This is a genomic window from Kaistella soli, assembly GCF_019038595.1.
GTDB lineage: Bacteria > Bacteroidota > Bacteroidia > Flavobacteriales > Weeksellaceae > Kaistella > Kaistella soli.
Map to the genome: position 1 here is coordinate 1 of NZ_JAHOPF010000001.1, position 57,671 is coordinate 57,671.

General features: G+C 39.9%; 54 protein-coding genes and 1 rRNA gene (1 of these 55 running past the window's edge). 36 read left to right on the forward strand and 19 right to left on the reverse strand.

Going from position 1 to position 57,671, the window contains the following annotated elements; all coding sequences use genetic code 11:
* Positions 1 to 79 (forward strand): 5S ribosomal RNA (gene rrf / locus KSK37_RS00005); the annotation flags it as partial.
* A gap of 241 nt (positions 80 to 320) precedes the next feature.
* On the opposite strand, the gene hutH is transcribed toward rrf, so the two are convergent.
* Positions 321 to 1,808 (reverse strand): histidine ammonia-lyase, encoded by a 1,488-nt coding sequence (gene hutH / locus KSK37_RS00010; RefSeq protein WP_217198675.1) that lies wholly within the window; start codon positions 1,806 to 1,808, stop codon positions 321 to 323.
* Positions 1,809 to 1,970: 162 nt separating this feature from the next.
* On the opposite strand from hutH, the gene uvrC reads away from it, so the two are divergent.
* Complete coding sequence (uvrC, locus tag KSK37_RS00015) at positions 1,971 to 3,767, forward strand: excinuclease ABC subunit UvrC (protein WP_217198677.1); 1,797 nt, start codon at positions 1,971 to 1,973, stop codon at positions 3,765 to 3,767.
* A gap of 5 nt (positions 3,768 to 3,772) precedes the next feature.
* Here the strand turns inward: uvrC and KSK37_RS00020 are convergent, their stop codons facing one another.
* The 3 genes from KSK37_RS00020 to KSK37_RS00030 are packed head-to-tail and all read right to left on the reverse strand — an operon-like array spanning position 3,773 to position 6,528.
* Positions 3,773 to 4,528 (reverse strand): hypothetical protein, encoded by a 756-nt coding sequence (locus KSK37_RS00020; protein WP_217198679.1) that lies wholly within the window; start codon positions 4,526 to 4,528, stop codon positions 3,773 to 3,775.
* 24 nt (positions 4,529 to 4,552) lie between these two features.
* On the reverse strand, positions 4,553 to 5,635 hold the full coding sequence (locus tag KSK37_RS00025) for a putative type IX sorting system protein PorV2 (protein WP_217198681.1): 1,083 nt from the start codon (positions 5,633 to 5,635) through the stop codon (positions 4,553 to 4,555).
* Positions 5,635 to 6,528, reverse strand: a complete 894-nt coding sequence (locus KSK37_RS00030; RefSeq protein ID WP_217198682.1) for a DMT family transporter — start codon at positions 6,526 to 6,528, stop codon at positions 5,635 to 5,637. Before KSK37_RS00030 ends, KSK37_RS00025 begins: the two co-directional genes overlap by 1 nt.
* A 349-nt stretch (positions 6,529 to 6,877) precedes the next feature.
* On the opposite strand from KSK37_RS00030, the gene KSK37_RS00035 reads away from it, so the two are divergent.
* The gene (locus KSK37_RS00035) at positions 6,878 to 8,506 is read left to right on the forward strand and encodes an acyl-CoA carboxylase subunit beta (RefSeq protein ID WP_217198683.1); all 1,629 of its coding nucleotides are present in this window, start codon (positions 6,878 to 6,880) and stop codon (positions 8,504 to 8,506) included.
* A gap of 21 nt (positions 8,507 to 8,527) precedes the next feature.
* Positions 8,528 to 9,124, forward strand: coding sequence for a hypothetical protein (locus KSK37_RS00040; protein WP_217198684.1), 597 nt, complete (start codon positions 8,528 to 8,530; stop codon positions 9,122 to 9,124).
* Between the two features lie 65 nt (positions 9,125 to 9,189).
* Here the strand turns inward: KSK37_RS00040 and ygiD are convergent, their stop codons facing one another.
* Positions 9,190 to 10,017, reverse strand: a complete 828-nt coding sequence (gene ygiD, locus KSK37_RS00045) for a 4,5-DOPA-extradiol-dioxygenase (protein WP_217198685.1) — start codon at positions 10,015 to 10,017, stop codon at positions 9,190 to 9,192.
* 79 nt (positions 10,018 to 10,096) lie between these two features.
* Complete coding sequence (locus KSK37_RS00050) at positions 10,097 to 10,606, reverse strand: YceI family protein (RefSeq protein ID WP_217198687.1); 510 nt, start codon at positions 10,604 to 10,606, stop codon at positions 10,097 to 10,099.
* A 214-nt stretch (positions 10,607 to 10,820) separates the two neighbouring features.
* On the opposite strand from KSK37_RS00050, the gene KSK37_RS00055 reads away from it, so the two are divergent.
* The 4 genes from KSK37_RS00055 (at position 10,821) to KSK37_RS00070 (ending at position 15,219) form a co-directional block, all read left to right on the forward strand.
* The gene (locus KSK37_RS00055) at positions 10,821 to 11,516 is read left to right on the forward strand and encodes a phosphatase PAP2 family protein (protein ID WP_217198689.1); all 696 of its coding nucleotides are present in this window, start codon (positions 10,821 to 10,823) and stop codon (positions 11,514 to 11,516) included.
* Position 11,517: 1 nt separating this feature from the next.
* The gene (locus KSK37_RS00060) at positions 11,518 to 12,483 is read left to right on the forward strand and encodes a phosphatase PAP2 family protein (RefSeq protein ID WP_217198691.1); all 966 of its coding nucleotides are present in this window, start codon (positions 11,518 to 11,520) and stop codon (positions 12,481 to 12,483) included.
* 62 nt (positions 12,484 to 12,545) lie between these two features.
* The gene (locus KSK37_RS00065; RefSeq protein ID WP_217198692.1) at positions 12,546 to 14,687 is read left to right on the forward strand and encodes a S9 family peptidase; all 2,142 of its coding nucleotides are present in this window, start codon (positions 12,546 to 12,548) and stop codon (positions 14,685 to 14,687) included.
* Between the two features lie 76 nt (positions 14,688 to 14,763).
* Positions 14,764 to 15,219 (forward strand): DUF1801 domain-containing protein, encoded by a 456-nt coding sequence (locus KSK37_RS00070; RefSeq protein WP_217198693.1) that lies wholly within the window; start codon positions 14,764 to 14,766, stop codon positions 15,217 to 15,219.
* A gap of 15 nt (positions 15,220 to 15,234) precedes the next feature.
* Here the strand turns inward: KSK37_RS00070 and KSK37_RS00075 are convergent, their stop codons facing one another.
* A complete protein-coding gene (locus tag KSK37_RS00075) occupies positions 15,235 to 15,783 on the reverse strand; it encodes an L-threonylcarbamoyladenylate synthase (RefSeq protein ID WP_088358523.1) in 549 nt (182 codons plus the stop codon).
* A 110-nt stretch (positions 15,784 to 15,893) separates the two neighbouring features.
* Between KSK37_RS00075 and KSK37_RS00080 the strand changes: the two genes are divergently transcribed.
* Positions 15,894 to 16,142: a VF530 family protein gene (locus KSK37_RS00080; protein WP_088358522.1), complete on the forward strand. Its 249-nt coding sequence runs from the start codon at positions 15,894 to 15,896 to the stop codon at positions 16,140 to 16,142.
* Positions 16,143 to 16,159: 17 nt separating this feature from the next.
* Here KSK37_RS00080 and KSK37_RS00085 read toward each other — a convergent pair whose 3' ends face one another.
* The 5 genes from KSK37_RS00085 to gldB form a co-directional block, all read right to left on the reverse strand.
* Positions 16,160 to 16,537 carry a YchJ family protein gene (locus KSK37_RS00085; protein ID WP_217198694.1) on the reverse strand — a complete coding sequence of 126 codons (378 nt, stop codon included), beginning with the start codon at positions 16,535 to 16,537 and terminating at the stop codon, positions 16,160 to 16,162.
* A 32-nt stretch (positions 16,538 to 16,569) separates the two neighbouring features.
* Entirely contained in the window at positions 16,570 to 17,079 is a 510-nt protein-coding gene (locus KSK37_RS00090; protein WP_217198695.1) for a DinB family protein, read from the reverse strand.
* A gap of 53 nt (positions 17,080 to 17,132) precedes the next feature.
* Positions 17,133 to 18,272, reverse strand: a complete 1,140-nt coding sequence (locus KSK37_RS00095) for a cystathionine gamma-synthase (protein ID WP_217198696.1) — start codon at positions 18,270 to 18,272, stop codon at positions 17,133 to 17,135.
* 85 nt (positions 18,273 to 18,357) lie between these two features.
* Positions 18,358 to 18,684, reverse strand: coding sequence for a gliding motility protein GldC (gene gldC, locus KSK37_RS00100; protein WP_217198697.1), 327 nt, complete (start codon positions 18,682 to 18,684; stop codon positions 18,358 to 18,360).
* 27 nt (positions 18,685 to 18,711) lie between these two features.
* Positions 18,712 to 19,692, reverse strand: a complete 981-nt coding sequence (gene gldB, locus KSK37_RS00105; RefSeq protein ID WP_217198699.1) for a gliding motility lipoprotein GldB — start codon at positions 19,690 to 19,692, stop codon at positions 18,712 to 18,714.
* Between the two features lie 89 nt (positions 19,693 to 19,781).
* Between gldB and nadE the strand changes: the two genes are divergently transcribed.
* The 3 genes from nadE to KSK37_RS00120 are packed head-to-tail and all read left to right on the forward strand — an operon-like array spanning position 19,782 to position 21,437.
* Positions 19,782 to 20,573 carry an NAD(+) synthase gene (gene nadE, locus KSK37_RS00110; RefSeq protein WP_217198701.1) on the forward strand — a complete coding sequence of 264 codons (792 nt, stop codon included), beginning with the start codon at positions 19,782 to 19,784 and terminating at the stop codon, positions 20,571 to 20,573.
* 50 nt (positions 20,574 to 20,623) lie between these two features.
* On the forward strand, positions 20,624 to 21,121 hold the full coding sequence (locus KSK37_RS00115) for a ribonuclease domain-containing protein (protein ID WP_217198703.1): 498 nt from the start codon (positions 20,624 to 20,626) through the stop codon (positions 21,119 to 21,121).
* 28 nt (positions 21,122 to 21,149) lie between these two features.
* The gene (locus KSK37_RS00120; RefSeq protein ID WP_088358514.1) at positions 21,150 to 21,437 is read left to right on the forward strand and encodes a barstar family protein; all 288 of its coding nucleotides are present in this window, start codon (positions 21,150 to 21,152) and stop codon (positions 21,435 to 21,437) included.
* Positions 21,438 to 21,488: 51 nt separating this feature from the next.
* On the opposite strand, the gene KSK37_RS00125 is transcribed toward KSK37_RS00120, so the two are convergent.
* From KSK37_RS00125 to KSK37_RS00135, 3 genes are all read right to left on the reverse strand, one after another.
* Positions 21,489 to 21,872, reverse strand: coding sequence for a hypothetical protein (locus tag KSK37_RS00125; protein ID WP_217198705.1), 384 nt, complete (start codon positions 21,870 to 21,872; stop codon positions 21,489 to 21,491).
* 248 nt (positions 21,873 to 22,120) lie between these two features.
* Positions 22,121 to 23,284 carry a hypothetical protein gene (locus tag KSK37_RS00130; protein ID WP_217198706.1) on the reverse strand — a complete coding sequence of 388 codons (1,164 nt, stop codon included), beginning with the start codon at positions 23,282 to 23,284 and terminating at the stop codon, positions 22,121 to 22,123.
* A gap of 36 nt (positions 23,285 to 23,320) precedes the next feature.
* The gene (locus KSK37_RS00135; protein WP_217198707.1) at positions 23,321 to 25,873 is read right to left on the reverse strand and encodes a TonB-dependent receptor domain-containing protein; all 2,553 of its coding nucleotides are present in this window, start codon (positions 25,871 to 25,873) and stop codon (positions 23,321 to 23,323) included.
* Positions 25,874 to 26,064: 191 nt separating this feature from the next.
* Here KSK37_RS00135 and KSK37_RS00140 point away from each other — a divergent pair, with 191 nt between their 5' ends.
* The 12 genes from KSK37_RS00140 to KSK37_RS00195 all read left to right on the forward strand — a co-directional run bounded on the left by KSK37_RS00140 (position 26,065) and on the right by KSK37_RS00195 (position 36,920).
* Positions 26,065 to 26,742, forward strand: coding sequence for a response regulator transcription factor (locus tag KSK37_RS00140; protein WP_217198708.1), 678 nt, complete (start codon positions 26,065 to 26,067; stop codon positions 26,740 to 26,742).
* Between the two features lie 9 nt (positions 26,743 to 26,751).
* Positions 26,752 to 27,786, forward strand: coding sequence for a sensor histidine kinase (locus KSK37_RS00145; RefSeq protein WP_217198709.1), 1,035 nt, complete (start codon positions 26,752 to 26,754; stop codon positions 27,784 to 27,786).
* Between the two features lie 126 nt (positions 27,787 to 27,912).
* Positions 27,913 to 28,506, forward strand: coding sequence for an IS1096 element passenger TnpR family protein (locus KSK37_RS00150; RefSeq protein ID WP_088358508.1), 594 nt, complete (start codon positions 27,913 to 27,915; stop codon positions 28,504 to 28,506).
* A 167-nt stretch (positions 28,507 to 28,673) separates the two neighbouring features.
* On the forward strand, positions 28,674 to 30,026 hold the full coding sequence (locus tag KSK37_RS00155; RefSeq protein ID WP_217198710.1) for an alpha-amylase family glycosyl hydrolase: 1,353 nt from the start codon (positions 28,674 to 28,676) through the stop codon (positions 30,024 to 30,026).
* Positions 30,027 to 30,033: 7 nt separating this feature from the next.
* Positions 30,034 to 30,474 carry a hypothetical protein gene (locus KSK37_RS00160; protein WP_217198713.1) on the forward strand — a complete coding sequence of 147 codons (441 nt, stop codon included), beginning with the start codon at positions 30,034 to 30,036 and terminating at the stop codon, positions 30,472 to 30,474.
* 11 nt (positions 30,475 to 30,485) lie between these two features.
* Complete coding sequence (locus KSK37_RS00165; RefSeq protein WP_217198715.1) at positions 30,486 to 31,181, forward strand: hypothetical protein; 696 nt, start codon at positions 30,486 to 30,488, stop codon at positions 31,179 to 31,181.
* Between the two features lie 59 nt (positions 31,182 to 31,240).
* Positions 31,241 to 32,035, forward strand: coding sequence for a thymidylate synthase (locus tag KSK37_RS00170; protein WP_217198718.1), 795 nt, complete (start codon positions 31,241 to 31,243; stop codon positions 32,033 to 32,035).
* Positions 32,036 to 32,117: 82 nt separating this feature from the next.
* Positions 32,118 to 32,360 carry a hypothetical protein gene (locus KSK37_RS00175; protein ID WP_217198720.1) on the forward strand — a complete coding sequence of 81 codons (243 nt, stop codon included), beginning with the start codon at positions 32,118 to 32,120 and terminating at the stop codon, positions 32,358 to 32,360.
* A complete protein-coding gene (locus KSK37_RS00180) occupies positions 32,357 to 32,665 on the forward strand; it encodes a type II toxin-antitoxin system RelE/ParE family toxin (protein WP_217198723.1) in 309 nt (102 codons plus the stop codon). Before KSK37_RS00175 ends, KSK37_RS00180 begins: the two co-directional genes overlap by 4 nt.
* 76 nt (positions 32,666 to 32,741) lie before the next feature.
* Complete coding sequence (locus tag KSK37_RS00185) at positions 32,742 to 32,969, forward strand: hypothetical protein (protein ID WP_088358501.1); 228 nt, start codon at positions 32,742 to 32,744, stop codon at positions 32,967 to 32,969.
* 15 nt (positions 32,970 to 32,984) lie between these two features.
* Positions 32,985 to 35,492 (forward strand): M1 family aminopeptidase, encoded by a 2,508-nt coding sequence (locus tag KSK37_RS00190; RefSeq protein WP_217198725.1) that lies wholly within the window; start codon positions 32,985 to 32,987, stop codon positions 35,490 to 35,492.
* A 102-nt stretch (positions 35,493 to 35,594) separates the two neighbouring features.
* Positions 35,595 to 36,920 carry a hydroxymethylglutaryl-CoA synthase family protein gene (locus KSK37_RS00195; protein ID WP_217198727.1) on the forward strand — a complete coding sequence of 442 codons (1,326 nt, stop codon included), beginning with the start codon at positions 35,595 to 35,597 and terminating at the stop codon, positions 36,918 to 36,920.
* A 57-nt stretch (positions 36,921 to 36,977) separates the two neighbouring features.
* On the opposite strand, the gene KSK37_RS00200 is transcribed toward KSK37_RS00195, so the two are convergent.
* Both KSK37_RS00200 and KSK37_RS00205 read right to left on the reverse strand, forming a co-directional pair.
* Positions 36,978 to 38,765: a serine hydrolase gene (locus tag KSK37_RS00200; protein WP_217198730.1), complete on the reverse strand. Its 1,788-nt coding sequence runs from the start codon at positions 38,763 to 38,765 to the stop codon at positions 36,978 to 36,980.
* A 220-nt stretch (positions 38,766 to 38,985) separates the two neighbouring features.
* Complete coding sequence (locus KSK37_RS00205; protein ID WP_217198731.1) at positions 38,986 to 40,218, reverse strand: dicarboxylate/amino acid:cation symporter; 1,233 nt, start codon at positions 40,216 to 40,218, stop codon at positions 38,986 to 38,988.
* 87 nt (positions 40,219 to 40,305) lie between these two features.
* On the opposite strand from KSK37_RS00205, the gene KSK37_RS14160 reads away from it, so the two are divergent.
* Positions 40,306 to 44,523 carry a T9SS type B sorting domain-containing protein gene (locus KSK37_RS14160; RefSeq protein WP_217198732.1) on the forward strand — a complete coding sequence of 1,406 codons (4,218 nt, stop codon included), beginning with the start codon at positions 40,306 to 40,308 and terminating at the stop codon, positions 44,521 to 44,523.
* 18 nt (positions 44,524 to 44,541) lie between these two features.
* Here KSK37_RS14160 and KSK37_RS00215 read toward each other — a convergent pair whose 3' ends face one another.
* Entirely contained in the window at positions 44,542 to 45,171 is a 630-nt protein-coding gene (locus KSK37_RS00215; protein ID WP_217198733.1) for a hypothetical protein, read from the reverse strand.
* Positions 45,172 to 45,290: 119 nt separating this feature from the next.
* On the opposite strand from KSK37_RS00215, the gene KSK37_RS00220 reads away from it, so the two are divergent.
* From KSK37_RS00220 to KSK37_RS00265, 10 genes are all read left to right on the forward strand, one after another.
* On the forward strand, positions 45,291 to 46,220 hold the full coding sequence (locus tag KSK37_RS00220) for a DnaJ C-terminal domain-containing protein (protein WP_217198734.1): 930 nt from the start codon (positions 45,291 to 45,293) through the stop codon (positions 46,218 to 46,220).
* Positions 46,217 to 46,504, forward strand: a complete 288-nt coding sequence (locus tag KSK37_RS00225; RefSeq protein ID WP_217198736.1) for a chaperone modulator CbpM — start codon at positions 46,217 to 46,219, stop codon at positions 46,502 to 46,504. The genes KSK37_RS00220 and KSK37_RS00225 overlap by 4 nt, the downstream gene beginning before the upstream one ends.
* 149 nt (positions 46,505 to 46,653) lie before the next feature.
* Positions 46,654 to 49,911, forward strand: a complete 3,258-nt coding sequence (locus tag KSK37_RS00230; protein WP_217198737.1) for a GEVED domain-containing protein — start codon at positions 46,654 to 46,656, stop codon at positions 49,909 to 49,911.
* Positions 49,912 to 50,220: 309 nt separating this feature from the next.
* Complete coding sequence (locus tag KSK37_RS00235) at positions 50,221 to 50,592, forward strand: PadR family transcriptional regulator (RefSeq protein WP_088358492.1); 372 nt, start codon at positions 50,221 to 50,223, stop codon at positions 50,590 to 50,592.
* Positions 50,593 to 50,596: 4 nt separating this feature from the next.
* The gene (locus KSK37_RS00240) at positions 50,597 to 52,297 is read left to right on the forward strand and encodes a PspC domain-containing protein (RefSeq protein ID WP_088358491.1); all 1,701 of its coding nucleotides are present in this window, start codon (positions 50,597 to 50,599) and stop codon (positions 52,295 to 52,297) included.
* A gap of 445 nt (positions 52,298 to 52,742) precedes the next feature.
* Positions 52,743 to 53,309, forward strand: a complete 567-nt coding sequence (locus tag KSK37_RS00245) for a 1-acyl-sn-glycerol-3-phosphate acyltransferase (protein ID WP_088358490.1) — start codon at positions 52,743 to 52,745, stop codon at positions 53,307 to 53,309.
* A 10-nt stretch (positions 53,310 to 53,319) separates the two neighbouring features.
* Positions 53,320 to 53,748, forward strand: coding sequence for a PaaI family thioesterase (locus KSK37_RS00250; protein ID WP_217198738.1), 429 nt, complete (start codon positions 53,320 to 53,322; stop codon positions 53,746 to 53,748).
* Between the two features lie 55 nt (positions 53,749 to 53,803).
* Positions 53,804 to 54,778 carry a chorismate-binding protein gene (locus tag KSK37_RS00255; RefSeq protein WP_217198739.1) on the forward strand — a complete coding sequence of 325 codons (975 nt, stop codon included), beginning with the start codon at positions 53,804 to 53,806 and terminating at the stop codon, positions 54,776 to 54,778.
* Positions 54,778 to 55,155, forward strand: a complete 378-nt coding sequence (gene gloA2 / locus KSK37_RS00260; protein WP_217198740.1) for an SMU1112c/YaeR family gloxylase I-like metalloprotein — start codon at positions 54,778 to 54,780, stop codon at positions 55,153 to 55,155. The genes KSK37_RS00255 and gloA2 overlap by 1 nt, the downstream gene beginning before the upstream one ends.
* A 3-nt stretch (positions 55,156 to 55,158) precedes the next feature.
* Positions 55,159 to 55,707: a DUF1543 domain-containing protein gene (locus KSK37_RS00265; protein ID WP_217198742.1), complete on the forward strand. Its 549-nt coding sequence runs from the start codon at positions 55,159 to 55,161 to the stop codon at positions 55,705 to 55,707.
* A 6-nt stretch (positions 55,708 to 55,713) separates the two neighbouring features.
* On the opposite strand, the gene KSK37_RS00270 is transcribed toward KSK37_RS00265, so the two are convergent.
* Positions 55,714 to 56,799, reverse strand: a complete 1,086-nt coding sequence (locus tag KSK37_RS00270) for an endonuclease/exonuclease/phosphatase family protein (protein WP_217198744.1) — start codon at positions 56,797 to 56,799, stop codon at positions 55,714 to 55,716.
* A 165-nt stretch (positions 56,800 to 56,964) separates the two neighbouring features.
* On the opposite strand from KSK37_RS00270, the gene KSK37_RS00275 reads away from it, so the two are divergent.
* Positions 56,965 to 57,671, forward strand: the 5' portion of a protein-coding gene (locus tag KSK37_RS00275; protein WP_217198746.1) for a 5-(carboxyamino)imidazole ribonucleotide synthase. The gene runs 400 nt beyond the window's last position; only the first 707 of its 1,107 coding nucleotides appear in the window; its start codon is at positions 56,965 to 56,967; the stop codon falls past the right edge of the window.

Here is a 57,671-nt window from a genome sequence, read left to right on the forward strand (position 1 = left end):
GTTCCCATTCCGAACACAGAAGTTAAGCCCTCTAGCGCCGATGGTACTGCGAAAGCGGGAGAGTAGGTCGCCGCCAGTTTTTTTTAATCCTCAATCATTTACTTGATTGAGGATTTTTTTTGGTATAAACTTGCCGAAAATCCCAAGATCAAACCACTCAAACCAAACCATAAAGTTGAAGAACGTTAAACGGCTAAATAGTGGAATACCAGGTCCACAGTATTCATGGTAATCCTCTTGATTAACTTAATTCAATGATATAATTTAAGCATAAAAAAGCCCGGCTGAAGCCGGGCTAATAAATATTTAAAAATGAATATTTAGTTTACTTCGAATTTTCTCGCTCTGATTAATTCTGCAATGGCCAAAATATCTTCGCCTATTAACCGGTCATCTTCTAATTTTGCCACTTTTGTCCGGATGAGATCGTAAGCACTTTCAACGTATTTCGAGCATTTTGCCGGTCTCCGGAATTCCAGCCCCTGCGCCCCAAACATGAGTTCAACTGCCAGGATATTTTCCAAATTCCCCAAAACTTGGTTGAATTTTCTTCCAGAAATACTTCCCATCGAAACGTGATCTTCCTGCCCCAAACTGGTAGGAATTGAGTCCGCTGAAGCCGGGAAGCATAAGGTCTTATTCTCCGTCACCAACGCTGCGGAAGTATACTGAGGAATCATGAAGCCTGAATTAAGGCCTGAGCTTTCCGTGAGAAGCCTTGGCAGACCGAACTTCCCTTCCAGCAGCAGATAACTTCTTCTGTCCGATATATTTCCCAGTTCTGCAGCTGCAAAAGTTGCATAATCCAGGGGTAAAGCCAACAGCTGTCCGTGGAAATTACCTCCGGAAATAGATTCTTCAGCACTTAAAACAATCGGATTGTCGGTTACGGAATTCAGTTCGGTTTCCGCTAAATTTTTCAAATGTTCGAAAGCATTTCTACTCGCTCCGTGAACCTGAGGAACACAACGCATCGAATAAGGGTCCTGAACACGGTCACAGAATTCGTGGGCGTGAAGGTTTTCAGAATTTTTGAGAAATTTAAGCATTCTTGCCGCTACTTTCTTACTTCCTGCAAACGGACGGATTTCATGAAGTTCCTTTCTGAAAGGACTTGCGGACCCACGGTAGGCTTCCAGACTCATTGCCGCCGTTAAATCGGCCAAATCTAAAATATATTCGAACTTATTCAAACCTAAAATGGCATGCGCTAAAATAAACTGGGTTCCGTTTATCAGGCCAAGACCTTCCTTAGGTCCAAGAATTAACGGATCCAAATTGTGTTTTGCCAAAATTTCTGCAGTATTTGCAGGCTCGCCATTATCCCACACCTTTCCCAGACCTAAAAGCGGCAGAACAAGATGTGCCAATGGTGCCAGATCTCCGGACGCTCCTACAGATCCCTGTTCAGGAACAACCGGAATAATGTCCTTTTTAAGCATCAGAATCATCCTTTCTATAACCTCCAGTGAGACTCCCGAAAAACCTTTCGAAAGTGCATGAATCTTAGCGATCATCATCATCTTCGACAATTCTTTTGCAATTGGTTTTCCTACACCCACCGCGTGAGAAATAATGAGATTGTGCTGAAGCAGCGTAGTTTCCTCTTCTGAAATTTTCACATCGCAAAGCGGTCCGAAACCTGTATTGATGCCATAAACAGTGCGGTCTGATTCTACAATTTGCTGAACGTTTTTCTGGGATCTTAGAATTTTTTCTTTTGATTCTTTATTGAGTTTTGCTTTGTCGGGATTTGCTGAAATCTCCATCGCATCGGAAATGGTAAAGTGGTCTACGCCGTAAATCATCGGTAAATTTTTCTTTAAAAATACAGCTTTTTGCGGGATTGCGGAAATCTGCGTCCCGGCTTGAACGAAGCTCTTTTTGTAAGGAAGGATGACGCACAAAAAAGGGGGAGTGGAAGACGGAAAAAGACGCCCGAATAAAAATCAATTCACTATTTTTGTTTGATGAACGCTGACCTCGAACTTCAACTGAAAACTTTACCTTCCGAACCGGGAGTATACCGGTATTACGACAAAAATGAACAGCTTTTGTACGTCGGAAAGGCCAAACATTTGAAAAAAAGGGTACTTTCTTACTTTAATAAAAATCTTTCAGGCTACCGTACAAGAATTATGGTCGCGAAAATTCACAGGCTGGAAACAACCATTGTCAACAGTGAATACGACGCGCTTTTACTTGAAAATAATCTGATTAAAGAACATCAGCCGTTTTATAACGTGATGTTGAAAGATGACAAATCCTATCCGTGGATCTGTATTAAAAATGAAGATTTCCCAAGAATATTTCTGACGAGGACGATGATTAAAGACGGATCGGAATATTACGGACCGTACGCAAAGGTGCGTCCCGCAAAGGTTCTGCTTGATACCATTAAGCATATTTATAAAATCCGGACCTGCACGCTGAATCTTGCACCGTCGAAAATAGCGGAAGGTAAGTATAAGGTTTGCCTTGAATATCACATTAAAAATTGTGAAGGTCCGTGTGAAATGCTGGAAACGAAGGAAGAATATGATCAGAAAATTGATGCGATCCGTGGCATTATCAAAGGAGATTTCCGGAAAGCGAAAGAATATCTGGTGAATCAGATGATGAAGTATGCGGAAAACCTGGAGTTTGAAAATGCGCATATCGTCAAGGAAAGGATTGATCTGCTTGAAAATTACCAGCACAAACACACGGTGGTAAATCCGAATATTGATGACGTGGATGTTTTCGGGATGACCAGTGATGAAACAGCTGCTTATGTGAATTATTTCAAAATTCAGAACGGTAATATTATCCAAAGTTTTACCACAGAGATCAAGAAAATCCTGGAAGAAAGTGATGAAGATATCCTGGAAGAAGCGATGATTGAAATCCGTCAGAAGTTTGATTCCAACTCGAAGGAAATACTCATTCCATTTCACCTGACGCTGGAGATTCCGAATGTGAAACTCATCGTTCCGAAAGTGGGGGACAAAAAAAGAATTGTGGAGCTTTCAGAGAAAAATGCAAAGGAATACCGCATTGAAAAATTAAAACAGGTACAGATTCTGGATCCGGAAAGACATACGAACCGGATTATGGCAGAAATGCAGAAACTGCTCAGAATGCCGACCGAGCCGCGTCATATTGAAGGTTTCGACAACTCGAATATTCAGGGAACGAACCCTGTTTCAGCGTGTGTGGTGTTTAAAGACGGCAAACCGAGCAAGGCAGATTACCGTATTTTTCACCCGAAAACGGTGGTGGGACCTGATGATTTCAAAACGATGGAGGAAGTGATTCACCGCCGCTATAAAAGGCTTTTAGATGAAAACGAACCGTTGCCGCAACTGATATTGATTGACGGCGGAAAAGGGCAGCTTTCTTCTGCAGTTAAAAGCCTTAAACTTCTCGGGCTTTATGGTAAAATAACGATTATCGGAATCGCAAAACGCCTGGAGGAAATTTATTTTCCTGAGGATCCGATCCCTTTGTACTTGGACAAAAAATCGGAGACTCTGAAAATTCTTCAGCGGGTGCGTGATGAGTCACACCGTTTTGGGGTAAAACATCACCGGACGAGAAGGAAAAATTCAACCATTAAATCTGAGCTGGAAGAAATCCCCGGTATTGGTGAAAAAGCAGTAGAACTCCTTCTGAAAAGACTCAAATCTGTGAAAAGAGTGAAAGAATCTTCGCGGGAGACGCTGGAAGAAATTCTGGGTAAAAGCCGTGGCGGTTTGGTTTGGGAGTATTTTAACTCAAACCTCTAGATGAATTATTTCCCTTCAAAAATTTCCTTTCTGAAACTTCCGTCTGCATTTGGAATTTCCACAACAATTTTTCCGTTTTCCAAGTAGCCCAGTGTCTGCGTTCCATCCTGGAGCTGAACCCGGTAAACCTCTTTTTTAGTGGATGCTTTAAAAATAGCGTAAGGCGTAGAATTGTTCGGGTTTGCAAGGATAAACTGGCTGTCTGAAATGAAAATTCTGTTTAACATTAAGTTTCCGTTGCTGAAAATCTCTGCTTTGTTTTCCGTTTCGCTATTGGCCTTTTGAACAGTTGTTGCTTTAATTGAAACAGATTCTGCCGATTGTGTTTTTACGGCGATATTCTGTTTCACAGGACTGGAAGCAGCAATCAATTTGGCAGCCATTTCCAGTGCCTCATGCATACCGGGTTCGAATTCTTTAATGGCTGATTTTCCTTCTAACGCAGCTACTGTTTTATTGTTACAATCAGTGAAATCGATGGTAACTTTATTCTTGAACATGCTGCTGGTATCGCGAAGACCTGCCGTAAGAACGTCACAGGGATTTAGCCTTGCCTCCTCCGGCCACTGGGTTTTATCTCCGGCAACAACCGTGAATTTTTTCTGTTTTAATTTCTCCCTCAGTAAGGTATTCAGTCCGTATCTGTTTGCTTTAACATCTGAAAATTCGCCCGGAACATAGATGTACCGATAATATGAAATACTCTGTCCGTAAAAAGAGGCGAACAGAAAAAGTACCGAGAGCTGCAGAAATTTTTTCATGATTTAATTTTAATTAAAGTTAGTTTAATTCCTAAAATCTCCCATATCAAGTTTCAAAGAAAAGAAATTGGAAAAGAAATTGGAACCGCCGATTCCGGAATTGGTAATGGCATAATCAAGCGTCAAACCTTGGTATTTAATTCCGATTCCGCCGCTCGGCTGAAAGGAAACTTTGCGTTTTAAATTCTCGATATCGGTTACCGTCTGAAATCTGTTTACTCCCAATCTTACAAAAATCATATCCTGAAATTTCAGTTCAGCACCGGCGTAGGGCGTAATGCTCGCAAAATAGGTCGAAATTAAAGCTGCAGTTTTGGCAAAATCAATATTTAAACCGGCTTCAGGAAGAAGCTCCAGATCACGGTTAATTTCGAAATTTTTGCTTAGACCCAGATTCAGTTTCGGCATCGTGATCTCCATTCTGTCTTTCGGGGCGGGATTAAATTCTTCGCCGTTCACCACCGCTGACAGTTCCTTTTGATTCACGGTCCAGAAGTTCACCGTAGTGGTGGCATCGCGCAGCATTGCTCCGTAATTCCAGCCTGTATCATTATTGTAAAGGACTCCCAAATCAAATCCGAATCCATAACCGCTTGCGAATTTTCCCACATTACGGTACACCATTTTTGCATTCACCCCTACAGAAAGTTTTTGATTTCCGCCCGGATGGAATGCGTAAGACAGCAAAGCCGCGTAATCTGACTGGGAAAAACTGGTGATTTTATCATAATCGATGTTGCCTTCAGCATCGATCATTTGGGTGGTATTCAGAATATTGTCGACTCCGAGACGGACTACCGAGATCCCAAAAACGCCGCCTTTATTATCGAGCGGTTTAGCAAATGCAATATAATCGTATTTAGCAATAGATTCGAAATATTCGGCGTGCATCGCTGCACCTTGCCAGTCTCTGTCGATGCCGATTAAACCTGCCGGATTCCACATCGGAGCATACACGTCATTCTGGTTGGCGATTACAGCGCCTCCCATTGCGAGACCTCTTGCTCCTGCTCCAATATTTAAGAATTCATTGGAATATTTTCTGATGATTTGGGCATCAGAAAAAATCACCGAAAAAATAAGGAGGACAGGGAATATTTTTTTCATCAAATTTCAACTTTTTTTTGGTCTGTGTTTTTTCTGGCTTTAATGATTCCATTGGCCACAATGGCGAGAATCATTAATAATGAAGCTCCGTAAAACACAGGGCTCATCTGCTCAGATTCTCCAAAGATAAAAAAAGCAAGGATAATCCCATAAACCGGCTCCAAATTAATGGTTAAAATTAAGGTGAACGGGGAAATATATTTCATCAGTTTTATCGATTCCAACATTGGGAATGCGGTAAAAACACTTGCTAATAATAAGATTAACGCTAAATCGCGGTAACTTATTTCATTAAGATGTGAAATTTGGCCCGTCAGCAAATAAAAAACACTTAAAATAAGGAAGCCTGAGAAAATTTCGTAGAAAATTATATTTCCAGAACTGGTTTTGCCGTAAATCTTTCCGTTGAAAACTGAAAAAATGGTTCCGAAAAGCGCCGTAAGAATTCCAAAAAAGATTCCTTCTTTGTAATGGAATTCAGTTTTGAAGATCATTCCCATGCAGATTACGATGACAATTCCCATGATCACTTCCGAAATATCAATTTTCCTTTTAAAAATGATAGGTTCCAGAATTGATGCAAATAAAGTGGAAAGAGAAAGGCAGCTCAGCGCAATCGAAACATTGGAAACTTTGATCGAGTAGAAAAAAAACAGCCAGTGAAAGGCCATAAAACCGCCAATTACCGAAAGCTGTATTAAAAGTTTTTTTGAAATTTTTAAACTCTCCCGTTTAAAAAATCGGATAAAAATAAATAGAAAAAATGCCGCAAAAAGCATCCTGTAAAAAACCAGCACCTGTGCATTGGCATGAATGAGTTTCCCTAAAATGGCAGTAAAACCCCACAAAAAAACGATAAGATGTAACCTGAAAAGTGAGGAATTTTTGAACACAGTTTTTAAATTTTTAGTTCTTGCAAATCTACAAATCCCTTTTGAAAATGCGGAGCTAATATTGCAAATGATTTCAAACAAAAAACCCCAAAAATCTTTCAACTTTTGGGGTCTTCAAATAATAAACTATTAAAAAAATAAACTAGGAACCGAATTTAAAAAATTCAAGAAACTATTTTAGGATTCTGTTTTCTTAACGTAAAAACCGAAAAAATATTTTGGCAACCCGATATTTAAGCTGTTAAAATATTATAATTAATTTTCTGTCATTCAAATAATTACCGCAAAGCTTCATCAGCAGAGGAGTTACAATTAAAAATCTTATCTTTAGGAAAATTTTTTTAAACACATGGATTTAGAATTTAATAAAAGAGAAGATCAAAATAAATTAAAACTGGCAGAAATTAACCGCTTATTTGCCGAAGTAAAAAAAGGAGGCGGCGAAAAAAGGCTGCAGAAACAGCGCGATGAAGGTAAATTAACTGCCCGCGAAAGAATAGAATATCTTCTGGACAAAAACAGAGATTCCATTGAAATCGGTGGTTTTGCCGGATATGAAATGTATGAGGAACATGGCGGCTGCCCAAGTGGCGGAGTGATTGTGATGATGGGTTATGTTTCCGGAAAACAGTGTCTGGTCGTTGCAAACGATGCCTCAGTAAAAGCAGGAGCGTGGTTTCCGATCACCGCGAAGAAAAACCTGAGAGCTCAGGAAATTTCCATTGAAAATAAATTACCCATCATTTATCTTGTAGATTCAGCGGGTGTTTATCTGCCGATGCAGGATGAAATTTTCCCGGATAAAGAACACTTCGGCAGAATTTTCCGGAACAATGCCAAAATGAGTTCGATGGGAATTGTACAGATTTCTGCTGTAATGGGAAGTTGCGTTGCAGGTGGCGCTTATCTCCCGATTATGAGCGATGAAGCGATGATTGTAGATAAAACTGGATCTATATTTCTAGCAGGAAGTTATCTGGTGAAAGCAGCGATCGGGGAAAATATTGATAATGAAACTTTGGGCGGCGCAACTACGCACTGCGAGATTTCCGGAGTGACGGATTACAAAGCGAAGGACGATAAGGATGCTTTAGACCGGATTAAAAAAATCATGAAGTCGATCGGAAGTTATGACAAAGCAGGTTTTGACCGTATTGAAAGTTTTCCGCCTAAAGAAAGCATCGGAAATATTTTCGGACATATGCCGGCGTCCAGAGCGGATCAGTATGATACTTTTAACATCATTAAATGTCTGGTCGATAATTCGGAATACGAAGAATACAAACCCGATTACGGGAAAACCATCATTTGTGCGACTGCAAGAATTGACGGATGGAGTGTGGGAATTGTTGCCAACCAGAGAAAACTCGTAAAAAGCGGAAAGGGCGAAATGCAGTTTGGCGGAGTTATTTATTCCGACTCTGCGGATAAGGCGACCCGTTTTATCGCAAACTGTAACCAAAGAAAAATTCCTTTGATTTTCCTTCAGGATGTAACAGGATTTATGGTTGGTTCCAAATCGGAACACGGCGGAATCATTAAAGACGGTGCGAAAATGGTGAATGCCGTTGCCAATTCTGTGGTTCCAAAATTTACCGTGATTACAGGGAATTCTTATGGCGCCGGAAATTATGCGATGTGCGGAAAAGCCTACGATCCGAGATTAATTGTAGCATGGCCGTGGAGCGAGCTCGCTGTGATGGGCGGAAGTCAGGCTGCAAAAGTTTTGGCGCAGATTCAGGAATCGACTTTAAAAAAACAGGGAAAAGAAATTACCGACGAAGAACATCAGGAGATCCTCGACACGATTTCTAAAAGATATCAGAAACAGACCGAACCTACTTACGCTGCAGCAAGACTATGGACGGACGCCATTATAAATCCGACCGAAACAAGAACATGGATTTCCATGGGGATTGAAGCGGCAGATCATGCCCCGATTACCGAAAAATTTAATCTGGGAGTGATACAGGTATAAAAATTCAAAAAAACACAAATCATGAAAAAAAATCTCTTCTTACTCTTATTAATGAGTTTCAGCATGGCCTTCGGACAGTGCTACATCAGTGGAAACGCCATCATTAAAGTTTCTGAAGAAGGAACTTATAATGTAGAAAATAACTCGGCGCAGTGTGCCGACTGTTATCTTTGGGAAAATTCGGGACGGAGTATTGAATTTGTGGGAGAAATAAAACGCAGTTCGGTGAAAGTCAAAGCAAGTTCGTTAGGACGAAGTATTTTGACGGCGTCGATGCAGACGGCTAAAGGTTTGGTTCAGTGTAACAAAATTATTGATGTCATCGCCGACCATTCAATTAAAAATCCCGACTGTGATATCGATTTCTTCAGTTACGTGGATGAGAAATCATCGGAAGGAACGGTAGTTTTTTCACACCGCAACACAGAAAACAGCTATAAGTTCGAATGGACCGCAGCTTATGAAAATGGCGACGTTAAAACTTCAGTGGAAAAGGTTCCGAAATTCAGTTATTCCAAAGAAAACGGAATACAGACGGTAACAGCAAAAATTACTTCGGGGAAATGTACCAGGGTTTTTACGAAAACTTATGATCCTTATTTCTGGAAATATTTTTAAAAACATAAAAAAAGATTCAGTGTAAGCTGAATCTTTTTTATTTATTCTGAGCTTTAATATCAGCCTTAACCTATTCTTACGCTCGTCATGCTGAGACTTCCGGCGATCAGTTCGTCATTGAAAAGTGAAAGGTTTTCACTTTTTTCCTTTAAACCTAAAGAGTAGATGAGGGGCAGATAATGATCCGGTGTCGGCACTGCGGCCTGCATGAATGTTCCCTGCTTCTGGTAATCTATTACATTCTGGAAATTACCGTCCAGAAGCCAGTTGTTGGTTTTTTCGCGCGCTTCATGTGCCCAGTCGTAGCCGTAACCGATGGTATTGATGTTTCTGAAATCTACCATCCGCAAATTATGTACAATGTTTCCGCTGCCGATAATCAGAATTCCTTTTTCTCTTAATTTCTGCAGGTTTTTCGCCAGCTCAAAATGATATTGAGGCGGCTTCGTATAATCAATGCTCAGCTGAATGACAGGGATTTCCGCATTCGGATATAAATGTTTGATCACGCTCCACGCACCGTGATCCAGTCCCCAGTTGTGGTCTTCTTCCACCACAGTTGGCAGTAAAAGTTCTGCTGTTTCTTTGGCAAGTTCGGGACTTCCTTTTGCAGGATACTGCACATCAAAAAGCTCTTTGGGAAAACCGTAAAAATCATGGATGGTTTTCGGCATATCCATGGCGGTCACAAAAGTTCCGTCCGTAAACCAGTGTGCCGAAATACAGAGAATGGCGTTAGGTTTCGGAATTTCCTTAGAGATATTTCGAAAACCCTGCACAAACTGATTTTCCTCGATGGCATTCATCGGCGAACCGTGACCGAGAAAAAGAACCGGCATTTTTTCAGTATTCTGAAAGTGGCTGGAAATGTTGGTTAGATCGTTTAAATTCATTTTGATTAAGCTTTAAAAAAATCAAAGTTCACCTCAGGTGATTCCGGGCGAACTTTGAAAAAATAAACTATGAAATTATTTATGCTTTTACAAACTGCAGTTCACCTGCAATTTTCACCTCGTCAGAAACCATTACGCCGCCTGCTTCCAGCGCAGCGTTCCAGTTCAGTCCAAAATCTTTTCTGTTGATTTTTCCTTCAAAAGAGAAACCTGCTTTTGTATTTCCCCAAGGATCTACGTTGATTCCTCCGAAATCTACATCCAGTTTTACAGGTTTTGTAACTCCGTTTAAAGTTAAGTTTCCTGTAATTTCGTCATTTAAAGAATCTGTTTCGAAAGTAATCTGCGGATGAGCAGCAGCGTTGAAAAATTCTTCACTTTTAAGGTGAGTATCTCTGTCGGTATTGTTTGTATACACTGAATCCGTCTGAATTGTAGCTTTTACCTTTGCGTTTTTAAATGTATCGTCATCAGATTCAAGTTCAGCATTGAATGTTCTGAACTCGCCTTTTACGTTGGAAATCATCATGTGTCTTACTTTAAAAGTAATTTCACTGTGAGTTGGGTCTAAATTCCATTTTGTTGACATAATATTTTATTTTATTGGTTACTATTTAAATTTCTTACTGCAAAGATACTTCGGACCGAAAGCACCGGCATTGATGTAGGATAATAAATCAACAGCGGTGAATTATTTTATATGTAAATTTATTTATTAAAAAATGATTTTAATATAATTTTAATAGTATTTAACGTATGGTTGAATTCATTTTCTTAGTTTTGTTTTAAACAATTAATAGCTGATGAAGAAGTATTTTTCCTTTTTAATGATCTTTATTTTCTTTTTTTTAAGTACTGCCCAGCAGCAGGATACTGTTAAAACTGAAAACAGAAGGTTTACGTTTAAATATCAGAAAATGTATATCCCGGCAGGGCTTATGGCAGCAAGTATTATACTCGACGGTAACAAACCCAATTCTTTTAAAAATAGTATTGCAAAAGAGCGGAATAAGCACCTTTTGGGTTTTACCAATCATATCGATGATTATGCACAGTTTGCCCCTTTCATTGGTTTATACAGTTTCGAATGGTTGGGAATGAAGCCTAGAACAGACTGGCAGAACCGGACGGCTATTTTAATAAAAGGCCAGATCATAAATCTTGGAATGGTATATATCTTAAAAAAAGCAGTGAATGACACGAGACCTGATGGCACTGCATATTCGTTTCCTTCAGGTCATACAGCGAATGCTTTTGCCGGGGCCACCATTCTTGCGATCGAGTATGGTGACGAGCACAAGTGGGTACCTTATGCCTCCTATGGAGTCGCAACAGGTGTTGGAATCATGAGAATGGCCAATAATAAACATTATATTTCGGATGTGCTTTTCGGTGCAGGTCTGGGAATCCTTTCAATGAAGCTCGCCTACTGGACCCATCAGTACAAGTGGAATAAAACGCCTGTGACAGCTGATCCTTTTGTTGGAACGATTTATTGAGATGAAAAACTTTTTACCATTTATTGGATTCGTGTTTCCGGTATTTCTTTTCTCTCAAAATTGGGATTCGTTACAGATAAAAACTCAGGAATTTCAAATCTCTCCTCAGACCTCATTAAAGTATGAGCAGCCAAGAATTGCTGATATTTACCGTAAAATCCCCAAAAACATTGCCGGTATGGCTACTGATGCGGTATCGGAGAAGTATTATCTTTATTCTCTGGCTTCTCTGGGGCTTACGGCAGCATTGATTCCTGCAGATCCGGTACTTTTAAAGCACGGCAGAAGAATGGGCGAAAACGTGGGTTTCAGCGAAGATCATACTTACCATAATTTGGGCCCCTTAAAAATAGTTCCGGGTGATGGAGGGTCATTCCTGTATTTTATGGGCAACGGAACTACTTTTATTCTCATCGGAACCGGTTTGGCCACTTATGGGTTAATCACAAATGATTATCGGGCAATAAGTACATCAGTGCAACTGATGCAAAGTATTCTGATGTCGGGTATTGTTGCACAGTCATTAAAAAGAATTACGGGCAGAGAAAGTCCATTCATCACCACAAGTAACGGAAGAGAAAACAGCTTATGGCAATTTTTTCCTTCTTTCTCGGCCTACCAGAAAAACACTTCTGCTTATGATGCGATGCCTTCCGGACATTTAACCACGGGAGTTGCCGCGTGGGTGATTCTTGCAGAGAATTATCCTGAAAAAAAATGGATTAAGCCAGTTGGAATTACGCTGATGGGATTAATGAGTTTTGAAATGGTGCAGAGCGGTGTGCACTGGGCTTCTGACTATCCGGTTGCTATCCTGCTCGGTTATCTTATCGGGAAAAATATTGCAAAAAATGCGATGACTAAAACAAATAGTGCCGGTGCATTGCGTGAAAAAAAGTACAGTTTCAGTTTAGCCTCCTCCTACGTGTATGGTAACCGTGTTGCAGGAATAACGGTTGGTTTCTAGCATTAACATTTCTTTAACGTCTCGATTTTATTTCTTATTTTTAGCCTTTAAATATTTAAGAAATGAAATTTTCGAAATTTACGTTACTGTTCCTTGTTACAGGTAGTTTTTTATTTTCACAGAACCAAAAATTCACCATTGCCGAGGCAGTGAACGGGCTGAGGAGTAATCTAGCCGTGAAAAACGTATCACAGTTTACGTGGAGTAATGATAACAAAGCTTTTTATCAGGGCACTACAAACGGTTATTTAATTACAGAAGTTCCGAGTCTGAAACAGGATACTCTGATTTCGCTCTATCAGCTGAATAAAAATCTGTCCGGAGATAATAGACTTAAAACCTTCCCAAGAATAACTTTCCTCAATAAAGATAAAGGATATTTTACGCAGAAGTCAAAGTATTTCTGGGTAGAAAAATCAGGGAAGGACTGGAAAGTAAAAGACTGGACTTCACTGGATGAAAATGCTGAAAACACGCAGATTTTTAAGAATAACCAGGGATTTGTCTACACTGTAAAAAATAATCTGTTTATCAATAGAAACGGAAAAGTTACCGCAATTACCAATGACAGCGATGAGAATATCGTCAACGGACAGGCGGTTCACCGAAGCGAGTTCGGTATCGACGGCGGTATTTTTATTGCTCCCGACGAGTCCAAAGTTGCGTTCTACAGAATGGATCAGACGATGGTTACCGATTATCCCATTATCGACTGGAGTGTAACTCCGGCGGTGAACAAAAACATCAAATACCCAATGGCAGGTGATCAGTCACATCACGTAACGCTTGGAATTTATGATGTAAAAAATGACAGAAAAACCTTCCTGAATATTGAAGGCGATCCGGAACAGTATCTTACTGCAATTACCTGGAGCCCCGATGCGAAAACAATTTTTGTAGGCGTTCTAAACCGCGATCAGAATCATATGATGATGAATCAGTATGACGCTGCAACAGGAAATCTGATAAAAACTATTTTTGAGGAAAAATCTGATATTTATGTAGAACCTCAACATCCGCTGACCTTCTTCCCGAATTCGAATACCGATTTTATCTGGCAGAGTCAGAGGACCGGCTATAACCATCTTTTTCATTACAGTTTAGAAAAAGGTTTGGTAGCACAGCTTACAAAAGGCGACTGGTTAGTGACAGATCTACTCGGATTTAATGAAAAAAAGAAGGAGATTTATTATACTTCGACTCAGGAAAGTCCGTTAGAGAGACATCTTTATAAAATCAACTGGAGCAATTTTCAGACTCAAAGATTAGACGAGGGAGCGGGAATGCATACCGGAATTCTGAGCAAAGACGGAACTCATCTTTATGATTCTTACAGCAACGCTGCGTCGCCAAGAATTGTAAATGTAATCAATACCAATACAGGAAAATCAAAGAATATTCTTACCGCTGAAAATACTTTAAAAAATTATCAGCGTCCGGAAATAAAGAATGTTACTTTAAAAGCTGACGACGGTACGCCGCTTTACGGAAAGATCATTCTTCCGACCGATTTCGATGCGAACAAAAAATATCCGACGATCGTTTACCTCTACAATGGCCCGCATCTGCAGTTGGTGACCAATACTTTTCCGGCTTCCGGAAATCTTTGGTATGAATTTATGGCGCAGAAAGGTTACATTATTTTCACCATGGACGGGCGAGGTTCATCCAACCGGGGACTAAAATTTGAGCAGGCTGTTTTCAGACATTTGGGAGAGGTCGAAATGAAAGACCAGCTGAAAGGGGTAGAATATCTGAAATCATTGCCTTATGTGGATGCAGGTAAACTGGGAATTCACGGCTGGAGTTTCGGTGGGTTTATGACGACAAGTTTTATGCTGAAATATCCGGATGTTTTCAAAGCCGGAGTTGCAGGCGGACCGGTAATCGACTGGAAAATGTATGAAATTATGTACACCGAAAGATATATGGATACGCCGCAAACCAATCCGGAAGGATATAAACAGGCGAATCTTCTGGATAAAGTGCAGAATCTGAAAGGGCATTTATTGATGATTCACGGGGCACAGGATAATGTCGTGGTATGGCAGCATTCCATGAAATTCCTGAAAGCGGCTGTTGATAACGGAGTGCAGCTTGATTATTTTGTGTATCCCGGTCACGAGCACAATGTTTTAGGAAAAGACAGGGTGCATCTGATGCAGAAAGTGACAGATTATTTTGATGAATATTTAAAGAAATAATAGTGAAAATCCGGAATTTTTCCGGATTTTTTATTTTCGGACACTGTGATTTTGTATTTTAGTAAAAAAATAACCGATGCAGATCAAAGCCGAATCCATTGAAGAATATCTTTCAAATGTTCCCGAAGATAGAAAAGTTTCTTTCAAAAAGTTATATGAAACCGTTTCCGAAAATCTTCCTCAAGGTTTTCAGGAACATCTGAGTTACGGAATGATTGGCTGGAGCGTTCCTCTGGAAGATTATCCTGCAGGTTATCACTGCACACCGAATACGCCGCTGCCGTTTGTGAATCTGGCTTCTCAGAAAAATTTCATCGCGCTGTATCACATGGGAATTTACGCCAATCCCGAACTTTTAAAATGGTTTAATGAAGAATATCCGAAACATTCCAAGAGAAAACTGGATATGGGAAAATCATGTATCCGTTTCAAAAAAACTGATGATATTCCTTATGAACTGATTGCCGAACTTATGAAAAAAATAACTCCGGAAAACTGGATCGCGGTTTACGAAAAACTGTATAAAAAGTAAATTTTAATTAAATTTCTACTCGCGGAGAACCTTTACGCGGCCATCATTCCACATTCTGATCACTGAAGACCCTGAATATTCTGAGACTTTATCATGATTTTCTTCCGCCACAGCATCTACAGAACCGATGATTTCCTGCGAAATATCTGCAAACTTCATCGGTGATTTGCTCCCGCTTAAATTGGCAGAAGTGGACACCAAAGGTTTGTTGAGTTTACCGATCAGTTTTTTAAGGTAATCGTCCTTCACCAAACGGATTCCGATACTTCCGTCTTCCGCAAGCAGTTCTTTGGGCAAACCTTTTGGGTTGTCATAAATCAATGTCACAGGTTTTTCCGACAGATCCATGATTTCCCAGGCCATCTCCGGCACTTCCACCAAATCCTGCAGACGTTTCACCGATTCCACAAGAATAATCATCGATTTTGACTTCTCGCGCTTTTTGATTTCAAATATTTTATGAATCGCTTCAACATTCGTCGCGTCACAGCCAATTCCCCAGATTGTATCGGTTGGGTAAAGAATGGTTCCGCCGGATTTCAAAGTATCGATGAGGTTTTGCATAATAAGATGGTTGTTCTTTTGAGAAGCAAATTTAAAAATAATTGAATGAAAATTTCGGTTTTAAGAGTTTATTCCGGATTAAATTTTATTAGTAATTTTACCGCTACATTATGGAAGAAAAATCTAAAGATCCTTTACACGGAAAACGCCTCGATGCGATACTTGAAGAACTGGTAGATTATTATCAGGGATTCGAAAAGCTCGGCGAGCAGATCAATATCAAATGTTTTACCGATAATCCGAGCATCAGCTCTTCGCTGAAATTCCTGAGAAAAACAGATTGGGCAAGGACGAAAGTTGAAAGTCTGTATCTGTATGTTTTAAGACAGAAAAAGAAAAGTGAAAAGCCGCAAAAGTAATTGCGGCTTTCTGTATTTTAACTTAAAAATTTTCCGGAAACATAATACCATTTTCCTTTAAGCATCCTGAAAAGCGAATGCTCGTGATGGAGCTGCGGTTTTCCGTGCTCGTCCGTGTAATATGCTTTAAATTCTACCTGATCTGAAGTAGGAGTGTCTATAATTTCCAGTTTGGTCCACGTATTAATTTCTCCCCATTCCTGCAGATCTTTCCGGCTGTGAAATTTTCTTTTCGAGGGGAAAGTGGTTTCCATCAAATAGTCTCCGTTTGGAATTGCAAATGCAGAAAACCTCGAGCGCATCAGTTCTTCAGCGGTCGGAGCATGTTTTTCTCCGGTATGATAAGGTTTACAGCAGTCGCCGTAGGATTTTCCGGAGCAGCAGGGGCAGTTCATTTTAGATCTTTTAATAATTAATGGAAAATTTATTAACGGTTTAATTCCGGTAAATACCTTTCCCGAATTATATTCAAATGATGAATGTTATGACCGACAATTAATTTCCCGATGGTCTCTACAGAAATTTCATTTCCGTTAGCCGTTCCGGATTCTTGAAAAACAGATTGATGTAATGTTTCAAAGAAAATCACTGAGGATTTTCTGACGGTTTCAAATTCTTCAATAAGGCTTTCCAGAGACCTTTCCGCCGAAAAATAATATTTCGCATATTCCTCTTCGTCCCAGCCGGCAAGTTCGGTTTTGTCTTTTCTTGCAAAACGCAGGGCGCGGTAAGCGAAAATTCTTTCTGCATCGATGAGGTGCTGCAAAAGTTCTTTAAGCGTCCATTTTCCTTCTGCGTAGGCAAAAGTGGATTTTTCGGACGTAAGATTTCTATAAATTTCCAAAGTATTGCTGCCGGAAATTTTCATCTGTTCGAGCCAGTTTTCAGAAGGAATCAAATCGAGATACCGCTGGATGTATTTTTGAAATTCAGTCATAAGTTTTAAATATAAAAAAACCTTCAAGGATTTTGAATCCCTGAAGGTTTGTGTTAACCGAAAGCTTTTTCCAGATCGGCAATCAGATCTTCTTTGTCTTCAATACCTACGCTTAATCTTACGAGATCGTCGGTAATGCCGAGTTCTGCACGTTTGTCCGCCGGAATGGAAGCGTGAGTCATCAAAGCCGGATGATTGGCCAAAGATTCAACACCTCCTAAAGATTCTGCCAGAGTGAAAACTTTTACCTTTTCCAAAAACTTTACCGCATCTTCTTTTTTACCTGATTTGAACGTGAATGAAACCATTCCGCCTGGTTCTTTCATCTGTTTATTTGCTAAATCATGTTGTGGATGTGATTCCAGTCCCGGATAGAACACTTTATCTACCGCCGGATGATTTTCCAGATATTTTGCCACTTCCAAACCGTTGTAAGAATGTCGCTGCATTCTCAAGGCCAGGGTTTTAATCCCTCTTAAAACAAGATAAGAATCGTGAGGTCCTAAAATGCCGCCGCTTGCAAACTGAATAAAGTGTAATTTTTCTCCAAGTTCAGCAGTTTTAGCAATCAAAGCACCTGCAATAACGTCGGAGTGTCCGCCTAAATATTTCGTTGCCGAATGCATCACAATATCCGCTCCCAAATCCAGAGGAAGCTGAATGTAAGGCGTTGCAAAGGTATTGTCAACCGCAACCAGAATGTCTTTACCTTTCACGAGATCGGTTACCGCTTTGATGTCCACAAGTTTCATCAGTGGGTTAGTTGGAGTTTCCAGCCAGATCAGTTTTGTTTTGTCGGTAATGACACCGGCAATTTTTGAAACATCATCAAAATTAACGAAGGTAAATTTCAACTGATATTTTTCAAATAAACGGGTGAACATTCTGTAAGTTCCGCCGTATAAATCGTCTACCGCAACTACTTCATCGCCTGGATTCAGTAATTTCAGCACACAGTCGATTGCCGCCAAACCGGAACCGAAAGCCAATCCTCTCGCTCCGTTTTCAATGCTTGCCAAACTGTCTTCCAAAGCCTGTCTTGTAGGATTCGCTGCGCGGGAATATTCGTAACCGGAATGGATTCCCGGGGATTTCTGTGCAAACGTTGAGGTCAAAAACACAGGTACATTTACTGAGCCTGTTGCCGATTCGTGGTGCTGTCCACCGTGAATTACTTTTGTATTGAAGTTCATAATCTGTATAATTTTAAAATATATCAATATACCAGTTTAGCAATAATTAAATTGTTTTATTCTGATACATTTTTACATTGATATGTTACATTTTTATTGCGGATTTCTGGGCAAATTCTTCTGCCATTTCTTCCATCCATTGTGCCACGTCTTCTTCGCCGGTAGCTCTTTGGTAAGTGTTGCTTAAAGATACTAAAATCTGGTGAAGAAACATTTTCATCTGATCTACAGGCATTTCTTTGGTCCAGAGGTCGATTCTCAAGGCTTCCATTTTTTTATCATCCCAAACGGAAATCATCGTTGCTTTGGTTTCTTCAGCTTCGATTCCGCCATCCTGTGCATTCCAGGTCATTTTTTCCGGAATATGATTTTCGTCTAATTCTACATCAATTGTTATTTGGGTTTTTCTCATTTCTATCTTATGAATTAATTAATTCTTTTAATTTTTCGGTTTGTAATTGCTTTGGTTGAAGATTTCCTGAGCATTCATTTTAAGGAAATCCTTGAGTTTTGTTTCAGGTTTTTCCTGATAGAATTTTCTGCAGATTTGCCATCCGGAGAAAATACCGACTCTTGGTGAAGACTCGTTGTCGATTTCTGTATAGAATTTCGAGAAAGGTCCGGGATTGATGAATCTTTCTTTCAATCTCATGTCATCACTGAAAACCAGATTGTTTTCCACGAAATAATTCCAGATGTTCGCTTCATTTTCTTTTGCCCAATCATATTGTTTCTGGGTATAATTCATTTTTAAATAATCAGGGAAATCGGGCAGAAAGGCATCCTGAAGGGTCATGATTTTTCCGTGATAGATCAGTTCATCAATAAACTTCTGATGATCTGTATTCGGCTGTACAAAAAACTCTGCAAAGACCTGAGAAACTTTAGGGACGATATTCTGTGGATTCATCGAGGTCTGAAAATACTGTTCCAAACCTTTGTAATTGGTATTGTTTTCTCCCATGAAACCGGTCACATCAATGAAAAGCATATTTTGCTGCGGCTGGTAAAAAACGGGTTCCATAATTCCCTGCAACGCTGATGAATAGAGGAAAACTTTAGGTGCTGAAAATTCAGGAAAATAATATTTGATATGGGAGAATAAACCTGTCAATTCGTTTCCCAGTTTTGCAACATCAATTTTCGAAATGGCTTCATTGTAAATCTTAGCTTCCTCTTTATCCGCTCTTCTTATGGAAAAATCTTCATCCGGAACGGTTCCCTGAAACCATGGATATTTCTGTTTGAAATCCTCAAGCGGAACGTTTGCGTCATAAAATTCCCTGGAAATATCTGTAACTTCTACTTTCCGGGCAGGATTTTTTACTTCAACCTTCCATTGGTTTTCAGTATCTTTTTTACAGGAAACTGCTCCGAAAACGAAAACAGCTGAAAACAATAAATATCTAAAAAACTTCATTATTTTTACATCAGATTTTAAGGAGCAAAAATAAGGAAAATTTTAAGGATTACTCCATCCGGCCATCTTAGTTTTAAACAGTGAATGACATGCAAACAGAAAAAATAACAGAAAAAATAGTTTCCTGGCTTAAAGATTATGCGCAGAATGCAAATGTAAACGGATATGTTGTCGGTGTTTCCGGCGGTGTAGATTCCGGAGTGGTTTCTACGCTTTGTGCAATGACGGGTCTTAAAACGCTTTTGATTGAAATGCCCATTCACCAGAAGGAAGATCAGGTGAACCGAGCGTGGGATCACATCAACGATTTGAAATCTAAATTCTCTAATGTTGAAGCGGTTTCATTAAATCTGACGCCCGCTTTTGAAGAACTTTACAAGTCTTTTAACGTAGATGACGAAAAGTATCCATCAGAAAAGCTGGCTTTTGCCAATACCAGAGCGCGTCTGAGAATGATAACGCTGTATCATTTCGGGCAGCTCAACGGTCTTTTGGTGTGCGGAACCGGTAATAAAGTAGAGGATTTCGGGATCGGATTTTATACCAAATACGGCGACGGCGGAGTAGATGTTTCCCCAATTGCTGACTTATACAAAACAGAAGTTTACGAACTCGCAAAATCTTTAAATCTCATTGAGTCTATTCAGAATGCAATTCCAACTGACGGACTTTGGGAGGTTGACAGAACCGATGAACAGCAGATCGGCGCGACGTATCCGGAGCTTGAAAAAATTCAGAAAGAATGGGGAAAGAAAACAGAGGCAGATTATTCGGGCAGAGATCTGGAGGTTTTTAAAATTTTCCAGCGGATGAATAAAGCTGCGCAGCATAAAATGCAGCCGATTCCGGTTTGTGACATCCCGGAGGAATGGAGAGATTAGTAGAGTTATATTTTTCCTTCTAAAATAATTCAAACTCATTAAAAATTACGATGGATAAAGATAAAATTAAACTTTTCCTTATTTTCATTATAGGACTGCTTACCGCTTTTCTGGGGATGTATTTGTACAACAATTATAAAATTGAAAAGAAAAACCAGGCAGAAACCTCGACAAAGACTGAATATTCTCAAAAAAATTCCGGAGAAAACTCTCAGGAAAACTCAATTGATCATTTGACGAAGGAAGATGTTGTTATTAATTATGTAAAAGAAAACCGCAAACTTCCGGATTATTATATTACGAAAACCGAAGCAAGAAATCAGGGCTGGATTGCGTCAAAAGGGAATCTCTGCGAGGTTTTACCCGGAAAAGCAATTGGCGGCGATATATTCAGCAACCGGGAAAAGACTTTACCTTCCGGAAACCAATATTTTGAAGCTGACGTCAATTATAACTGCGGAAACCGAAATGCCGACCGCATTATTTACACCAAAAACGGCGAAGTATGGCTCACAAAGAACCATTACAAAACCTTTGAGAAACAGTAAAAACAGTGTCTAATATTAATCAATAAGAATGAAAACAGTTTATATAGATTTTACAGAAATCGGCGATTACGAAGATTTCTTTACCCAGCTAAAAGAAAAAATAACGCTTCCGGAATTTTTCGGGGACAATTTGGATGCACTTTATGATTTCGTAAGCGGTTCTGCCGAGCTGCCTCTTCATATTGAATTTGTGAATATGAGTGTGGAACAGCTGGAAATTTTTGAAGATTTGCTTGTCACCCTCGAAGATGCGGATGATGAACTGGATGATTTTACGTTTACGTATTTTCTTGAGCAATTTGAAGATGAAGAATAAAAAAACACCTGACGGACAGTCAGGTGTTTTTTCTTTTTGAATCCCAAAATATTATCTGGAGGCAATAAAAACGGTGATCGGCAGCACATACACTGCGTTCATTTTGGATGAATCAGCAAATCTGTAAAGAAGATGAGTCATCACCTCCTGAATTTCTTTGTTGACGTATTTGCAGTCTCCGTTTACAGTGACGTGCTCGATTTTGCCGTTTTCAGACACTTCGAATTTCACTTCGCTGTTGATTTTTCCTTCTGTCAGATTGGGATTGGTAAAATCGAAATTCTGCATCACCAGATTTCTAAGTTCACCAAATCCGTCATTGCCGCTAATTTTCACCTCTTTAATCACATTGTTTTCCTGCGCCTTCATATGAGAAGTTAAACCAGCTGATATTATAATTCCCAGAACCCCGAACAGTTTAATCATATTTTTCATAATGCTCCTTTTTTAATTGAATTAATTGGGTATTTCCCCCTTTTCTGATACAAAGCAAGGAAATTAATTTTTGATTAACAAATAATTCATATTAAATTCACATTGTAAAGCGAAAATTTAATATTGGAATATAAAAAACAGTTAAATCGTGTTGATTCAGCAAGTTGCAATATGAACGGAATGTTAACAAAAAAAACCACCGGTAAGCCGGTGGTTTTAATTTGATATGAATGAAAATTAATGAAAACTTATAATCCGCCCCAGGTTGCAGCCCAGGCTGGAGCAGCGGTTCCGTTTCCGGCTCCCGTTGCGCTGGCGTTTTCGACGAAGGTATTTGCCAGTAATACTGCGGCAATGCTTCCTGCACTTGCTTTTACAGAAGCTTTTGTAGTAACTGCGTCAAATTTTACGTTGGTTATTTTTCCGGTACCATTAAAATAGGCAACAGAAGCGTCGTGCTCTACATTAATTCCCGTATTCCAGTTGGATAAAACCACATTATCGATGGTTGCATAAGTCCCGACTCTTAGTTTGATGCCGTCAGATTCACCGCTTGTTGCACCGATGAAAGTTGCATTTTTTATAGTGGGGTTAGATCTTGGCTCGGCATTGTTGTTCTCAGCATTGTTATCAGCTTCTATTCCTCGGTTCCCAATTCCGTTTGCTCTTCTTTTGGTGTAAACATTAGTTGCTGTTCCGTTCCAGCCTTCAGTCCAGTCGAAACCGTCATCTTCATTTCCTACGGAAATAATATTCGAAACATTTACGGTTCCACCAAAAAATTCGATTCCGTCATCCGCTCCGTTTAAAATGGAGATGTTGCTGATGGTTGTTCCACTCCCCACTCCGAAAAGGGAAAGCCCGTTGAATTCTTTTTCTCCTGTAAAGATTGCTCCGGAATGCTCGATTCTTACGTAGGTTAAAGATCCTGAATTGTCATTAGCAACAGTTCCGCCATAGGTTGCGTTTCCTACTTCCGCAGATGCCGTGGTTCCTTTGTTGATTGGAGCTTTACCGGCGATTACAATACCGCCCCAGCTTCCTGGCGCGCCAGTTGGAGAAGTAAAGACAACCGGTGCAGATGCAGTTCCGTTTGCAAAGATTTTGCCGCCCTGTTCAACTGTGACGTATGCTGACGTTCCTCCTGTGGATTCAATTCTTGTTCCGGCAGGAATGATGAGCTGCCCGCCATCTTTCACGTGAACTCCACCAGTCAGTTTATATACTTCAGTCGCATCAAGAGTTACCTTTTCGCCGGATTTTACTTCACCTCTGAAATCATTAGGGTTTGAAGCAATTCCGGTTGCTGTTGCTGGCGGGATAGGATCGTCTTCGTTACTGCAAGACTGAACAGCGAAAGCAGCAGGTAATAAAAGTGCTAATGCCAATACTTTTAAATGGTTCTTTTTCATAATTTTTACTTTAAATGATTTATTTGAATTTGATTGCTAAAACTGATAGGAAACTCCGATTCCGAGGTTCATTCCTTTCTTATGGTCTTTCACGGTTACTTCTCCGTTTGTATTGTCCTGCACTCTTGTAAAGCTCGGATTCAGCAGGTTTTTGCCGCTTACTGAAAATCCGATGCCGTTACCGAAATTTACTTTTGCTACGGCATCGAGCATATTGATGGCTTTATCCACAAGATTTCCTTTGGTTGCGTAACCAATTGCGTAAATATTATCTGAAATATGGGAATAGGAAACGACGAAGTCCAAAGTGTTTTTATCGCCCCATTTCTGCTCGATTCCCAGATTTACGTTTGCAAGAAAATCTGATGCACCCTGCATTTTATCTTTCGTTTTGGACGGATCGATCGAAATTGTGTTGGAATAAGGCGTAGTGGTTTCTGCTGATACTTTTTCTTTACTGAGTTCCTGGCTGGTGTTCAGATAAGTACCGTTGAGGAAAGTGTAGATTTTGGTATTGTTCTGCTGATAAAGGTCTTTTCTGAATTCCATTTCCAAACCATAAACATGGCCTCTGTCGCCGATATTGACAAACGAAACAGAGTTGGAAGAAGAATTAACGGTAACTCTGGAAATAGGATTCTGTATATATTTCCCGAAAGCAGTAACTGAAATTACTTCGCCTTTTTTAGGAAACCATTCCCACTTCAGGTCGGCATTGTAATTATCCGAAGGATAAAGGGTAGGGTTACCAAAACTCAGTTCGTCCACTTCTTCATATTCGTAAGGGGCAGTTTCCAAAAGAAGCGGTGTTGTATATGTTTTGGATGCCGAGAACCTTAAGTTATTGGTATCGTTAAGACTGTATTTCAAATTTAAAGCCGGTAATATTTTAGAATATTTTTTATCAACCTTTCCTTCTTTAATGGAGGTGCTGTAATTGATCTTTTGGTCAAGATGATCATATCTTACTCCTATCTGTGCGGTGAGCCTGTCGCTGAACCTGTAATCGATATTCGCGTAACCGGCATTATTGAGCATTTCTGACTTATAGTATTGCGGAATCAGTGCGCTTTCAGGATTCCATTTAATATCACCGCGGAAGGTCACGATATCAAAAAAACCTGCAGCATAATTATTGGTGTTGAAGAAGCTTCCGTAATCATTGCTGTCCAGATAATAGCTGCCGGGTACGGCGTTTACTCTGAGGTTAAACTGGGTGGCACGGAAGTCACTTTTCTTAAATCTTCCATTATATCCGAAGCTCAGTTTTGCATTTTCGTTGAACTGATAATCAGCGTGGAGGTCTCCCACATAATCATTCTCGATCAGTTTGTCGAAATACCGGTGGTTGGCGCCCGGGTTACTTGCCCCGAAATAATTGGAATCGGTTGTATGGTTATAAATGGAGATATTCTGCATTCTGTCTGGTCTTCGGCTGTCGAGTCTGTTAAATCCTAAATTCCAGTACAGTTTCAGTGGCGAAGAAATTTGGTGTTCACCAGCGAGCTGATTAATGAATAAATCGTTTGTTTTATAATTTGCTCTTCTCAGCAGCGCCGTTTCATCGGCTCGGTTTTCGTTCGTGTCTCTTATATAACCTGAGTAATTTTCTAATTTCTGTTCGGTGGTATGAATATAATTGGAGACAAATTTCAGATTATGGCTGCTGTTGATTTTGTAGTTCAAATTGACTAGCCCGGTAGAATTGGTGCCGTAAGAATACTCAGTTCCAAAAAGGTCTTTTGTAGCAATACCAACATTATCAACTGATCTTGTGATACCTTCTTTATACCCGTAATTATTGTCAAAAGAGCCGAAACCAAAAAGGCTCAGTTTTCCTTCACTGCCAATATTAAAAGTTCTGCCGAAATCAATTCCCAGAGATGAATTAATGCGGGTGAATACTTCTCTGTTCGCCCATGAAGTTTTAAAAACGTAACCGTTGTTTACAAAAGCAGCATTGGACGGTTTGGTAATTTGCTTAAATCCGAAATAATCCGGGCCGTTCTGTAAATAGAAATTATTTTTCTTTAATGCATTAGTATTGACCGATGATCCAAGATTAATCTTAAAATAAGGTTTACCGGTGTACACTTTGGAAACAATATCTATATTGGCTCCCGACATATCTCCCCACATTTTTGGGTTGTATACTTTTTCCAGACCCACGTAATCGATCATATCCGTTTTAATGATGCTCAGATCAATGTTCTTATAAATGGGATCATTAGACGGAATAGGCAGGCCATTCATTGTGGTGGCGTTATTCCGGTCTCCCAGTCCGCGAATGAAAACCTGTCCGCTGCCTTCCTGTTTTTGCGCTCCGGTGGCTTTAGTTACCGCCACTGCGACATCGCTGACTCCCTGCTTGTCAAGCTGGGCTGCGCCCACACGTTCAATCACTTCAACTGATTTCCTCTGAAGGCTGATAATGTTACTTTCAGAGCTTTTTTTCACATTTCCCTGTATCGTAACCCCTTCAATACGCTTTTCTTTCTTTAGTGAATCGCTTTTAGTTTCCTGTGCGTATAATACTGTTGTCGAACAGCTTAGAAAAAAAACCGCAATACTTAGTTTGCTCATTTTCATTGATTCTATTTAATAAGATTTCTCTTGTTGCAAAGGAATAAATAACCCGGCGGTTAGGTGTTTCGTGAGTTTTAAGTTTGTTTTAATAAATTCTGAACGGAAAGGACGAAATATTAACTAATTATGAACATTGCAAATGTTACTGTTGCCGACTTTATTTTTGATTAACTTTGGGAGGTTAAATAGTAAAGATGAATCAGAAAAAAATTCTTTTAATTGACGATGAACAGGATATATTAGAGATATTATCCTACAATCTTGAAAAAGAAGGCTACGAAGTTTGCACTGCCATCAACGGAAACGAAGGCATTGAAAAAGCAAAACAGATTATCCCGGATCTGATCCTTCTGGACGTGATGATGCCCGAAAAAGACGGTATCGAAACCTGTCAGGATTTAAGGAAAATCAAGGAGCTTCAAAAAACCCTGATCGTTTTTCTCTCCGCACGAAGTGAAGAATTTTCTCAGCTTGCAGGCTTTCAGGCCGGCGCAAACGATTATATCGTAAAGATCATCAAGCCAAAAGTCCTTATTTCTAAAGTGAACGCTCTTTTACAGCTTACTTCTCAGGTTTCTGATGCTGCTAAAAACATTGCCGTTGGCGACCTGATTATCGATAAAGACAACTTCCGTGTATCCAAAGCGGGACAGCAGTTTCTTCTTCCTAAAAAGGAATTCGACCTGCTTTATCTCTTGGCTTCCAACACCAATAAAGTTTTCAAACGCGAAGAAATTCTTGAAAAAGTTTGGGGCAATGATGTTATTGTTGGCGAAAGAACCATCGATGTGCACATCCGAAGACTCCGCGAAAAGCTAGGGATCCACACCATTCAGACTTTAAAAGGAATTGGTTACAAATTAGTTGTGTAAATTTGTGAGATGAGGTTTCACAAACTTACTTTACTGGCTTCTGTTTTTTTAACGGTGGTGATGTCGGTCATTGCATTGGTTTTTGACTATTCCAATGACGCGGTTTTTCACGAAAGAAACAATTTTTATATTACCCTTTTTCTGTGTGTAGTTTTTATATTCGTTTTTAATTATCTCATTTTAGATTACCTCTTTAATGTGTACGGCAAAAAACAGATCAAAAAGATTTCCACCATTCTTCCGGAAGATTTCATCCATGAAGACGACAGTGACATGAATTTTCAGGAATTGGGGGAAAGAGTTTCCGAATTCAGTCAGAAAAATGCCACCGAAATGGTAACGATGAAGGAAATGGAAACCTACCGGAAAGAATATATCGGAAACGTTTCGCATGAACTGAAAACGCCGCTTTTTTCCATCCAGGGTTATGTCGAAACGCTTATCGACGGAGGCGTTGAGAATCTTGCGATCCGGGATAAATATCTCGAACGCATCGATAAATCCGTAGAACGTCTGCTGAATATCGTAAAGGATCTGGATATGATTAATCAGTACGAATCCGGCGAAATTACTTTAAATATCAGCAGATTTGATATCAATATGCTCATCCGGGAAATCATCGATCTTCTCGATCTCGAAGCCCAGCGTAAAGATTCGAAAGTGCTGCTTCATACTTCTGCAACCCAGATCTTTGTGAATGCCGATAAGCAGAAAATTTCCCAGGTTCTCATCAACTTAATCTCCAATGCTATTCATTACGCAAACCGGGAAAAAGCGCAGATTATCATCAGAACCCATATCCTCAGAAACAAAGTTCTGGTAAAAGTGGAAGACAACGGGATGGGAATAAAACCTGAAGTGCTGCCCCGTATTTTTGAAAGATTTTACCGCGTTGAAACCAGCAGAAACCGTAACGACGGCGGTTCCGGGCTCGGGCTGGCGATCGTAAAACACATCTTGGAAGCGCACGGCGAAAACATCTCTGTAGAAAGTGTATATTTGGAAGGTACCGAATTCAGTTTTATGCTGGAAAAGAGCAATTAGGAAACGGCAAAATTTAAGCAAAACTTTTTTAATAAAAGCGGACAAATATTTTTTTTGTCAAAATGCAATTGTTTTATCTTTGTACCCGAAAATCAATCTAAACTCACACTAAATTTAAAAGCTAAAATGGTTTATAAAATCCGCATTATTTTAGATACCAAAGACGATGTTTTCAGAGATGTCGAAATTAAAGACAAACAAAATCTTTGGAATCTTCATTTGGGAATTAAAAGTGCATTCTCTCTTTTGGGAGAAGATTTATCTCTTTTCAATATTCTGGATGAAGAAGGTACCGTGGTGAAGACAGTTCCCCTCGAAGATATGAGCGATGACGGTGAGGGCGAAATCATGTCGGATGTTTATATTTCTGAAGCTTTTGAGCAGGTAGGTGATAAGCTGCATTTTCAGTATGGTTTTATGGATCTGTGGGAGTTTTTCTGCGAGCTGGTAGAAATCATTGACGAAAAACCCGCTGTAAATTATCCAATTACCGTTTTCCGTTTCGGAAACATGCCTTTGAAAGCGCCAACTAAATCGGGCGGAAAAAAAGCCGCGAAAAATTCGGTAATGCCTTTGCTGGATGATGATTTTGATAATTTTGACGAAAATTTCACCAGCGGAAATTTTGCAGATGATGACGATGAAAGTTTCGATGACGACGAAGAAGAAGATGACTTCAATGACGACTTTTTCGAAGATGATTCTTCCGAAGAAGTTTAAAATATACAGCCCCGATATTTTCGGGGTTTTTTTATGCCCAACAGTTAATTTTCACTTTGTTTTCCTGATGTAATTACAAGTTTTCTTAAGTCCGGACATGATTCTTTTAATCCGGTCTCATTCGGAATTTCAATTTAAAAACAATACATTTGTCTTAAATCATCAGAATGAAAAAACTCATCCTTTTAGCAATTATAGGCTTGGGAATTATTTCCTGCACCACCCAAAAATCCACCACAATGAACGATTTGCCGAGCGAGTGGAAACATACCACCAATATTTACGAAGTTAATATAAGACAGTACACTCCGGAAGGCACTTTCCGCGCTTTTGAAAAAGAAATGCCGCGGCTGAAAGACATGGGAGTGAAGACCCTTTGGTTTATGCCGATTACTCCAATCGCGCAGAAAAACAAAAAAGGACCTTTGGGAAGTCAGTATGCAGCGCAGGATTACACTGCCATCAATCCGGAATTCGGAACGATGGAAGATTTTAAACATATGGTTGATGAGGCTCATAAAATGGGTTTCAAAGTCATCATCGACTGGGTTGCCAATCACACGGGTTGGGATCATGTATGGACGAAAACAAATCCAGATTTTTATCTCAAAGATCCTAAAACCAACGATTTTCAGATCGCTTCCGGAATGGATGATATCATTGAACTGGATTACAGCAACCCGAAAATGAGGCTGGCAATGATTGATGCCATGAAATTCTGGGTTCGGGAAACCAATATCGACGGATTCCGATGCGACCTTGCTGCTTGGGTAGAAGTGGATTTCTGGCAGCAGGCAAGACCGGAAGTGGAAAAACTGAAACCGCTTTTCTGGCTCGGAGAATTCGATGAACTCGATAATCCTGATTACGGGAAAGTTTTCGATGCAAGTTATATCTGGAACTGGATGCACAAAACAAAAGGTTATAACGACGGGAAAGCTTCTTTTGATGATTTAAAAAATCTTCTGTCAAGATATTCAGCGATTGGCGACGGTTCGATGAGAGCCTGGTTTACTTCCAATCATGACGAAAATACCTGGAACGGAACCGAATATGAAAAATATGGCGTTCTGGCAAAACCTTTAGCCGTGTTTTCGGTAACCTGGAATGGAGTTCCGTTGATTTACAACGGCCAGGAACTTCCACTGAAAACGAAAAGACTGGAGTTTTTCGAGAAAGATCCAATCCCGTGGACAGGAAATAATGAACTTCACGGTTTCTACAAAACTTTGCTAAACCTAAAATCAGATAATCCGGCATTGAGAGGCGGTGATCCAGCAGCAAAAACTCAGATTCTGAAAACTTCGGCAGACGATAAAGTGTTAGCTTATGTCAGAAAAAACGGTAAAGATGAGGTGTTGGTTGTTCTCAATTTCTCTAAAGAGAATGTCTCTTTTACCATCGGTGATGAAAATGTTTCCGGAGCATTTAGAAATGTGTTCAGTGGTCCGGTAAAGGATTTTTCCCAGGATAAAAGTTTTTATTTACCGGTCGGCGGATATGCAGTAATGGAAAAATAGGCGCTGAATGAACAAATCCGAAATCCTGAAAATCATTCATGATAAATTATCAGAAAAAATTGGTCATTTAGAACATCTGATTGCCGAAACCCGCGCTGCCAACAACGAAACGAAAAGTTCCATGGGCGATAAATACGAAACTTCTCGGGAAATGGTGCAGCAGGAGATCAATAATCTGCAGATTCAGCTGAATGAAAATCTGCGGGCGAAAAATTCTTTGAAATTAATCAATACCAATCTTCATCAGACCGTCGGTTTGGGAAGTCTGGTAGAAACGGATAAAGGCATGTTTTATATTGCAGTTTCCTTAGGCTCTCTTGAAACTGATCATCATAAAATATTTTTAATTTCCCCTGAAAGTCCTTTAGCACAAGCGATGACAGGAAAAGTTAATAAGGATGTTTTTGTTATTAATGCGGTAAAACAGACCATTAAAAATATCTGGTAAAAATTAGAAATATGAAATTAAAATTTGTTTTATGTTGGTCTTTGCTTCTGACTTTTATAAACATTCAGGCACAACAGATGCAGAAAGTGGTAGCGTCATTTGGTGGAGGTAGTTTAGGTTCTATAGAAATTTATACTGAAGAATTTGTGTTTTTTCTTACTGAAAATGGCAGTATTTCAGGTTTTACAACAAATAATTTTAACGGCAGTTTTGATTATTATGACAATGAACATTTTGAAAAAGAAAAATACGGAAAACTCAAAAATTGTGGGGATACAAAGATTGAATATTGGCTGACTTTCAACGTGAATGATGCAAGATACGGGAAGGTGAAAAGTATTGGTAAAGTTACAATCGACTATTGGGACAACCACAATTACGAAAAAGAAAAATTTGGAAGAGTAAAAAATATTGGAACGATTCCGGTAGATTACTGGGATAGAGACGGTTTCGACACCGCAAGATATGGGAAGATAAAAAACATAGGAAATATATTTGTTGATTACTGGGAAAATGAACCACTAAATAAAGCAAAATACGGAAAAATCAAAAGCTTCGGACCTGTCAAATTTGATTATTGGGATAATTATTATAGCGATAAAGAGAAATTTGGTAAATTAAAATCAGTCACCGGAAATTCAGATAAAATACAGGTGAAATTCAATCACTTGCTATTTTATCAAACATCTAATTATCAACCTTATTAATCAACCAATTAAAAAGGTTTGTTATTTTTGTAGAAATAAAAACACTCCACATTCTTATCATGCAAAATTATCTCGACTTACTTCAGAATATCATCGACAACGGAACCGATAAGACCGACAGAACCGGCACCGGCACCCGAAGTATTTTCGGTTACCAGTTACGGTATGATCTGTCAGAAGGTTTTCCTTTGGTGACCACTAAAAAAGTTCATCTAAAATCAATTATTTACGAATTGCTTTGGTTTTTAAAAGGTGATACCAATGTAAAATATTTAAATGATAACGGCGTTTCGATCTGGGACGAATGGGCTGATGAAAGCGGTGATTTAGGTCCGGTGTACGGTGCACAGTGGAGAAGCTGGACCGGAGCCAACGGAAAAGTCATCGATCAGATTTCGGAAGTAATTGATCAGATCAAAAAAAATCCGGATTCCCGGAGACTCATCGTTTCCGCATGGAATGTTGCTGAAATTCCTAATATGGCTTTAGCGCCTTGCCACGCGATGTTTCAGTTTTACGTTGCCGACGGAAAATTATCGCTGCAGCTGTATCAGCGAAGTGCTGATGTTTTCCTCGGTGTTCCGTTCAATATTGCGAGTTATGCGTTGCTGCTGATGATGGTTGCGCAGGTTTGCGGTTTGGAAGTGGGCGATTACGTACATACTTTTGGCGATGTTCATATTTATAACAACCATTTCGAGCAGGTCAACAGGCAGCTTTCCAGAACGCCGAAAGCCTTGCCCAAAATGAAACTGAATCCGGAAATTAAAAATATTTTTGATTTTGAGTTTGAAGATTTCACTTTGGAAGATTACGATCCTTATCCGGGAATTAAGGCGCCAGTTGCGGTTTAATAACGTGTTTTAAACTTTTTAATGTATTCTTTTCCAGTGTTTTAGAAAATTAATTTCTAACTTTGATTAAAATTACAACAAAATGGAACTTACCATCCAATTAGAAGAAAACGCGGATCTTGCTTTTATAAAAAAACTTTTAACGCAGATTAAAGGGATTAAAAGTGTAGAGTTTTCCGAGAAAGATAAAACCTATTCATGGGAAGAATTAGAAAACTCTGAATCTTTTTCGAAAGTGATGGAGCAAAGCCGGAAGCAAATAAAAAATGGCGAATATATTGAACATTCCAAAGAATTAATGGATTCTGTTTTTGGAAAAAAATGAAAGTAATATATTCAAAAAATGCATTAATAACTCTTCATGAAATTATTGAATTTTTGGAATACAGATGGACTGAAAAGGAAATCCAGAATCTAAATAACGATCTTGAAAAGCTTATAGAATCTTTAAGGGATAAAATTATATCTTATCCACAAATAGACTCCAACGCTAATTTAAGATTTGCTTTCATAGGTAAAAAACAAATAAAAGTTTTTTTTGAGACCCATAACGATTCTGTTGAAATTCTATTATTTTGGGCCAATAAGAAAGATCCTAAACATTTGAAATTTTTATTAAACCTTAAATAGATCATTTGAAATTCAGTGAAGCCTCGCGCTTCACTTTTTTTGTAACTTTTCAAATAATTAAAAGACTTATTCGCTAATGAAATCTTTAAAAGTAAATCTTGAAGAAAACGCCAGTTTCGAAAAACTGACGGAGCTTTTAATTCAGATCAAGGGCATTAAATCTGTCGAAATCATCGATGATGAAAATGCTGAAAGCGACCTGAAAAAAGCGTTTGCAAAGAGTAAGGAACAGCTTAAAAAAGGAGAGTATGAAAATATTGTGAATGATATTTTCGATATTCTGATTCAACCCAAATCAAAATAACATTTAATATCAATTATGAAAAAACTCATCATTTCCATCAGTTTACTGGGGATTTTGTTTACAGGCAACGTTTTTGCCCAAACCGATACTTCGGGACGCGACAAAATCTATCAGCAGACCCACACCAAATCTACGGAGCTGAAGCATACCAAACTGAAAGTAAATTTCGACTACGCGAAAGAGCAGATGAACGGCGAAGAATGGCTCACGGCAAGTCCGTATTTTTATCCGTCCGATTCTTTGGTTCTGGATGCAAAAGCGATGCTGATTCATGAAGTAGCTCTGGACAGAAACGGTGCAAAAATACCTTTGAAATATGATTATAAAAACGATATTTTAAAAATCAATCTCGATAAAACGTATAACCGGAATCAGGATTATACCGTTTACATTAAATATACCTCGCGTCCGAATGAAGTAAAAGACAAAGGAAGCGCGGCAATTACCGATGCAAAAGGACTTTACTTTGTGAACGCACAGGGAAAAGAGGCGGATAAACCAACCCAGATCTGGACTCAGGGCGAGACTGAAGCCAGCTCAGCGTGGTTCCCGACCATCGACAAACCCAATCAGAAAACAACCCAGGAAATCTATATGACGGTTCCGGATAAATATGTTACTTTATCCAACGGATTAATGAAATCTTCTACCAAAGAAAGCAACGGCTTGAGAACGGATCACTGGGTGATGGACAAAAAACACGCGCCGTATTTATTTTTCATGGGAGTAGGAGATTACGCAGTGGTGAAGGATAAATGGAGAAATATTCCGGTGGATTATTATGTGGAAAAAGAGTACGAACCGTATGCAAAGCAGATTTTCGGGAACACTCCTGAAATGATCGAATTCTTTTCCAAAAGACTGAATTACGATTTCCCTTGGGCTAAATATTCGCAGATTACCGCGAGAGATTATGTTTCCGGTGCAATGGAAAATACCACGGCAGTTCTTCATCAGGAATCTGCGCAGCAAAAACCCGGCGATTTAATTGATGAAAACAAATGGGAAGACGTTATTTCTCACGAGCTTTTCCATCACTGGTTTGGAGATCTGGTAACGGCAGAAAGCTGGAGCAACCTTACCGTGAACGAATCTTTCGCCAATTATTCCGAGTATCTGTGGAACGAACATAAATACGGAAAAGATTTCGCTGATTATACCCTGATGAAAGCATCGGAAGGTTATTTCCGCGATCCATCCAACGTCTCGAAAAATCTTGTACGGTTTAATTATCACAACAGAGAAGACATGTTCGACGGGGTTTCTTACAACAAAGGAGGCTCTATTCTGCACATGCTGAGAAATTACTTGGGTGACGATGCTTTTTTCACAGGATTAAATGATTATCTGAAAACCAACGAATACGGAACCGGTGAAGCCCAGCAGCTGCGTCTCTCTCTTGAAAAAGTTTCGGGGAAAGACCTGAACTGGTTCTTTAACCAGTGGTATTACGGAACCGGTCATCCAAAAGTTTCTTATACAACTAATTATGAACCTGTAAAAAAGCAGGTGACGGTTACTGTCAGCCAGAATCAGATTGGTGATAACTTCCAGTTTCCTTTGGCGATCGATGTTTACGAAAACGGAAAACCTTCCCGGAAAAATGTGTGGGTAAGCGCGAAAGAAAAAAACGATTTCTCTTTCCAGGTTTCAAAAAATGAATTTGTGAATATCAATGCTGACGGAGTTTTACTCGGTGAATTTACCGAAACAAAAACGCCGGAGCAGTACCTTGCACAGTATCTGGGTTCTAAAGAATTCCTGAGCCGTTACAAAGCGGTGGAAAATGCAGCGGAAAATAAAGGTGTAAATCCTGTTTCCCTGAAAACTTTGGTAGCAGCTCTGAAAGATTCTAATTTCAGGATCCGGATGAAAGCTTTGAGCGGACTCGATCTATCTAAAGCAGATCAGGCAAAAGCGGCATTGGCTGAAGTGGAAAAAATGGCTTCCGGCGATCCAAAAACTTTGGTTCAGGCCGCTGCGGTTTCAGCTTTGTCCAAAACAAAAGACAAAAAGTATCTGCCTCTTTTCGAAAAAGGAATGAATGCAGTCTCGAATGCTGTGAAGGCCAGTTCATTGACCGGAATTTCGGCAATCGATCCTTCAAGAGTCGCTGCTCTGGCGGATAAAATTGAACTGGAAGGCGCAAGTGACGATCTTATTGCAGAACTTTTACCGGTGATTGTAAAAAACAAGATCGAAAAGCAGATGCCGGCAATTGCTTCTACAGCTGCTTTTTATCCTTTCCTTAAGTTTCAGAATCCTACCCTTGGTGCTTCCGCAGAAGACGGTTTCAACTGGATCATGAGTTCCGACAATTTAAAAGCAACGGAAAATGTGACGAAAGTTTTAACCCAGGTGAAAAAGCAGATCGGGGATAATCCGCAGGCGAAAATGATGATTGTACAGATCCTCAAAGACGGTCTTGCTAAGAAAATGGCGGTTTTGAAAGCTAATCCTTCAAGTCCGACCATTAATCAACAGGTTGTTGCCCTTAATAAAGCAATTGAAGCTTATAAATAAAATTCATTTAATGAAGATTAAAAATTGCCGGAGCATCAGTTCCGGCAATTTTATTTTTTCATGGAGGATAATTTTCGGAAATTTGTATAAAAATTGAGCAGTATGATTTATGGTATTGAGGCGGCAAGCTTCCACGTTCCTTCCCTTTATTTGGAAATTAAAGATTTAGCAGAAAAAAGAAATATTGAGCCCGCAAAACTGGAGAAAGGTTTAGGTTTACACAAAATGGCTTTGGCAGATGTTCACGAAGATGCAGCAACATTCGCAGCAGAAGCGTTGCTGAAACTTATCAAAGATTACGAACTGAACCCGAAAGATATTTCCCGGATTTATCTCGGGACCGAAAGTGCTCTGGATGCGGCAAAACCCACTGCCACCTACGCAATGCAGATGGTGGAAACGGTTCTGGAAGATGATTTCGGAAAAAGATGTTTCAAAAACTGCGATGTCTTGGATATGACTTTTGCCTGTGTTGGAGGAGTGGATGCTTTGCAGAACTGCCTCGATTTCTGCCGCGCAAACCCAGGGAAAAAAGCCGTCGTCATTGCATCAGATTATGCGAAATATGAACTGGCAAGTTCTGGAGAATATACCCAGGGTGGAGGCGCGGTCGCACTTTTAGTCTCCGATAATCCTTCACTTCTGGAAATTGAAAATGTATATGGAGTTGCCACAGAAAGTGTATTTGATTTCTTTAAGCCGAGAAGATCAGCGTTAAAATCTGATTTGAATTCCGCAACAGAATTCATGCCGGATAAAATTGAAATCTTTACGGACGAGCCGGTTTTCGACGGGCAGTATTCCAACCAGTGTTATCAGGACAGGATCCGTGAAGCTTATGAGCATTATAAAGAACAGACGGGGATAGCAAAACCCTCTGAAGACTGGCGTTATCTGATATTCCATTTGCCTTATGCCTTTCATGGGAAAAGAGTTTTTACCGAACTTTACAGCATAGAGCATCATCTTTCATATGAAACCCCCGAAGAGCAGAAGTCTGTTGCGAAATCTGAAGAATACGTAAGTTTCATCAATCACAAAATTGAACCTTCACAGCGCGCGTCTTCAGAAGTTGGAAATATGTACACCGCTTCTGTTTTTATGGCTTTGATGTCTGCGATGCAGGTAAGTTATGACCAAAATGAAGATCTCAACGGTCAGAAAATCGGTTTCATGGCTTATGGGAGCGGTTCGAAAGCCAAAGTTTTTGCCGGAAAAGTGGGCCCGTCATGGAGAAAGGTAGTAGAAAAATGGAATGTATTTGAAGCTCTAAAAAACAGAACTTCAATCAGTTTTGAAACCTACGAAAAGCTTCACCGAAAACAGCTCGAAACGTCAGTGAATCCAAATTATAAAGGTTTTGGATTAAACAGGATAGAGACTGAAAACCCGGTTTCTGTGGGAGCAAGATATTACAGTTATCATTAAAGTCTGAATACAGAAAAGGCTGTTCGGTAAGAGCAGCCTTTTTATTCTGTATTTCTCTTATTTGCCCGAATCATCTTTTTTAATCTCGTATTCTCCGGTGCCGTCTTTCTGTTTCATGGCGGTTACTTTTCCGTTTTCCAGGATAAATTCAATTGTAAAATCAGCATATTCTTTAGTTTTAAAGAGATGCGGTTTGTAAGGAATCAGTTCCAGATCAGGCGATCCGGTGATAAATAAATGATTTTTGTTCTTTAAAACAACTTCTATTTTACTGGTGCCTATTTTATAAGTTCCGGTGTACTGTTTTAAGGTTTCTTCATTGCTTAAACCGGCGTCCGCTTTTTTAGCAAATGTTACTTCCCCTTCATCCATCGATACGACAAACCTGTCAATTTCTCCCTGCGGGTTGGTTTGATAATTTAGTGAATAAAATCCTAGTTCTTCATCATTTACGGTATCAAAGCGGTCGTAATGAAAATGATGCATCGGCAGCTGGATTTTATATTTAGTAAAAAACAGCTGTCCGTCTTTCTGGGAAATATTGATGATTCCGTAAGCATCGTTTTCAAAATCGCCCATGTAATCGGCTAATGGGTGTGAAGGTTTTGTATTTTTAACCTGTCCTTCCATGGCTTTTGCGCGGCCTTCTTTTCCCAGTTTTTTTGCGGCATCACGGTTTTTGATACCTCTTTCAGTCCAGGGTGTTACGGAAAGTCCCAAGAGATGTTCGTAAATATTATAAGTGATGGAATTGTAAGAAAAGCTGTGATCGCCGATAACAAATACAATCACGCCGACATTGTCCTGTGGCATATAGGAAATCTGCGAATGAATCCCCGGCAGGTCGCCACCATGCAGCACAAGCTGATGTCCACGGTAAGAAACCGACTGCCGGCCCATTCCGTAAACAGGGTTCAAGACTTCCATAAAACCCTGGTCAAGCAGTCCGTTTTTCAGAACAATGGAAGGTTCCATTGTCGCTTTCACCACCGCTTCCGGAATGACCTGTTTTCCTTCAAATATTCCTTTATTCATAAGTGCAGAAAGCCAGTGCGAGAGATCATTGATGTTAGAAATCACCGAGCCTGCGGGACCTAAACCTTCAGTTTCTTCAAGATAAGGTATTTGGTAAAGCACATCGGTGTCTCTTTTTTCATTGAATGGAACAAAAATATCCTGCTGTTTTTTCATGTCACCGATACTGAAAACCGTACTGTTCATTTTCAGCGGGCCAAAGATTCTTTCTTTCAGGTAGCTTTCCCAGGTCTTGCCTTCGATAATTTCGATAATATGTCCGGAGGCGGCGTACATCAGGTTATTGTACAGAAATCCCTGACGCAGAGACTGAGCCGGTTCCAGATATTTAAGTTTTTCAAAAAGTTCGTTTCTGGTGAAAGTGGATTTAAACCAAATTAAATCATGTCGCGTAACGCCGGTTCTGTGCGCCAACATATCACGAATCGTAATGGTATTGTTGAGTTCGTTGTTGTAAAACTGAATGGCCGGTACATAGGTTTTGATAGGTTTGTCCCAGTCCAGTTTTCCTTCGTTCACCAAAAATCCTACGGCAGTGGCGGTAAAGAGTTTGGTGTTGGAAGCGATAGGAAATAAAGTGTTGGCGGTGATGGGCAGTTTTTTTTCGTAGTCGCGGTAGCCGTAGCCTTTAACAAACACGAGTTTGCCGTCTTTCACAATTCCCACGCCTACGCCGGGCATATTCCAGTCCTTCAGCGCTTTTGCCATTTCCCTGTCAAATCCTTTGAGTTTTTTCTGAATGTCGGCATCCTGGGCAAATGCCATGTTGCCAACAAGGCAAAGGAAAATTAGTAAAATTTTAGTTTTCATCGTTATGGTTTTATAGTGCTATTAAAATTAGATAAAATTTCTGAACTAAAAACCAGTTTTAACTAAACGAAATCAAGTAATGACTTCAATCGGTAGTAATTTATCAATGAAGTAAGTGCGCAATTGGGAAAACAGCAAAAATAGGAATGTGGGAAATTATACGTGTGCTACGATTGTATGGACTTTTTTCTCAAAAATGCTTTTCGTATGAAGTTTAAGTTTACACCGCAAACTCTTTTGGCTCTTTAAACTTTTCCCCGGAAATCTTCGTGACAAACATCGCGGCCACCGTGTCTCCGGTTGAATTTAAAACCGTCGCTAACGGATCCACCAAAGTTCCGATAATCATCACCGCCGGAATGGCTTCTACCGGAAGCTGGTACACGGAAATCATCAGCATTTCACCGATATAGCCGCCGTTTGGAATTCCTCCTGCGACAATACTCACGAAAATGGTTATTCCAAGCGCCAGCAGCAAATTCATCGGGTCAAAAAAATCACGTCCGATAATGAGAAATGCAACATAAATTTTAATGATGGAGGACATCGAAGAGCCGTTTTTGTGAAGGGTGCTTCCAATAGGAATTACAATATTGGCAATGGAATCGGGAACTCCTATTTTCGCTGCAGCCACTAAATTTGTTGGCATCGTGGCGAAACTGCTGCAGGTGGAAATAGCGGTTAAGGTAGGGTAGATATTGTTTTTCCAAAATTTCTGAACGCCGTCTTTTCCTTTGGCCATAAATGCATAAATGCTGAAAAAGACCAAAAAATAAACAGTTCCCGCTGCATAATACAGCCCCAGCGGTTTCGCGTAAAATCCGAAAAGCTGTGGACCAACGGTGGCAACCTGATAAGCGAAATAGGCGCCCAAACCAACAGGAGCAGCTTTCATTACAATGAGCAAAAGTTCTTTCATTACTTCATAGCCTGAAGCAAGAAACAGGGTAAAATGTTTGCCTGCGTCGCCGGATTTTCGCGCGGCAGTTCCGGTAAGAAAAGCGAAGATCAGCAGAGCAAGCATATTCTTTCTTGAGAAAAGCTCGGTAAATTCGCCGACGGTGAAAAATCTGACGATCCGGTCTCCCCATGAATCAGCATCTGCGGAGCTGTCGAGAACTTCTTTGGAAGTGGAAGGCAATGCTTCAGTCGGAAAAAAGTAAACGGCTGCAATCGTGAACAAGGCTGCAATAACAATGAACAGAAGAAAAGTGAAAATCATAGAGATGATAATCTTCCCGAATTTTCCTTCTTTTTCCACTGCGGCAATAGAATTGGCCACCGCCAAAAACACCAAGGGAACCACGCTTACGAACAGTAAATTCAGAAAGATATCGCCTAAAGGCTTGAGATACTCCACCGCGCCGGGGAAAAGGATTCCCACAATGCTTCCGGCGAATATTCCGGTGAGTAACAATATAATAGCGGAATAATTTTTGATTAACTGTTTCATAGAGATATATCTTTTCAACACAAATGTAATTTTTTAGTTTCAAATAAGAATGTCGGCATTCTTTGTACATTTGCAAATAATTGGATTGTGAGAAAGTTTTATATTCTTTTTGTGTTCCTTACTTCATTTTGGCAGTCGTTCTATGAAGCTCAGGTTTGTCCGTCTCTTACGGTTACTGACAACTCCGGCAACGGTAGTGTCCTTGTAGACTGTAACTATCCTTTGGTCAACGGTCAGTGTCTTACTCTGAATGCGACGGCTCCCGATACACGCGGAACTTCTTCTTATTCTGTTGCGCCTGCCGGTTTCACACCTTATGTTCCTTTTAACAGCGGAACCGCGTTAAATGCAAACTATGACGATCTGTATGCCGAAGTAATCGATATTCCTTTTACCTTCTGCTTTTTCGGAAAATATTACAATAAGGTAGTCATCGGGTCTAACGGGCTTATTACTTTTGATCTTTCCCAGCTGGGCAAAATAAGTTATCCAAATATTGGGCAGTCAAATCCGGATCCGCTGCTGCCTTTTAATTCGATTTTTGGGGTTTATCAGGATTTGGTATTCTCGGGCTCGGATCAGTCGGAAATTTATTACTTTGTAATCGGGACAGGCTTTTGCCGAAAACTGGTCATTAATTTTTATGAGGGAAGAATTGCAGGTTGTAATGACAGATCATCTTCCCAGATTGTACTTTCAGAATTTACTAATGAAATAGAGATTTTTGTCGATCATAAAACAATGCCGTGTTCTACAGCGAGATTTCCGAATGCACTTCTTGGAATCATGAACGGCGACGGCTCATTGGGATATTCACCGCCGAACCGCAATACGGGAGTGTGGCAAGCCAATAAAGAGGCGTGGAAATTTTCACCTGACGGTCCGGTAATCAGTCCGGTGATCCAGTGGTTCAACTCAAACAACACGCTTTTAGGAACCGGTAAAAGTATTTCCGTCTGTCCGGACGAAAACACTCAGTATCATGCTAAAGCGACGTATAATGTTTGTGGCAGCCCTTTGGTTTTTACCGACAGTATCGACGTGAATTTCGCGCCGGATTTTCCGCTTGCCAAAAACTACACCAAGATATTCTGCGTTACAGCGGGAACTTCTGAAAACATTGACATGGATAATTACCGGCAATTTCTGACGCCGCAAAATCCTGCAAACCTCAATTTTACTTATTATAACTCGAGAGCTGATGCACAAACTGCAACGAATGGAATCAATAATAATGTTACGCTCAGCAACGATAAAATATTTTATGTAAGGATACAAAATCCATCTGATCCTACCTGCTACAGGATTGCTGAACTGAAATTTCAGTTTATCAGCAACGTGCTTTTGGGGACAGTGGTAACACTCTGTGACGCGAATAATGACGGAATTGAAAACAATTATCAGCTTTCGGCCTTTAATAATCAGCTTTTTGCTCCGGGTTCTTCAGGAACAGTGACTTATTATACCTCTCCTGCAGATGCCCAGAACTCCACCAATCCTGTTATAACAGCCAATATTACCTCACAGACACAGCTATGGGTGAGGTTTGCGACCGCTGCCTGTTCTCAGGTTTTCGGCCCCGTGTCGGTCGTTTTTACTCCGGGTCCTTCGGTAAATACGCCACTCCTTTTTCCCGTTAATACCTGTGATATTAATGATGATAAAAAAGAACTTTTCGATTTTCCTGCTAACCTGGACAGTTTGGTAAGCAGCGAGTCTGGAGTAACTTTCAGTTATTATGCTACTTTTCAGGAAGCGTATACAGGCTTTGGTGCGCCTCTGACCGAAATCCATGAAGGAACGTATTCAATATTTGTAAGAGTAGCGTATCCTGGAGGATGTTTTTCTATTGCTGAGGTAAAAATGGACGTTAAATTCTTCAGAGTGGAAGCGAATACAAAAACTGCTTATATCTGTTTCGACGGCGTGCAGGATATTTCGGTAGATCTGGCAGCACTTTCCCAGTCGATGCTGATCAGTCCGACATCCGGAGTAACTGTTACTTTCCATCTTTCACAGAATGATGCAGAACTTCCTGCAAATGCTGTTTCATCCACACAACTCATCACCGACGACGGTAACTCAGTAAATAAAATCTTTTATGTACGCTTCGAGGATGTAAATAAATGCTATACGGTAAGACCTTTGACCGTTTCACTCATTCATCCGGTAGCGATGCAGAATAATTTTGACGTCTGCGATATCGGTAATAACGGAACCGAAAATATCAATCTGTCTCAGTTCAGCAGTTCAATTGCAGGAATTCAGCCAGCCACGATTACTTACTTCAATACGCTGCCTGAGGCGCAGAACGGCAACAATCCTGTTTCTAATGTCATACTCACCGGCACATTACAGCTGTACGCGAAAGTTCAGGTTCAGAGTTGTACCGAGTTTTACCCGGTTACTGTTAATCTGGTATCAACACCGCTTGTGAAAACGGTTCACAGCGTAACGGTGAATAATGTTTGTGATAACAATAATGATGGGTTGGAAATTTATGATCTTACCCAGCATCAGAATCAGATTTATACCGATCTGCAGCCCGTTCAGTTTACGTATTACACCACTTATAATGTTTCAAACCAGACGCTTTCGGGGCAGATTAACAATCCTGCGGTCTATGTTGCATCAGCTGACAATACGGTTTTCGTAAAGGTTCAGTTTGCTTCCGGCGCGTGTTCTTCGGTCAGTACGCTTAAAATTAAACTTTCATTTTTACCTGCTTTGGTGCTTACAGATGCGACGCTGCGCAAATGTGATCCGCAGTTTAACTTTAATGAAAGCTTTAATCTGAACGATGCTGTACCGCTGATGTTTGATCAGACGCAAAATTCTGTCCTGCTCTCGAATGTAAAAGTGACTTATTACAATACGCTGCAGGAAGCGAATGCAGGTTTAAGTTCCACGCAGATCAGCCCAGTCCAGAATACGTTTAACGCGCTTACCACTGTTTTTGCAAGATTTCAGTCCAATATAACCGGGTGTTATTCTGTAAAGGCAATTCATCTTAGAACCTATTTCCCGCCAAAAGCTATTAATTCTGTTATTTCAGGAATCTGTGACAGTAATTTAGATGGTAAATACGAAGTCAATCTGCTGGATTATACATCTCAAATGGTGGATATCACAAATCCGGACAACAGTTTTAAATTTTATTTAAGTCAGTCGGACGCTCAGAATGATATTAATGCCATTTCTGATCCTACTAATTTCGAAATCGCTTCTTTACCGGCAAGGATATGGGTGAAAGTTGAAAATATTCCGGGATGTAATGACAGAGCCTTCATTGATCTGCAGCCTGGAACAAAAGTTTCCTTAGCCAGTTCCGGCCCGTATCTGCTGGAACCTTGTGATGCGGGAAACGACGGTAAGGAAGTTATTGATTTAACGAAGTTTGAAACGCAGATATTCAATGGAGGATCGTTTGAATATTATCCAAGTTTAACCGATCTGAATAAAGCAACCAATCAGATTCTGAATCCAAACAGTTTTAGCTTTGATGCCAGCATACACACCAACGGAATTTTTGTAAAAGTGAAAAGTTCGGGCTTATGTCCTGCAGGCACCGTGATTAATGTAAAACTGAAAAAGACACCCGTTTTTGCGATTGCTGATCATTATTTCTGTCCATACGATGATTCGGTGGATATAAAACCGGATTTTACGGGTCTTAATCTTGTCGCTTATGAATGGAAAAATCCTGCGGGCGAAACCGTTTCGGTTACTCATGAACTTTTAGGCTTGAACGTAACGGGAATTTATTCACTTAAGGTTACCGCAGCGAACGGATGTGAATTCACAGCTTCTTTTAATGTAAAACATTACGAAGTTCCGGTGATCACTCAGCTGGTACCGAACGGAAATACTTATACCATAATAGCTACAGGAAGCAAGCCGATTTTGTATTCCATGGACGGACAGATCTGGCAGACCAGCAACGTATTTCCAAATCTACCTAAAGGAGTCTTTACTTTCTACGTGAAATTTTTGGGAGAAGAATGCCTCGGGCTTCCTAAAAAAGGAGTAATGCTTGATATTCCGAATGCATTTACCCCAAATGCCGACGGGATTAATGATACCTGGGAAGTTGACGGGCTGGATGTATTTGATGGGGAAAAATCCAAAATACAGGTCTTTAACCGCCAGCAGACATTGGTCTTCGAACAGCTGTCTTCGGATAAATTTATCTGGAACGGAAAATGGCTAAGCAGACCGGTTCCTACCGCAACCTACTGGTATATTATTACGCTTCCGGACGGCCGGGTTTTCAACGGATGGGTAGTGGTAAAAAACAGAAATTAGTAATCTTTTTTTGATAGATTAAATCGTCCATTGATCGTTGATCATTGCGATGAGGTAGTATTTACCCTGATATTTCTCAAAAACGAAGCGCAGCGCATTCCTGTCCATTCCGCTGTATTTTTCAGATCCGGGAATATAATTCTCCGTAAAAATGGCTTGAGGATAAATCTTTTCTAAATTGTTTATAGAATTTCCACCGCCTTTAAATTCATTCAGCGAAAACTCGGAACGGGAAAAATCTCTTTTAAAAGCCCATGTTTCTAGATAATCTCTTAATGAAATGATGAGCAGATCGCCGGAGCCGTCTTTTTCGCCCCACGTGAATTTTGTAGGTTTATCAATGTAGGTCATGAAATCGGCAGTGCTGAAATGTTTATCTTTATCAGGCCGGATAAACGCATACATCGAAAACCTGATCCCTTTTGCAGGATGGATAAAGGTTGAAAATTTAGCGTAATTCTTCGTTTTTAAAGTCTGAATAATTTCGTCGTTGAGACTTTTCAGAATTTCTCTATTTCTTAATTTTTCTGTTGCAGAATCCTGCCTGTTAACAGCCGGAATATTTTCTGCCCGGATTTCTGAATCTTTCGAAATTTCTTTTTTACAGGAAACAGTAAAGAGCAGGAGCACAAAAATGGTATTTTTCATATTGATTTTATTCTGGTTCTCCATCAAAAACTTTACCGTGAGCGTTTAGGAACATATTTATCTTTTGGCATTAAAAGTATGCTCAAATTTTTTATAAATTTGAATAAATAATTGATCTGATGGCATATATAGATTATTACAGAATATTGGGCGTTGATAAAAAGGCAACCGCAGACGAAATAAAAAAGGCTTACCGAAAGCTTGCCCGGAAGTATCATCCCGACGTGAATCCCGGCGATAAAGAGGCCGAGAAGAAATTTAAGGAAATTAACGAAGCCAATGAAGTACTGAGCCATGTAGAAAACCGTGAAAAGTACGACAAATACGGCGAGCATTGGAAGCACGGTGAAGAATATGAAAAAGCGCAGCATCACCAGAGACAGCATCAGCAGTCCCGGCAAGGCGGAAGTTACGGCGGTTTTTCGGGAGCTGATTTTGGGGAAGGCGAGGACTTTTCCGATTTCTTCCAGAGTATGTTTGGTGGTGGAGCAGGAGGAGGATTCGGCAGAAGTTCCAAAGGAAGTGCTTCCGGAAAATTTAAAGGTCAGGATGTTTCTGCGGAACTGAATCTCCACTTACGTGATGCAGCAAAAACCCATCAGCAGACTTTCGAAATCAACGGTAAAAAAGTCCGTATAACCATTCCTGCAGGAGTGGCCGACGGACAGAAAATAAAGCTCAAAGGTCACGGAAATCCGGGATATAACGGCGGCCCTCACGGAGACCTGTACATTACTTTTAATATTGCGGAAGATCATCATTTCAAAAGAAACGGTGACAATCTGAGTGCTGAGGTGGAAATTGATCTTTACACGGCAATTTTGGGAGGTGAGGTGAATATAAAAACGCTTGATGGAAGTGTTAACCTCAAAGTAAAACCTGAAACCCAGAATGGGACCAAGGTACGCCTGAAAGGAAAGGGTTTTCCTGTTTACAAAAAAGAAGGCGAATTCGGAGATTTAGTGGTGACCTACCGCATCAAACTGCCGACAGATTTAACCCAGAAAGAAAAAGAATTATTCCAACAAATTAAAGATTTACAGCCATGACGGACAGAATATCCCGCGAAGAACTCGTGAAAATCTACAATATCGAAATTACTTTTTTCGATCTGCTGGAAGAATCGGGGCTGCTGAGAACAGAAACCGAGAACGAGATAAAATACCTACATTATGAGGAACTGCCTGTATTCGAAAGGCTGGCGAACTGGCATTATGATCTGGAAGTGAATTTACCCGGCATCGAAATCATCCATCATCTGCTGCAAAAAATGGAAATGCTTACCAAGGAAAACAGAAGGCTGAAAAGTTTTTATCGCGGCCAGGAATTGTAAAATATTATTCCCGATGTTTTACGTGAGCTAAGTGGTTAAAATGATTATTTCATAACGGTTTTCCGTAATTGTTAAATATTTGCCAACAAAATAGGGTTTTATTAAATTAAAAGCATTAGTTTTGGCACCGTTTAACAAATATAAATTTTATGAAAAAACTTTTACTCACTTGCGGAGTACTTTTAGGAGTTTATGCTTCCGCCCAGGTGTCGGGGACTAAAACCATCGGGGTGGATTATCCAACATTGGTTGATGCATTCATTGATCTCAACACAAATGGTGTAGGTGCTGGCGGAGCCACAATCAACGTTCCTTCCGGATATACAGAAACTGCTCCTTCAGGAGGATTTTCTTTAGGATCTCTGATTCTGAATGCATCGCTTTCTTCAAGTAATCGACTTGTCATCCAAAAAAGTGGATCAGGACCCAATCCTATGATTAACGCGCAGGTTGGAACCAGTACTTATGATGCTTTCTTCAAGTTTGTGGGGGTAGATTATGTGACCCTTGATGGTTTTACGCTTCAGGAAAATGCAAGTAATAGTACTGCCGCTACTGCAATTGAAAGAGGATTTTATTTTTATCCGTTGGATGCTACGGATGGTTGTAATAATAATACCATTCAGAATAATGTGGTGAACTTTATCAGCGGTGGCGTAGCTACTGCTACTGCCGGTGTTTACTTTGCACATACCACGGAATCGGGAACTGCCCTAGTGCCGACCGTTACCTCGGGATTGAACAGCAATAACAAGATTTACGGAAATATCATCAATAATGCTTTATCAGTGGGGGTTATGCTAAACGGGTATGCATCTGCTGCTCCATACACCTTACGAGATACCGGAAATGATGTAGGAGGAACTTCAGTTGCCACTGGTAATACGTTCAATAATTTAGGTGAATTAAATTATATTACAGCATATGGTTTATTTGGCCTTTATCAGGCATCTTCCAATGTTTCTTTCAATACCATAAATTTTGCAGACGGAGGTTTAGGAGCGGCTGGAATCTACATTTACGGGGACAATACCTCTTTTACGATAAATAATAATAAAGTCAATGCACCAAATCGATTAAATTATACTTCCACGAGTAGCGGAGCTTATGCGGGTATATATTGTTTAAGTGTAACTGCTTCGACGGCAGTAAATCTCACGGCCAATAATAATGAGATCAATTTGGGAACCACAGCTAATCATACCGGTACAACTTACCAACCCGTATATGGAATATTGCACGCTTACGCAGGTACTGCGAATACTGGTTCCTTAACTGCCTCGAAAAATAAAGTAACCGGTTCTTCATTTGGTACATATTATGGAATTTATAGTACCGCTTCTGGACCTCAAACGGATATTGTCGACAACTCCGTAAGCGGAATCAATATTGGGGCAAATGGCTATTTGATTTACGCCAATGCTACTGCGGCTACCAATATTTTGCGGAATAAAGTTTATAATGCACAGGCAAATGGTACAAGTTTACTTTACGGAGTTTACATCACTGGAACTACACCTTCTGCGAAAACAAATATTGTTAATAATCTAATTGGTGATTTGCGTGTCCCCAACAGTAACAGTACTTCTGTAAGTTTAGCAGGGGTCTATCTTGCTTCCAGTGGTGCCACATCAAATCTCAATGTGTATTATAATTCAATCTATCTGAATGGTGTATCTTCGGGAACTAACTTTAATTCCGCAGGTATTTACCATACATTCAACACTAATGCGACTACTGCAGCGTTGGATATGCGAAACAATATGGTGATCAACACTTCCACACCTAAGGGCACAGGTTATGCATCTGCATTCAGAAGAAGTTCTGCTACTAATCTTAATAATTATGCACTAACATCCAACAACAACAATTTCTTCACAGGTACCGGAACCAACCAAAATATCTATTATAATGGTACTACCGCGTATCCTACAATGTCAGCATTCCAAACTCATGTGGGTGCCAGAGAAACTAATTCCCTGAATATTAGTGCTGATTTTCTTTCAACTAATGGAAGTACGGCGGATTTCCTTAAATTGAACCCAAGTGCCTCAAATACACAGTTGCTTGATAACAAGGGAACACCCCTTGCTTCTTATACAACTGATTACCTTGCAGTCACCAGAGATGCTGCAACGCCAGATATGGGTGCGTATGAATTTACTTATGTCGCTCCTACAATCGCTCCTCTATGTACAACACTTACAGGAAGCCTTATTAATATCATGCCAAATCCTGCAACGATTTCATGGGCATTGACTGATGGAGCTACTGGTTATAAGGTATATGTTGGAACCACTGATGGGGGAACAGATATCGTAAACGGAACTTTGACCACAGCGTTGAGTATGCAGCTTAATCTGACAGCTAATTCAACTTATTATGTGAAAATTGTACCAACAAACAGTATTGGAGATGCAACCGGTTGTGCTTATACCATGATCAAAACTGGAGCTTGGGTTTATTGCACCGCAGGAGCAACCTCAACATCATTTGAAAAAATCTCTAATGTGACTTTTGGAGCGATTAACAATAACTCCACTGCTATTGCGGGATATGAAGATTTCACAAGTATTTCAACAAATGTGAATAGAAAAGGATCTTACTTGCTTTCAGTAAAAGCAAATACCTATTATAGTACTGATAGTTATTTTGCGTGGATCGACTATAATCAAAATGGAGTATTTGAAGATGCCGAAAGAGTTCAGCTCACAGGAGCCTCTGCAACTACACCGGCAACCGGAACGATTGTGGTCCCTTCTGACGCCAAATTTGGTGCTACCTTGATGAGAGTTAAGCTGATTGATGGAACAGATAACACCCCTTGTCAAACATATACTTACGGACAGGTTGAAGATTATTCCGTTAAGATTGTTGCGCCAGATGTAGCTTTAATCACATCTCCTGCCAATGGTGCAACCGGGGTGTCAGCAAGTCCTGCCACAATCACTTGGGATGCATCAACTGGTGCTACTAGTTACAAACTTTTCGTGGGAACTGCTTCCGGAAATTATGATGTGGTAAATGGAACTACGGTTTCAGCTACAACTTATGAACTTAATCTGAGTCCAAGCACAACTTATTATGCTAAATTGGTTTCCAACGATGGATCAGCTGATTCTACCGGTAATTTGGAAATCTCTTTTACAACGGATGTTGCACTCGCGGTTACCGCTGCAAATAAGACTGAAATTTCCATTTATCCAAACCCGTTCACAGATATGCTAAGAATCTCTGATGTAAAAGGAGTGAAATCAGTTTCTGTCAGCGATGTAGCAGGAAGATTGGTTAAAACGATGAAACCGGCAGCTGAGCTGAATGTTTCAGATCTTAAAACAGGTCTTTATATTGTTACTTTAAACATGGAGGACGGAAGTTCTAAAACCATTAAAGCAATCAAAAAATAGTATTTTGAATAATATTTTTTAATAAAAATGAATCCGTCTCAGTAATGAGACGGATTTTTTTATACCAAATACAAAAAAAATAATTACAGCGAAACTTTTCCCAAATTCGTGAAATCGCAATGGTGATGAGACTTGTTGCTTGGTTTTCAATACATCAGAAGAAAAAAAAATATAAATTTTTTAAATATTTTTACTACTTTGTATTGCATATTACTAGATTTATTTTATATCTTTGCAATGTAAGATTGAAGTTCGGAACCCGGGTTTTGATTTTCTACAAAATTTAACCAATTAATAACCTCATATAATATGAACACAGAAAACACCAAAGCGCAGATGCGAAAAGGAATTCTGGAATTCTGTATTTTGAGTTTGATCGACAAAAGAGAAATGTATGTTTCCGATCTGATCGATGAACTTAAAAACGGAAAACTGGATGTGGTGGAAGGTACGCTTTACCCTCTGCTCACAAGATTAAAAAATGGCGAATTCCTCTCTTACCGATGGGAAGAATCTACAGGAGGCCCGCCAAGAAAGTACTACCAGATTACTGAAAAAGGCAAGCTTTTTCTCGCCGAACTTCTCAATACCTGGAAAGACCTCACAGATTCTGTAAACCAAATTACAAAAAACAATAACCCGACGAACGCACCTGAAAGCTCGTTCCATCCAAATACTTAAAACTATGAACAAGACACTCTCAATAGGACTCGCCGGTTTCTCTTTCACCATTGAGGAACATGCATATATCAAACTCAGCGATTATCTTGCTGCGCTCCGCAGCTCTCTTGATACCAATGAAGCGGATGAGGTGATGCATGATATCGAAATCAGAATGGTTGAAATTTTCAAAGATGCTTTAGGAAAACGCGAAGTAATCAATGATACCGATGTGGAAAAAGTAATCTCACAAATCGGAAAACCTGAACAGATTGAAGAACAGGAAGAAGCATACTTTTCTGAAAAATCAAGCAGAAAAGAAAACAGAACTTCGGGAACTTTCAACGGACAGAAACAGCTCTTCCGTGATCCCGAAAAACAGAAAATAGCAGGTGTTTGCGCCGGTTTGGCTCATTATGTTGGTATGGATGTAAGTGCGATGCGCGCCATCTGGCTGGGTGTTGCGGTACTGGGAGTTTTCACTGCCGCCATTTCAACTTCCCTAATAATCCTGATTTACGGTATCCTGTGGATCGTTTTGCCTAAAGCGGAAACTGCAACCGATTTTCTGAAAATGAAGGGAAAGCCTATGAACTTCGATAATCTGAAAAACGAATCCAACAAGCTGGTACAGTTTGCCAATGAATCTACCCAGAGAGTCGGAGAGATCTACAACGAAAACAAGCCCTATATCACCAATGCAGGAAGCGGACTTTGGAATGTCATCCGTTATGTGTTGGGAGGAATCTTCGGATTCATGGCAATTGGATGTATTGTGGGCGCGTTTTTCATCTTCGGTCTTTTTGGAGGAAATTCAGATTTGCCGCCGATGAGAGAATTCAATTTTCTCTTCGAAGACGACGGAATGAGCAACGTATTATACGGAATGATGCTTATTGGAACCCTGATTCCTGCATTGCTTTTCAGTTTGCTTTCCATTAAATTGATTTCTCCTAAAACCCAGCTTCGAAACGTAGGATATGTGGTAGGAGCCTTGTTTTTAATCCTTTTGGCTTTCGGAACTTATTTCGGAATCAACATGGCCAAAAAAGACATGATCTACAAAGGACATAAAGAAGATACCGAAAATGTAGCGGTTAATACAACTTCAGACAGTTTATATGTCGATGTGAAACAGGTGGTGATTCCTCAGAATTTCATCGCGTATGACGACGACATCTACTCCAACAAGAAAGATGTGTATGAAGAAGATTATCCTTACGTGAACGTAACCAGAAAAGCAGACGTGAAAGTACCTTATTTGGTTGTTAAAAAAGAAGGTAAAGGCTATAACGTTCCGATTCAGCTGAGCGTTCCGGTAGAGATTGAAAACAATAAAATTCTTTTGCCAAATTTTGTGAAGTATCCTTACGCGCACCGTTTCCGTAATTATAATGTCGATTATGAGTTGGTAGTGCCAATGAACACCAAAGTTTTCAAACTGAAAGAAAACCGTGTCAACCTAAACGGAGATCTGGACGGTGATGGAAATGATGAGGATGATGACAACGGTGTGGTGATCGAAAAAGATAAAATCAAAATCAACGGTTCTACCATTCAGTACAATTCCAACGATAAGGACAGTGTGATTATTAACGGTAAAAAAATGCCTAAAGAAGAAGCCGATAAGATAATGGATTCCATGAAAGTTAATTTTAACAAACTGGAAGATGTGAACATTACCATCAAAAACGGCAAAAAGGAAATATCCATTAAAACTAAATAATGAGAGTGGATAGGCAAAAGCGGAGGATTTGATCAGTTTAAAAAATCCGCTTTTCGCTTGTTCCTCAATAATGAAACTTTAATAAAATTTAACATCAGAAACCGTATTTCAATTAAAAAAAATACTAATTTCGTACTGTTAATTTCGATCAGCTGTCAGTTAACAATTAAAAACATAAATCATGGTACAGTTTGTATTTGAAATCGCAATGAAAATCATCGATTTCGTAAGCAGTTTATTTTAGTTAAGATATTTATTCAATATATTTGTAAAGTATAACCAATACACTTGGTTATACTTTTTTGTTTATAATAACGGGATTAACTGGATCATAGAAAGCTGAAATTTCTGAAAGCTTATTTACGGTTTGCCACAATAAAAGAACAGAAAATTCACTCAAAACATTTCAAAAATAATCCGACAAAATTCGTCTAATTCAGATAAAATGAAAAAACTCTTAGCAAAACTCATCCTGAAAATCATTGGCTGGAAAGTCGTCCTCGAAGGCGATGTCAACAATTTGGACCGCTGCATTCTGGTCGTGGCGCCGCATACTGCCAATGCAGAATACATGTTGGGAAACTTGGCCTACTGGTCTTTGGGAAAACCTCTGAAAGTCATTATCAAAGATGACCATACCAAAGCCTGGTACGGATTTCTCGTGAAAGCCATGGGCGGTGTAGGAATCGACCGTTCTCAGAAAAACGACCTGGTTAAATTTGTGGTTGATCAGTTCAAAAAAGAAGATTTCAGTCTGGTAATTACTCCCGAAGGAACCAGAAGCTGGGTGCCGAAGTGGCGCAAAGGGTTCTATCACATGGCGCTTGCAGCTAAAGTGCCTATCGTAGTGGCCGCGGGAGATTTCAGAACCAAACAGATTCACCTCGGTTATAAAATTTCTGTCGAAGATCTGGAAACGCGGACTTTCGAAGATATCATGCAGGAAATGGAGGAATATTACAAAAAGATCACACCGAAATATCCTGAAAAATGGAATCCTAAAATCTATTAAACTGTAAAATATGACCGACGATAAAAAGAACGAAATTCTTCACCAGCTCAACAATTGGGGCGGGGAAAATTTAGGCAAAACCCTGGGTATTGTTTTTACTGAAGTGACGGACGAATCGCTCAGCGCGACAATGCCGGTGACTCCAAAAGTTCATCAGCCATACGGCATTTTACATGGCGGTGCAAGCTGTGTTCTGGCAGAAACTTTGGGTTCCTGTCTTTCGGTTCTGCATGTGGATACCGAAAAAGTGGTGCCGGTGGGAACCAATATCAATTCCAATCATTTGCGGAGCAAAAAAGAAGGAACCGTAACCGGAACTGCAAGATTTATCAGAAAAGGCAAAACCATGCACGTTTCCGAAATCGATATCCGCGACGAAAAGGGCGAACTCATCAATCATACCACGATGACCAACAATATTATTCCGAGACCGAATTAATAAAAGCGGGCACAAAATTTTCCGCATGGAATGCTTTTAATTAAATAGTATCAAAATGATCTTTTTCAGATTTCCTTTTTCAGAAAAAATTTACACTACTGACGATATTTCGGCTCAGAAGCCTGTATCTTTTTTTTCTTTTGACAAGTCGGAAAGGATCGGTTTTACAGGAAATATAAAAGAAATTCCTTTAGCTGATCTTTTGAATGAGGAGATTTCCAATGTCGATTTAGTAACTGAACTTCAGAACTTCAGTGAAGAAAACGAAATTGATTACAGGGAAAAACTGGAGAATGTCATTGATTTTATTAAAGAAAACAGGCTTTCAAAACTCGTTATTTCAAGAAGAAAATTACTCGAATTCAAAGATTCAAAAGTCAGTCTAAGTCAAACTTTTCTGAATTTGTGTAAAGCTTATCCCAATGCTTTCGTGTACTTTTTCATCAAAGACGGAAAATGCTGGCTGGGTGCTTTTTCGGAAGTTCTGGGAAAATTCAGTAAAAAAACTTCACAGTTTGAAACCATGAGTCTGGCAGGAACAATTCCTGTTAACGAAAACTGGACAAAAAAAGAAATTGAAGAACAGAAACCGGTAACCGATTTTATTAAAAATATTCTGAAAAACTTCACTTCTGAAGTGGAAGAATCTGAAACCTACGATCACGTTTCCGGAAATATCAAACATTTAAGAACCGATTTCAAAGCGAAAATCGAAAAAGATGATCTCGAAAAACTTATTACCGAACTGCATCCGACGCCAGCAGTATGCGGTATTCCGAAAGCATTTTGCATGAATGCTATTGATGATTTCGAGATGCATCCACGGAATTTCTATGCAGGATATATTAAAGTGGAAACCGAAGAAACGGTGCAGTATTTTGTCAATCTCCGCTGCGCTGAATTTTTTAAAAATGCCGCATTAATCTATGTCGGTGGCGGAATTACCGCAGAAAGTTCTCCAGAAAAAGAATGGATAGAAACGGAACTGAAATCCCAGGCAGTTATCAGTAACATTCAATATTTGGATTAATGCAGATTCACCACATCGCCATCATATGCTCCCATTACGAAGTTTCCAAAAGATTCTACACTGAAGTTTTGGGACTTAAAATCCTGCGCGAAGTGTACCGTCCGGAAAGAGAATCTTTTAAACTCGATTTGGGAATTGAAAACCAATACGTGATCGAATTGTTTTCTTTTCCGAACCCGCCCAAAAGACCTTCAAGACCGGAAAGCTGCGGTCTGAGACATCTTGCTTTTTCTGTAAAAAATGTTGAGGAAAAACGTCGCGAACTCATGGAAAAAGGCTTGAAATGCGAGGATATCCGCATTGATGAATTTACAGACCGGAAATTTTTCTTCACCCAGGATCCCGATGATCTGCCGTTGGAATTTTATCAGGCTTAAAAGATGAAATTATTTTATATCCTTCTCGGAGCTGCAGTAAAGGGCAGAAATGTCGAACAGCACGATGTGTTCTTTGGTATCGCCCCAAAACTGAAAGATCTCGTTCCCTATATCAAAGATTTCTGGCCGGAAGCGGGCAGTGAACTTCACCTTGATGCATATCAGGAAGTGAAATTTGCCGACGGCTACGAAATTAGAATTGTAGAAAAAGAAAGGGGGAAAACTGAAAACCACTTATTTTTCATCAACCTCGGCGGATACAGAGCCGGCTTTTTCGACGAATTTCATGAGCGTCATTTAATGGTTGGAAAAAAAATGTCTGAGATTATCAAAAGAGCAAAGCAGACCGAATTTTATAAAACCATGGGATTTGCTGGCGCAGTAAGCCACATCGATGATAAATACGGGGTGGATATCGACGATATTTCTAAGGTAAATGATCTCTTGCCTCAGGAAATGAAGGAAAAATATGCGATTGTTTTAGAAAAATCTGATGCTGTTAATCAGGTGAATGTCATGAAGGTCAAATATCTTAAAATCGATAAAATTTAGCTTCATTTATTCTGTTGCAATTTCTTCGCGGTTGTCCGATTCCTCTTTGATCCCTTCTTCAATAAGTTCTTCCACAATCTCTTCCTCTTCAGGTTTCAAAGTTTTTACCTCGTCCTCCTGTTTGGTGTCATAAAGATTGATATGGAATTCACACAGAATGGGGAAGTGATCGGAACCGATGGCCTCCAGGGTTTCAAGTTTCTCAACAAAGATTTCCGGCGAGTGGAAAAGCAGATCCAGCGGAACCCGGAAAAACCAGTATTTCGCGTGGAAAGTCGCAAGAATTCCGCGGCCTACACGGGCATCGATCAGCTCGCTGGTTTTCCTGAAAAGTATGGAGGTAACCGACCATGCCACCGTGTTGAAATCCCCGATAACCAGTGACGGAACCGGGTGTTCCCTGATTTTTTTAGCAACACAGAGCAGATCACCGTCTCTTTCTTTGGAGGTGGTTTCTTCTGTAGGACTTGGCGGCGGCGGATGAACGGCAAACACTACGAAATCATGACCGTCAGAAGTTTGAAACTGGGCTTCTATACTCGGGACATCCTCCGCGACGAAAAAGTGCACCGTAGATTTTACAAACGGAATTTTCGAATAAAGATGCATTCCGTAAGTGTTTTCAAGGGTGATTTTCTCTGTAAACGGATATTCTTTTTCAAATTTACGGTTGGCTTTTTCCCAGTCAGAATTGCTTTCCATGGTGATGAAAATATCCGGTCTGTATTTTTCGATAAGCTGCTGCAGCAGATGAAAATCCTTGTTAAACTGATAAACGTTTACGGAAATAACCTTTACCGTAGCCGACGCTGTAGATTTTTTCTTTACCGCTTTCTTTTTGTAGAATTTGGTGTATCGTATTAAGATGTAAAGGTGATAAAGAATAAGTGCAAACTGTATTGCATTGACGATCCAGAACCACAGGTCCTTTTCAGCAAAAAATAACGTCGCCGTAAATACAATTCCCTGAAGAACAAGAATCTGGATTTTCATAAATTCCGGAACACGGAAAACCCAGTGCTGGTTTCTGAAAAACGGAAGCACACTCAGCACAATAAGAAGTACCGAAAAAATAGCGAGAAATAGTTCCATAGTTTATTTGATGCAAAGTAAAAGCAAAAACCTTTACTGCAAATATGTTTCCATTTAAAACTTAAATAAATAAATCATTTTTATGTCCTAAGAATTGCTTTTTGTAATTTTGTGAATCCCGATCCTGGAGGAATCGGAATCTAAAATCTAAAAAAAGGTGAAAATATGAAAATCGGAATTCTCGGTGGCGGACAGCTTGGACGGATGCTTATTCAGGAAGCATTGAAATATGATGACGAATGGTTTACCCTCGATCCTGCTGCAGACGCGCCCTGTCACACTATTTCCAATTTCACTCACGGTAATTTTGATGATTTTGATACAGTTTTCAATTTTGGGAAAGGGAAAGACGTTGTCTCCATAGAAATTGAACACGTCAATGTTGACGCACTTTTCGAACTTCGTGAATGCGGCATTAAAGTAATTCCGAGTCCGGAAATTATTCAGATTATACAGCAGAAAATTCTGCAGAAAGAGTTTTATAAGAAACACGGCATTCCAAGCCCGGAATTTCAGATCATTAAGAATAAATCGGAAGCGGATTTTCCTTTGCCTTTTGTGCAGAAGATGAATGCCGGCGGTTACGACGGAAAAGGAGTGCAGGTGATCAGAACCCGGGAAGATCTGGAAAGTTTATGGAATGTTCCTTCAGTTTTGGAAAGTCTTGTGGATATCGAAAAAGAACTTTCGATTATTGTCGCGATCAGTGAAAGCGGCGAAACCAAAACTTTTCCGGTAACCGAAATGATCGCAGATCCCAAACTCAATCTGCTTGATTTCAATATCTGTCCGGCTCATATTTCTGCCGCTGTTGAAACTCAGATTCAGGAGATCGTAAATAAATTTATTGCCGCCGCAAACGCTCCGGGGCT

Excerpts from the sequence above, each read along its gene's own strand:
- KSK37_RS00205 (WP_217198731.1), bottom strand. The coding sequence starts at position 40,218 with ATGAAACAGTTAATCAAAAATTATTCCGCTATTATATTGTTACTCACC.
- KSK37_RS00020 (WP_217198679.1), bottom strand. The coding sequence starts at position 4,528 with ATGAAAAAATTTCTGCAGCTCTCGGTACTTTTTCTGTTCGCCTCTTTT.
- KSK37_RS00270 (WP_217198744.1), bottom strand. The coding sequence starts at position 56,799 with ATGGAACTATTTCTCGCTATTTTTTCGGTACTTCTTATTGTGCTGAGT.
- KSK37_RS00190 (WP_217198725.1), top strand. The coding sequence starts at position 32,985 with ATGAAAAAACTCATCATTTCCATCAGTTTACTGGGGATTTTGTTTACA.
- KSK37_RS00065 (WP_217198692.1), top strand. The coding sequence starts at position 12,546 with ATGAAATTTTCGAAATTTACGTTACTGTTCCTTGTTACAGGTAGTTTT.
- KSK37_RS00120 (WP_088358514.1), top strand. The coding sequence starts at position 21,150 with ATGAAAACAGTTTATATAGATTTTACAGAAATCGGCGATTACGAAGAT.
- KSK37_RS00085 (WP_217198694.1), bottom strand. The coding sequence starts at position 16,537 with ATGAACTGCCCCTGCTGCTCCGGAAAATCCTACGGCGACTGCTGTAAA.
- KSK37_RS00160 (WP_217198713.1), top strand. The coding sequence starts at position 30,034 with ATGAACAAATCCGAAATCCTGAAAATCATTCATGATAAATTATCAGAA.
- KSK37_RS00060 (WP_217198691.1), top strand. The coding sequence starts at position 11,518 with ATGAAAAACTTTTTACCATTTATTGGATTCGTGTTTCCGGTATTTCTT.
- KSK37_RS00090 (WP_217198695.1), bottom strand. The coding sequence starts at position 17,079 with ATGACTGAATTTCAAAAATACATCCAGCGGTATCTCGATTTGATTCCT.
- KSK37_RS00195 (WP_217198727.1), top strand. The coding sequence starts at position 35,595 with ATGATTTATGGTATTGAGGCGGCAAGCTTCCACGTTCCTTCCCTTTAT.
- KSK37_RS00145 (WP_217198709.1), top strand. The coding sequence starts at position 26,752 with ATGAGGTTTCACAAACTTACTTTACTGGCTTCTGTTTTTTTAACGGTG.
- gldC (WP_217198697.1), bottom strand. The coding sequence starts at position 18,684 with ATGAGAAAAACCCAAATAACAATTGATGTAGAATTAGACGAAAATCAT.
- KSK37_RS00175 (WP_217198720.1), top strand. The coding sequence starts at position 32,118 with ATGGAACTTACCATCCAATTAGAAGAAAACGCGGATCTTGCTTTTATA.
- KSK37_RS00255 (WP_217198739.1), top strand. The coding sequence starts at position 53,804 with ATGATCTTTTTCAGATTTCCTTTTTCAGAAAAAATTTACACTACTGAC.
- uvrC (WP_217198677.1), top strand. The coding sequence starts at position 1,971 with ATGAACGCTGACCTCGAACTTCAACTGAAAACTTTACCTTCCGAACCG.
- KSK37_RS00115 (WP_217198703.1), top strand. The coding sequence starts at position 20,624 with ATGGATAAAGATAAAATTAAACTTTTCCTTATTTTCATTATAGGACTG.
- KSK37_RS00245 (WP_088358490.1), top strand. The coding sequence starts at position 52,743 with ATGAAAAAACTCTTAGCAAAACTCATCCTGAAAATCATTGGCTGGAAA.
- KSK37_RS00170 (WP_217198718.1), top strand. The coding sequence starts at position 31,241 with ATGCAAAATTATCTCGACTTACTTCAGAATATCATCGACAACGGAACC.
- KSK37_RS00185 (WP_088358501.1), top strand. The coding sequence starts at position 32,742 with ATGAAATCTTTAAAAGTAAATCTTGAAGAAAACGCCAGTTTCGAAAAA.
- nadE (WP_217198701.1), top strand. The coding sequence starts at position 19,782 with ATGCAAACAGAAAAAATAACAGAAAAAATAGTTTCCTGGCTTAAAGAT.
- KSK37_RS00150 (WP_088358508.1), top strand. The coding sequence starts at position 27,913 with ATGGTTTATAAAATCCGCATTATTTTAGATACCAAAGACGATGTTTTC.
- KSK37_RS00230 (WP_217198737.1), top strand. The coding sequence starts at position 46,654 with ATGAAAAAACTTTTACTCACTTGCGGAGTACTTTTAGGAGTTTATGCT.
- KSK37_RS00080 (WP_088358522.1), top strand. The coding sequence starts at position 15,894 with ATGGAAGAAAAATCTAAAGATCCTTTACACGGAAAACGCCTCGATGCG.
- KSK37_RS00265 (WP_217198742.1), top strand. The coding sequence starts at position 55,159 with ATGAAATTATTTTATATCCTTCTCGGAGCTGCAGTAAAGGGCAGAAAT.
- KSK37_RS00235 (WP_088358492.1), top strand. The coding sequence starts at position 50,221 with ATGAACACAGAAAACACCAAAGCGCAGATGCGAAAAGGAATTCTGGAA.
- KSK37_RS00025 (WP_217198681.1), bottom strand. The coding sequence starts at position 5,635 with ATGAAAAAAATATTCCCTGTCCTCCTTATTTTTTCGGTGATTTTTTCT.
- hutH (WP_217198675.1), bottom strand. The coding sequence starts at position 1,808 with ATGATTTACGGCGTAGACCACTTTACCATTTCCGATGCGATGGAGATT.
- KSK37_RS00240 (WP_088358491.1), top strand. The coding sequence starts at position 50,597 with ATGAACAAGACACTCTCAATAGGACTCGCCGGTTTCTCTTTCACCATT.
- KSK37_RS00040 (WP_217198684.1), top strand. The coding sequence starts at position 8,528 with ATGAAAAAAAATCTCTTCTTACTCTTATTAATGAGTTTCAGCATGGCC.
- gldB (WP_217198699.1), bottom strand. The coding sequence starts at position 19,692 with ATGAAGTTTTTTAGATATTTATTGTTTTCAGCTGTTTTCGTTTTCGGA.
- KSK37_RS00125 (WP_217198705.1), bottom strand. The coding sequence starts at position 21,872 with ATGAAAAATATGATTAAACTGTTCGGGGTTCTGGGAATTATAATATCA.
- ygiD (WP_217198685.1), bottom strand. The coding sequence starts at position 10,017 with ATGAATTTAAACGATCTAACCAACATTTCCAGCCACTTTCAGAATACT.
- KSK37_RS00070 (WP_217198693.1), top strand. The coding sequence starts at position 14,764 with ATGCAGATCAAAGCCGAATCCATTGAAGAATATCTTTCAAATGTTCCC.
- KSK37_RS00075 (WP_088358523.1), bottom strand. The coding sequence starts at position 15,783 with ATGCAAAACCTCATCGATACTTTGAAATCCGGCGGAACCATTCTTTAC.
- KSK37_RS00155 (WP_217198710.1), top strand. The coding sequence starts at position 28,674 with ATGAAAAAACTCATCCTTTTAGCAATTATAGGCTTGGGAATTATTTCC.
- KSK37_RS00225 (WP_217198736.1), top strand. The coding sequence starts at position 46,217 with ATGACGGACAGAATATCCCGCGAAGAACTCGTGAAAATCTACAATATC.
- KSK37_RS00135 (WP_217198707.1), bottom strand. The coding sequence starts at position 25,873 with ATGAAAATGAGCAAACTAAGTATTGCGGTTTTTTTTCTAAGCTGTTCG.
- KSK37_RS00055 (WP_217198689.1), top strand. The coding sequence starts at position 10,821 with ATGAAGAAGTATTTTTCCTTTTTAATGATCTTTATTTTCTTTTTTTTA.
- KSK37_RS00095 (WP_217198696.1), bottom strand. The coding sequence starts at position 18,272 with ATGAACTTCAATACAAAAGTAATTCACGGTGGACAGCACCACGAATCG.
- KSK37_RS00200 (WP_217198730.1), bottom strand. The coding sequence starts at position 38,765 with ATGAAAACTAAAATTTTACTAATTTTCCTTTGCCTTGTTGGCAACATG.
- KSK37_RS00220 (WP_217198734.1), top strand. The coding sequence starts at position 45,291 with ATGGCATATATAGATTATTACAGAATATTGGGCGTTGATAAAAAGGCA.
- KSK37_RS00140 (WP_217198708.1), top strand. The coding sequence starts at position 26,065 with ATGAATCAGAAAAAAATTCTTTTAATTGACGATGAACAGGATATATTA.
- KSK37_RS00180 (WP_217198723.1), top strand. The coding sequence starts at position 32,357 with ATGAAAGTAATATATTCAAAAAATGCATTAATAACTCTTCATGAAATT.
- KSK37_RS00165 (WP_217198715.1), top strand. The coding sequence starts at position 30,486 with ATGAAATTAAAATTTGTTTTATGTTGGTCTTTGCTTCTGACTTTTATA.
- KSK37_RS00050 (WP_217198687.1), bottom strand. The coding sequence starts at position 10,606 with ATGTCAACAAAATGGAATTTAGACCCAACTCACAGTGAAATTACTTTT.
- gloA2 (WP_217198740.1), top strand. The coding sequence starts at position 54,778 with ATGCAGATTCACCACATCGCCATCATATGCTCCCATTACGAAGTTTCC.
- KSK37_RS00250 (WP_217198738.1), top strand. The coding sequence starts at position 53,320 with ATGACCGACGATAAAAAGAACGAAATTCTTCACCAGCTCAACAATTGG.
- KSK37_RS00215 (WP_217198733.1), bottom strand. The coding sequence starts at position 45,171 with ATGAAAAATACCATTTTTGTGCTCCTGCTCTTTACTGTTTCCTGTAAA.
- KSK37_RS00130 (WP_217198706.1), bottom strand. The coding sequence starts at position 23,284 with ATGAAAAAGAACCATTTAAAAGTATTGGCATTAGCACTTTTATTACCT.
- KSK37_RS00035 (WP_217198683.1), top strand. The coding sequence starts at position 6,878 with ATGGATTTAGAATTTAATAAAAGAGAAGATCAAAATAAATTAAAACTG.